The sequence below is a fragment of the Actinopolyspora sabaoui genome, from assembly GCF_051225635.1.
Classification (GTDB): Bacteria; Actinomycetota; Actinomycetes; order Mycobacteriales; family Pseudonocardiaceae; genus Actinopolyspora.
In genome coordinates, this window is the sequence record NZ_JBMIHH010000012.1 from 115,344 (window position 1) to 162,141 (window position 46,798).

Genomic DNA, 46,798 nt, shown 5'->3' on the forward strand with positions numbered 1-46,798 from the left:
GCGCGGCGGTTTCCGGCGCTGGAACGGCCATCCTGATCGTCCGCACCACCGTGCGGGACATGATCGCCTCGGCCATGTCCGAACTGGTCACCTATCTGGTGCGGTCCTCGGCCGCAGCCGGTCTCTCGCTCGGTGCGCTCACCCCGCTGCTCATCGCTGACGGCATCCGGATCGTCGCGAAGTGGGCCAGCAGGGTCTCCGAATGGCTGGACAAGATCGTCCGGGCCTTCCGGCAGCTGGCTGAGCTCGTGGGTAAGGTAAAACCACTGCTGACCAAGGTGGACGAGTTGCTGCAGCCGAACTCGCGGATCGGGAAGGGTATCCAGAACTGGGCGAGCAACCGCTCACTGTCCGATCTGACCCGTGGGCAGGAGATCGCTCGCAACACCGCCGCGATCGGTGCCACGGCCGACGACCAGGACTACGCGGATCACGAGATGGGCAAGCACGATCACACCGACAGTGCGTGACCCGTGAATCTTACCTCGTTCGTGGTGGCTCCGCGCGGCTCGCGGAGCAGCCTTCGGGCCAGTGCTGGGAGAAATCTTGTGTGTTGTTCGTGTTGTCCGCGACGCGTTGCTGATTCCCGTCGGGATAGGGCTGTTTCTGGCCGCGTTCTTCGTCGTACTGCCGTACTTCGGAACCGGTGCGGCGGGGACCGAGGTCTCGGCGCGCGGTACCGCTGTCGCGCAGCAGTGCCGCTTCTCGGGGCCGATCACGAAATCGAGGGCCCCGAAGCGGGAGAACGTGATCGGCTTCGGTTGGATCTGCCGAGCTCGGATTCACTGGAACGACGGGGGTGTGGAGACGCGCGAAGTGAGCGGTTCGCAACTGACCGGGGAAGACGTCGGGAACAGAGTGGACGTTGTCGAGCGGCGGATCGACTACTCCAAGGGCAGCGATACACGTCCGCAGATCTACCGTGCCGACTTTGAACCCCGGGTGCTCTTGGCGTGGGGTTCGGTCATGGCCACGTGTCTGTTGGGATTCGTGTTCGCCGCTCTCGGATTCTCCGGGCTCTCCCGGAGTTTCTCGAGGAAGAGCGTTCCGGTCGATTGAGCGGGGTCCGCTTGGTCGGATCGCCGAAGAACGGGGAGGAAGAGTTCGGCGTGCGTGTTGTTCGTTTCGTTCGTGATGTGTTGCTGGTGCCGGTCGGGGTGGCACTGTTCCTGTCGGGGATCCTCGTGGTGATCCCGTTCTTCGGTTTCGGGGTTGTCGGTTCGGAAGTGACGGCTCGTGGCACGGCTGTGGCGCAGCAGTGCCGGTTCGACGGTCCGATCACGGAGTCGGAGGCTCCGGAGCGGGGCAACATCGTTGGTTTCGGTTACATCTGTCAGGCGCGGGTGACCTGGCGGGACGGCACGACGGAGATGTGGGAGGTCTCGGGTTCGCAGCTCAAGCCCGGCGATGTCGGTGAGGAAGTCGCGGTGGTCCGGCGGGCCATCAGAAGCGGTGGTGCCGGTACCACCAGCACTCGACCGGAGGTGTTTCGGGCCGATTACGAGCCGAACATATGGCTCGGGGTGCCCGTGATGCTGGCCGTGATGCTGTTCGGATTCATGGTGGGAGTGCCCGCCTGTGTCCGGCTCTACCAGATGTTCAGCTCCAAGGAGCCCGCCGAAACCTGATCTCCCGGCCGGGAAGGCGGGCCTGCGTGGCTCACTTCCCGGCCCAGCTCCGCCAAAGGCGGCGACGAGCGACCACACACACTTCGGTGATGCCGCGTCGCTGCCGCAACGTCGTCGGTGCCCCCGCGGCCACTTCCGCCAGTACTCCCAGCCGCAGCGGCACCCGGAAGTTCGCGGCGTCCGGAACTCGCCGCTGGCGCAGCCTGCGCCAGGGCAGCGCGAGCGTGATCGCGCCGAACCGCAGCAGTTCCCGCAGGGCGATCTCCACAGGCGCACAACGCAGCAGCGTCAGCAGCCGGTTGCGCTCGTTCCAGCGGTGGAACCGTGCCGATCCGAGATCCGATGAGCAACCGTGCGAGTGCTCGCAGCTCGCGGTGGTCCGCGCGATCCCGTACCCGGCCAGCCGCAGTCGCCAGGAAGTGTCGGTGTCCTCGTAGTAGCAGAAGTAGTCGGCCGGGATGCCGCCGACCGCCGAGAGCGCCGAAGAGCGCAGCAGGGCCGCGCCGCCGCAGAACCCGAACACCTCGTCCCCGGTACCGGCGATGTCCGCGGCCTCGGTGCCGTCCCCCGCCACGGTGTCGGTGCCGTGTCCCGTGCCGGTCAGCCGGATACCGCTGGAGAGTGGCCCCCGCTCGTTCCACATTCGACTGGCCGCGGCTCCGGTACCGGGGTCGCGGTCCAACGCCTCCTCCAGTGTGGCCAGCCAGCCCGGTGCCGGTGCGGCGTCGTCGTTGAGCCAGCCGAAGTAGGGCGTCCGCACCAGCCGGAAAGCAGCCGCGAGACCGCCCGCATAGCCCAGATTGTGGGGCAGCCGCAACACCTCGGGAGCCGAGGGGTGCCGCGCCAGCAGCTCGTCCGTGCCGTCGTCGGAGGCGTTGTCCACCACCAGCAGCCGGTGGTTCCGCTGCCGGGCGAGCGCGTCCAGACACGCTCCGATGTGCTCGGCACCGCGCCAGGTCACCACCACGATCGTGCTGCGGGCCTGCTCCACGGTCACGTACGAAGCCTATCGCCTCACCCCGATCGCGGATGTGGTTGTCTGACGGGCAGCGGTCGGTGAGACGTGTGGACTGGGGGCGGCTGTGCCGAAGCTGGTTGTCGTGGCCGAGCAGTTACTGGCGCCGGTACCGGGCGGCACCGGGCGCTACACCCGCGAGTTGCTGCGCGCGCTGGCGGCCACTGCTCCGGCCGGCTGGGAGGTGAGTACGGTCGTCAGCTCCGACGGTGATCCGGCCCGCGCCGAGGTCGACGGTGTGGGCGGCCCGGAAGTGCTGCCGCTGCCACGGCGGGCGTTGACCCTGGCCTGGCAGTACGGCCGGTGGCCTCGCCTCTCGGCCGATTCGGTGCACGCCCCAACCCCGCTGTTCCCGCCGGTCGCGCCCGGCCGTGGGCTGGTCGTGACCGTGCACGACACGGTGCCCTGGACCCACCCCCAGACCCTCACCGCCCGTGGCGCGATCTGGCACCGCCGGGCCGTGTCCAGAGCGGCGCGAAAGGCTGACTCGCTGGTGGTGCCCAGCGAGGCGGTCGCCGCTGACCTGCGGCGACGTGTCCCGAGCACCACACGGATCGAGGTGATCGGCGAGGGGGTCAGCACCGCCGTGCTGCCCCCCGACGCAGCGGAAGCCGGGGAGGCGGAGGAGTCGGCGAGGGAGACGGCACGTCGACTGCGACTGCCTCCGAGATACTTGCTCGCCGTGGGCACCATCGAGCCCCGCAAGGGTTACGAGTGGTTGATCCGTGCGTTGGCCGAGCCGGAAGCCCCGGACGTTCCACTGCTGGTGGTGGGCGCACCCGGCTGGGGCGATGTCTCGCTGTCGGATCTCGCGGCTCGCCACGGGCTCCCGCCCGACAGGCTCCGGTATCTCGGCCCCGTCGAGGACAGCGACCTGGCTGTGCTGCTGCGTCGCTCGGCCGCGCTGGTGGCGCCGAGCATGGCCGAGGGGTTCGGACTGCCCGTGCTGGAGGCGATGGCGGCCGGAATCCCGGTGGTGCATTCCGACGCTCCCGCGCTCGTGGAACTCGCCGACGGAGCCGGAATCACCGTGCCCAGGGCGGACACCGCCGCACTCGCGCTGGCGCTGCGCGAGGTGTTCGATGATCGACGTCGCTCGGCCGGGATGGTCGAAGCCGGTAAGTCCCGGGCGAGCCGGTTCGACTGGCACGAGACCGCCCGCCGTGTCTGGCGACTGCACACCGGGGCGGTGCACGCCGCGAACCACCCTCCGCGCCCCGAAGCTCGGTGAGCAATCCCCACAACGGGTGGGATCGCTGTCACATTTCGGGCTTGGCGACAGCGGATTTCACCATCCCGCCACGGCGACCGAGCGCTACCTCCTAGGCTGCTCACGTGCACCGAGGAGATCCACACGTGCTTATCGACGCCACCGCCGTACCCGCGGACCGAGGTGGCGTCGGCAGATACGTCGATTCCCTGCTCGCCGCGCTGGACACCGCCGGAACCCCGATGAGCGTGGCCTGCCAGCCACGCGACGCCGAGCTCTACGGCACGATCGCGCCGCACACCCGGATAGTGCCCGCCGCCGAGTCGGTCGTCACCCGCACTGCCCGGCTCTCCTGGGAACAGACCACCTTGCCGAGGCTGGCCAGACGCCTGAACGCTCGTGTGGTGCACTCCCCGCACTACACCGTTCCGCTGGCCAACACCAGCGCTTCGGTGGTGACCCTGCACGACGCGACGTTCTTCTCCGACGCCCCGCTGCACTCGCCGGTCAAGGCGCGGTTCTTCCGTGCCTGGACCCGGGCGGCGCTGCGCCGTGCCACGGTTTGCGTGGTGCCCAGCAGAGCGACCTCCAACGAGCTGGTACGCGCGGCCGGGGCCAGTGCCACCCGGCTGCGGGTGATGTATCACGGGGTGGACCCGGAGCGGTTCCACCCGCCCGCCCCCGAGGAGGTCACCGCGGTTCGGCGCTCCCTCGGACTCGGCGATCAGCCCTATGTGGCCTTTCTGGGGGCGTTGGAGCCGCGCAAGAACGTTCCGGCGCTGATCCGGGGGTTCGCGCGCGCGGTCGCAGGCCGTCGTGATGCCCCCGCTCTGGTGCTGGCCGGACAGCCGGGGTGGGACACCAGCGTGGAACGCGCGCTCGAATCGGTGCCACACCGCATTCGGGTGATTCGTGCCGGTTACCAACCGTTCGACCGATTGGCCGGTCTTCTCGGTGGTGCGGCCGTGGTGGCTTACCCGAGCCTCGGTGAGGGGTTCGGGCTTCCGGTGCTGGAAGCCATGGCCTGCGGTGCGGCCGTTCTCACCACCCGAAGGCTCAGCCTGCCGGAGGTGGGCGGAGACGCGGTGGCCTACTGCGGCGTGGCGGAACGAGGCATCGCGCACGGAATCAGTGAGCTGCTCGACGACCCGGTACGTCGTTCCGAACTGTCCAGCGCGGCGCAGCAGCGCGCCAAGGAGTTCACCTGGTCCGACTGCGCGGACAGGCATCGCGCCGCCTACGAGCACGCCGAGTACCTGCACCGGCGCAATCGGTGAAACCGCTGTGATCGGGGAAACCGCTGTGATCGGTGAAACCGCTGTGGTCGGGGAAATCGCTGTAACCGGGGCGAACACTCCGCCCCGATGCGTCGTGCGGCGCGACCGCGCCCCAGCAGCCTCCTGGTCGAGCGTCGCGGTCGGCGGCTCCCGGGGGCGCTCGGTTCGGCGCCATGCGTGAGAATGACGACGTGCGCGACTCCCACAGTTACGGCGAGGGACTCGCCGTCGTCACCGTCACCTATTCGCCCGGCAACACGCTGGACCGTTTTCTGGAGACCCTGCCCAAGGCCACCGACCGGCAGCTCAGCGTGATCCTCGCCGACAACGGCTCCACCGACGGCTCCCCCGAGCGCGCCGCGCAGCGCCCCGGCGTGGAGCTGGCGAGGATGGGCGCCAACCTGGGTTACGGATCGGCCGCGAACCGCGGCATCGCCGAGTTGGGCGACGACATCGGTTGGGTGGTCGTGGCCAATCCCGACGTCGAGTGGAGCGCGGGCAGCCTCGACGAGTTGCTGGCGGCCACCGAACGCTGGCCGCGCGGCGGTGCGTTCGGCCCGTTGATCCGGGAACCGGACGGCAGCGTCTACCCCTCGGCCCGAGCGCTGCCCTCGCTGGGGCACGGTGCCGGGCACGCCCTGCTGGGCGGGATATGGCCCGACAACCCGTTCAGCCGCGCCTACCGGCAGTCCACCGACAGCTCCGCCGAGCGCACGGCCGGATGGTTGTCCGGCTCCTGCCTGCTGCTGCGGCGTGCCGCGCTGGATTCGGTGACCGGTTTCGATCCGCGCTACTTCATGTACTTCGAGGACGTCGACCTCGGCGACCGGTTGGGTCGAGCGGGCTGGCTCAACGTGTACGTGCCGGACAGTGAGGTGACACACATCGGTGGGCACGCCACCGCCCGTTCCTCGGGGACGATGCTGCGCGAACACCATCGCAGCGCCTATCGCTATCTCGCCGACCGGAATCCCGGGCCGACCCGCGCACCGCTGCGCGTCGCGTTGCGGGCCGCGCTGGACGCACGCGCACGGTTCGTCGCGCGCGACTCCGACCGTTCGTAGCAGCGCGTTCCACCTCAGCTGCTGGGATGGTTCCGTGGCGGAACCTCTCGCACGGCTCTCGCTGCGGGGAGACCCGAGATCGGGTAGCGACCTACCAACGTCGGGCCTTCCTCGCGAGAGCCGCACGGGAGAACCCGCGGCGGTTTCGGGGGCGTCGATTTCGCGGGAAATTGACGCCCGCACCCCCGCACTGGCCCGGCGATTTCGCGGGAAATTGCCGCCGCTGCGGGGAGGGCCGCAGCGGTGCCGCTCGCGAGGGTGGTGGAGTTCGGTTCGGGAGCCGAAGGGCACGACCATCCGGTGGGTTTTTCTCCCGGGTAAGCGGATTCCGCTACGGATACCACTCAGTCGAACCGCTGTGGACTGTGCCGGGGGTCGTGCTGGTAGGCGGCGTTGTCGATCCGGTGCGGCGCGGTGGGAAGGTCGGCGTCGTAGGTGGGCCAGGCTCGCTGTTCGGTCGTCGGCTGCTCGGCACCGGGGCGCTGCTCCGGTCGTTGCTGTTCCGGCCGTGGTGGCTCCGGCTGCCGTGCGTTCTCCTGCGCTCCTTGCGCGGGACGCTGGTCCCGCTGATCGCTCTGCTCCCGGTGGGGGTTCTGCTGTGCCTGCTGACTGGTCCGCTGCGCCCGCTGGGAGGACTGGCCCGTCGAGTCCTGGATGAGCTGCGTGGAGTCGGTTTCCTCCTGCTCCAGGTCACGCACCGCGTCGCGCGGGATGCGCACGGTCTGCGCCGCGTCCATCGGTGAGGTGGCGCTGTCCGGTGTGACGACGAACGCTCCTCGTGCCCGCGCACGAGCAAGTGATTCGTCGGCTCGGTTGCGGGGGTCCATGGGTCCCTCTCAATGCTGGCCGGTGGATTTTCAGCCGCAGCGTGGCCCGTCCGCGTCCGGTGGATTAGCCGGTCCCGAGTCGGCCGACCTCACGGCTCGACCCCGTGGTGGCCGGTCCATCGTGACAGAGTGTCCGACACCGCGTGGTTTCGCATTGGCGGACCGTGCCGACCAGGGGCGCCATACCAGGTTGGTGCTGCTACTGCCAGAGTATTCCTCATGGATTCCTACGTCAGGGTGATGAGTTGGTCGAATTCGACGACCGAATGAAGTCGCCGTGGTGTAGGCGGCGATCATCCGTGCGAGTCGTATCGAGCGGACCCTCGGTCCGGGGAGGTGCATGGCGATGACGAGTCCCGACGACCACCCGCCGGCAGGCGGCGCGGAGGCCGTGGTGCTCGTGGGAGGCCGAGGTACGCGGTTGCGTCCGTTGACCCTGTCCGCCCCCAAACCGATGCTGCCCACGGCCGGGGTGCCGTTCCTGACCCACCTGCTCTCGCGGATCCGGGCGGCGGGCGTCACCAGGGTGATACTCAGTACCTCCTACCGGGCCGAGACCTTCACCGAGTACTTCGGCGACGGCTCCGGGATGGGGCTGGAGCTGGAGTACGTGGTGGAGCACGAGCCGCTGGACACCGCCGGTGCGATTCGCAACGTGGCGGACCGGCTGCGTGAGCCCGATGTGCTGGTGTTCAACGGCGACATCCTGTCGGGAGTGGACCTGCCCGCGCTGCTGGGCGAGCACCGCGCGGATGCGGCCGACGTCACACTGCATCTGGTCAGGGTGGACGATCCCGGCCGGTTCGGTTGTGTGCCCACCGACGAGAACGGCAGGGTGACCGCTTTCCTGGAGAAGACGCCGAACCCGCCCGTGGACCAGGTCAACGCGGGGTGCTACGTCTTTCGTCGCGAGGTGATCGACGGGATTCCCGAGGGCAGACCGGTCTCGGTGGAGCGGGAGACGTTCCCGGGGCTGCTGGAGTCCGGAGCGCGGTTGCACGGCTACGTGGACTCCAGTTACTGGCTCGATCTGGGGACGCCCGCCGCGTTCGCGCGCGGCTCGGCCGATCTGGTGCGGGGCGTCGCTCCCACGGAGGCGCTCGACGGCCGGGTGGGGGAGTCGCTGGTGCTGCCCGGAGCATCGATCGCCGGGACTGCCTCGCTGCGTGACGGCACCACGGTCGGTGCTGACTGCGTGGTGTCCGAGCGGGCCGCGCTTTCGGCGGCCACACTGTTCGACGGGGCCAGGGTGGACGCCGGTGCCGAGATCACCGACAGCGTCGTGGGGGCGGGCGCCGTGATCGGCGCGGGCACGGTGCTGCGTGGTGCGGTGGTCGCCGACGGTGCCGTGATCGGCGCGGGCTGTGAACTGCTCGAAGGTGTGCGCGTCTGGCCCGGCGTGGAGTTGCCCGCCGGTGGCGTGCGCTTCTCACACGACTGTTGAGGGGGCGGATGACGGAGGAAGAAACGCGGTTCGCGCGCAACGTCGAACTGACCGAGCTGCCGCCGGTGGGCGGGGGCCCGCTGAGCATGGACGAGATCGTCGAGACAGTGCGCGCGGCCCGTGAGGAAGCTCCGGGGCAGGAGAGCGGTCCGAAATGAGCATTTCGCCGAGCAGCGGGTGATCGTATCGACACCGAACTCGTCGGAACGGGAGTGGAAGGAGGACCCGAGCTACGAGTGGGTGGGGTGACCCCACCCCCAGGGCCAGCATCGGGCGGTTTACGAAATTCCCCGGTTGAGACGATCCCGGTTCGGTGAACGAGCGATGCGCCATGGGTGAGCCGGCGATTTCGCGAGAAATCTACGGTCAGCCCTCAGCCGCGCAGGCTGTGCGGGAAGACCCGCCCCTGCTGGTGTTCGAAGGTCAGCACCGCGCCCTGGCGGCCCTCGGAGTCGCGGGCGGCGACGGCGCCGCTCACTCTCCCCGGAACCGTAGCGGGTTGTCGAGGTCGAGGAAGGTCCGGGCGAGTTTGTTGGTCTCGGCTCCGTTGCCGCGCACCGAGTGCAGGATTCCGTTGTAGACGAGGTCCCACAGCTCGCGGTTCCGTTGAAGATCGTTGAGCTGTGCGGAAAGTTCTCGTCCTGCGGCGTCGTTCAGCTGTAGTACTCGGGAAGCGCCTTCCGTGGTTACCTTCACCGAGGTGAGTTCGTACGTTCCGATGAAGCCGTTCTTCCCGTAACGAAGCCAGCCGCTTCCTGCCGACATGCGCGTGTTGCGCCCTGTCAGCAACGTGATGAACGGCCACGGAACTATGAACAACCAGAGCCACCACGTCGTCATCCATCCGAACCCGCTGTCTCTGATGACTCCGAACACGAAGACGATGAGCGATATCGTCAGCCCGATACCGAGGGATTGGCCACGGGCCGGGTAGAACCATTCAAGTACGGGATACTCACCTTGCGGAGCTTGCGGAGCTTTGTTCTCCCCACCCGAACGTTTCTTCTCGGCTCTCTTCCACTCGGGCTCCAGCGGCGCGCGTGGGGGCCGTGGTTGCCCGGTTCGGGGATCGGGTTTTGGTGGCAGTCCGGCTGTGTGGCTCATTGGTGCTCGTTTCAGAAGATGTCACCGACGAAATTGCCGACCGCGCCCGCGGCGTCGCCGAGCTTGTCGCCGGTCCAGCTCGCGGCGTCGCCCACCGCGTCCACGGCGTCGTCGCCCCATTCGTCGATGGCGAAGCCGACGCCGACGCTGACCACGACGCCGCCTGCCACGGCCCAGCCGACCGGGGTGCTCATGGCGAGCAGCCCGGCGGTGGCAGCGGAACCGGCAGCGTAGCCGCCGAGATTGATCGCTGCGCTCTCGCCCACCGATTTGTCCGAGGTTTGGACATCGTAGCCGATGCTGAATCCGGTTATCCCCAGCCCGACGACGGGGAGTCTGCTCGCGGTGCGGAGACTGCCCCGGAGTAACTTGTTGCCGACGTTCTCGGGACGCACGCCGAAGTTCATGTTCAGCTGGAGAGCTTTCTTCACGCTCGGACTCAGCTTGTCGACCAGCCGCGCCGTCCGGGTCGCGGTGGCCTTGTTCTCCATCGCCGTCTTGTTCACCTGGTTGCGGACGTGGATGGCGGCGGCGCGAGTCTGGTTGCGCAGCCCCAGATTCGGGCTGTGCATCAGTTTCTCGGCTCGTGCGATCTTGCCGCTGTCGGCGATCTCGACCGCCGCTGCCCGCATCGCGCTGGTGCTTCCGGCCACCGCACCCGCCAGGCCGGTGGTGAAGTCGGTGATGGTGAAGGGACTCTTCTCCACGAGCCCGGAGACGAACCTGTTCAGCACGCCGAGTGCGCTGTTGTGCTGCTCGCGTGCTTCGGTGACGATCTGACTGCACTCCTGGTAGGCGCGGACCTTGCGCGCGTAGGCGGCCTGCGCCTGGGTGGCCGAGGCGTGGGCCTGCTTTTCCTCCGGAGTGGCCGGGCGATCGTCAGGCAGCGGTTTCGGGGCGGCCGGTTCCTGTCCCGGCTCCATAATGCGCTGCTCGGTCACCGTCAGACCGGCTTCTCGCGCGACCTCGCGGGCACGTCGCATGCGCTGCTGGGCGGTGTCCAGCTCGTCGGCGAACTTGTTCAGTTCCCTGCACATCGCCGCGTGGTCCTCGGCGACCTCGTCGACCTCGGGACCCACCTTGCTCATCACAGCGCGGAACGAGTCCCCGGCCGCGCCGGACCAGGCGCCCTCCGAGCCGTTGCGAGCGCGGGTGACCTGAGTGCCGGTCTCGTGTACGGACTCCGAGACGGTGTTCATCCAGCGGGCACTGTCGCGGATGCTCGACGGGTTCCCGCGGATCTCCAGATCGAGTGGCATGAGTGTCGCTCCCCAGTGGTCAGCCCGGTTGGCCGTGGAACCGTTCGGCGTTGGAACGATCCGTCTCCTCGTAGAGGTCGCGTCCCTCGGCGACCGCGTCGCCCGCCGCACCGAGCCCTTCGACGATTCCCGCCGTCGAACCGGTCAGCAGCGCCATCGCGCCCGCGACAGCCTCGGTCGCTTCGCCCACGTCGGGTGCGGGCGGGGGTGGCGGTGTGTCGTCCAGACTCGTCGCGGCGTTGCGCAGCTTGTTGGCCAATCCGGTGAGTTCCCCCGGATCCATGTGCGTCCCGCTCACTGCCGACTCTCCTCCTCGACGTCGTTGCGCTGCTCGTCGGGAAGCTGAGCGTCCCAAAGCACGAGGTCCGCGCCGCTGCGCCGCTGTATCTCCTCGACCTTGTCCATTGGCAGCGAGGCCCAGGGCTGTAGTTCCCCGCAGCAGGAGACCAGCGAATCCAGCGAAGAGTAGGCCAGCACCGCCAACCTGCCGTCGGCCAACCTGCGCAGGTCGAAGGTGACCTCGGTGTCCTGTTTCAGCACCCGTTTCGACGGGAGATAGGCGGGAGTCGGTTCCACGCCTTCGCGTTCGGCGATGTAATCCGCGCCGATAACCGCAGGAGCCTCCGACTCGTGCTGCCGAAGTACGTGTTCGTCGCCGATCGCCAACGGTCCTCCCCAGCCGGCCGAAAGTGAATCATTCGGCAGGGTGTCACTCTGAAGTGCGAGATCGACAGGGGGAGACTACTCAGGATGAGCGGTTTCGTGCCGAGCATCACAGTAGGCCGGCGGCACGACGCGATCCGTGCCGCCACGCGCGGGATCATTCCTCGAATCGTCGTTCCGGTTCGGTGCGTTCGGGTGCTGTGGTGCTCTCGGCGCTGGCCGAAGTGATTCGGTGCCCGACCCCGGTAGTCTCCGGCGAGATCCGCATGCGCGCCGGAACGGGATCGCCGATGAGCCGGTGTTCCTCCCGGGGCGCGCTCATTCACTCTCACCCGTCAGACGGCGGATCGCGGCTCGGCGTCGCGCTTCCTCGTCCTCGTGCAGGCGTCGCTGTTCCATCCGGCCACAGGCCAGCGACATGCAGGTGTCGCAGGTGGGCATCAGCCAGTCCACCTCGGTCGGGTCGATCAGTACGACGTCCTCGTCGCACAGCGTCGTTCGTCGCTGACCCTGCCGGGGACGTAGTTCCGGCGACAGCGCGTGTCGCCAACCCGCCACCGGCTGCCACCACACCACCGGTCCCCGCCAGCGCAGCGTTTCCTCGGGAAGCGTCATGGTCGTTCCTTTCCTCGCTTTTCATGAGTGAGGTCGACTCGATAGCTGTTCGTGGGGAAGAGTTCTCGCTCAGCTAGCCCCGGTCGACTCTTTGGCACGTTACTAGGCACATGTGCCGGTGTAAGTGCCACAAGTAGGTGAATTCCAGGGGACGCACACGATGCTGGGAAACTGAAGCTGGAAGCGGGTGAGCACACGGAGGTTCGTTGGTGGCCGACAGATCAGATCCGTCCGCGTTGCGCTGGTTGATAGGCAACGAGCTACGTCTCGCACGTATCGCTTCGGGGAAAACTCAGAGTGCTGCCGCCAAGGCACTCGGGTGTACCCACTCGAAGATCAACTATCTGGAGATCGGCCGTAACCAGCAACATCCCGAGGAAGTGACCACGTTGCTGCGGTTCTACGCAGCCGACGAGGCGCAGATCGACCGGTTGGCTTCACTCTCCGGCAGAGCCGATCAGGGAACCTGGTGGGCCGCCTTCTCGGACGTGGTGCCGGACTGGATGAAGACATTCGTCGGGCTGGAGGGTCTGGCCACACGAGAGTTCATGTACGAACCGCTGGCACTGCCGGGACTGGTGCAGACTCCGGATTACGCGCAGGCCCTGTTGGCCGACAATCTTCGAGTGAGCGCTATCGACGCCGAACGCGTCGTCAAGCTCCGGATGGAGCGTCAGCAGCGACTCTTCGACGGGAACTCGCCGCTCAACTTCCAGACGGTCATAGAGGAGTCGGTGCTCGACCGACTCGTCGGTGGGGCGGAAGTGATGGCCTCGCAACTGCGGCACTTGCTCGAACTCGCAACTCGGGACAACGTGACCATGCACGTGATGCCGTTGTCCGTGCCGGTACACGACGGTCTCGACGGTGAGTTCAGCGTGCTCGACTTCGAGGAAGCGAAGTCGGTGGGCTACATCGAGTATCCGAACGGTGCGATCTACATCCAGGACGAGAATCAGGTAGCGGCTTACGGAAAAGCCGCTGAGAGGCTCTGCTCGGTCGCGCTCACCCAAGAGGAGTCGATCGACGAGATCGCGAGACGAGCGCGAGCGTTGAGCTGACTACGGAAGGAATGCGATGGATCGGTTAACCTGGCGTACTTCCAGTTACACCAGCAACGGCGCGAACTGCGTCGAGGTCGGACTGGGCGGTGACGCGGTGGCCGTGCGGGACTCGAAGGCTCCCGAGCACGGGGCGCTGCGTTTCACCGAGGCGCGGTGGCTCGACTTCCTGGAAACACTGCGCGGTGCGGTGAACGACCGCTGAGGTAGTACCCGGCCGCGGCCCCGGTCGGCCGTCAATTTCTCGCGAAATCGCCGCCCAGCCGGGAGGACGCGGCCGTCACCAGCGGCGTTGGATCGTCGTGTCCGGGGCTTTCCTGGTGCTTACCCGCGCAGGCTGTGCAGGAAGTTCCGCCACTGCTGGTGGTCGAAGGTCAGTGCTGCGCCCTGGCGGTCCTTGGAGTCGCGGGTAGCGACCGCGCCGGGCAGTGCCGCGACTTCGACGCACGCGCCGTTGTTGCCGCTGTAGCTGGAGACCCGCCAGTCGAGGTCGTGGTAGTACTTGCCGGTCATCGTTCACCTCTCGGTCAGTCGTGGAGCAGCTCCTCGACCAGCGCGAGGGAATCCTCGGGCTGCATCGCGATTTCCTGAAGATTCTTCGCCGCCATCGTATACGTGCTCACTTGGTCGGGGTTCTGCAGATACACGGCTCCTTCGAGTAGTTCGTTGTAGACGATGGGGCGAGCGGCGTCGAAGTGGAGCAGGAAGAACGGCCCGCTCACACCCGCGTGCGCGCCGTCCTGCGCTCGGATGATCTGGATGGTCACGTTCGGTTGGTCGCCGAGTTCGAGTAGATGGCGGTACTGCTCGCGACGCGTATCGCTGTCACCGATCCGGCGTCGCAGTGCCGATTCCTCGATGACCGCGTGCAGGTTGAGTGGATCCTCCTGCGACAGCCGTTGCGCGCGTGTCACTCGGAAGGAAACGAACCGTTCGCTGTGGTCCGGTCGTACGAATCCGGTCGAGTTGGTGGCGGCGTGCGCGTAAGCCGCTGTTTGCATCAGTCCCGGCAACAGGGCTGTTTCGTAGTTGAACTCGGAACGTGCCAAGCCTTCCAAGCCCACGAAGGTCTTGAGCCAGTCCGGAACCACGTTCGCCCACGGAGCCCACCAAGTGTGCGAGTTGGAGCTGGCGGCCAGTGAGGTCAAGCGCTCGATGTCGTGCCGGGCCACTCCGTAGAAGTCGAGCAGTGCACTGATCTCGTCCGGTTGCTGCTGGTATCGCCCCGTCTCCAGATGGGTGATCTTTCCCGCTGAGCATCCGATCGTTTTCGCCGCCGAGGCGGCCGTCTTACCCGCTTCGTTCCTGTAGTGCCGAAGCTCGTTGCCGATCAACCAACGAAGCGCTGAGGGGTCACTACGTTCCACCGATACCTCCTGACCTCACCCCAAGTCTGACGATCTCGCGATCATTTCCCCAATTGGGTGTAATCCACTGCCCTCATGCGATTGGGCGATCGCATAGCTATGACCATAGCTATAGCGTCTACTGTGTCATCGATTACAATGACCCGAGGAGACGGCGATGATCGACGGTGGCACTTCGAACGCGGTGGATGGGCACGGCGACGATACCGACGAACACTTGGTGGACGAGTCCGAGCTCGCCCCGCTCGGCACTCATGAGGAGTTCCGGGAGCTGCTGGCCGACCTGGTGCGGGCGAGCGCGCCCGAGGTGTTCGCGTTGTGCGAGGAGATCGGCGACCGGGCCGACGGCGTCGTGTGCTACTGGGGGCTGTCCCACGAGGACGGAACCGAGGTGTTCGCGCAGCACGGCGGGCTCCACGGAAGGTTCCGCAGCCCGGAGTCGGCGCTGCGCCTGCTCTCCAGGGGGCGAACGATGCACCTGATCCGCCTCGATGCCGACTCATCCGATCGCTCCGGCATGCCCACCGAGCCGAACGAGGGGTGCGCGGATTGAACCGGCGAGCACGAAAGACCGGGAGTTGCCACGGAACCGACTTCTCCGGCTGCTCACCGCTTCGTGGCGGTTCCCCGGGAACTCTTCATCCCTTAAACCGCATCGGGTTGTCGAGTTCGAGTGAATCGCGGGCGGATTGGCTGATCGTGGCCCCGTTGATGTGCACCGAGTGCAGGATGCCGTTGTAGACGAGGTCCCACATCTCGGTGTTCCGCTGCGGATCGTCGAGATAGGAGGAGAACTCGTTGCCGTGGACGTCGACGAGCCGCAGCGACTGGTGCAGCTTCGTTCCGGTTACTTCGACCGAGGCGAGCCGGTAGGTCAGCACGAAGTTCCCGTTCTCGTGGGCCAACCAGTCGACCCCGGCGGACAGGCTCGGATTGTGCTTGCGTAGCCCGGAAATCAACGCCCAGGTACCCAGCGTGCCCCAGAAAACCAGCACTCGTGGCAGGTCGACCCCGCCCATGAAGACGCCGATCACGAAGATGACGGAGACCAGGGTCAATCTGGTCAGCAGGGAGCGTAACCGGGAGTGGTGGAACCACTCGATCATCGGAGATGCCCCGTGCGGAGGTCGCGGTGCCTTGTGCTGCTTGCCCCGCTCGGTCGCCGCGTTCCGGTTGCGGTCTCTAGCCAGCGGTGCGTGCGGTGGTCGAGGCTGCCCGGTATGCGGATCGGGGCAGGGCGGCAGTGTGGCCGGGTGGTTCATGGGTGCTCGTTCCGGTCGGCGTGTTCCGAGTGCTCGGGTGTCGAACCAGCGTTCGGATAGCGGATCCGGGACCGAATCAGCCCGGAGGAAGCAGCGTTCCCGCTACCCGCGCGGCCGTCAATCTCTCGCGAAATCGCCGCCCAGCCGGGAGGACGCGGCGGTCACCAGCGGCGTGAGATCGCCACCGCCGGGCAGTGATCCCAACGGCCACCAGCGCAGGTCCACCGACTCCTCGCTGCGTAGCGGTACGGCACCCGCCGGTGCGCGTACCACGAACCGCACGTCGAAGTGCCGGGTCGGTTTGCCCAACGAGCAGGTGACCGGATGCACGTCCAGGTGCACCGGGTCGGGATCGACCACCAACCCCTCGACGCCGGACTCCTCGGAGGCCTCCCGCAGTGCCGCCGCGGCCAGCGTCTCGTCCGCGGGTTCGCAGTGCCCGCCCAGCTGCAACCAGCGGCCGACCCTGGGGTGCAGCGTCAGCATGGTGTGCTCGCCGCTGTCGTCCAGCACCAGCGCCGAGGAGGTCACGTGCCCCGGCTCGCACTCCCGCAGGCAGGCGTCCCCACGCGCCCGCAGCAGGGCCACGAAGGCGTGCCGCAGCGCCTCCTGACCCGGATCGGGTCCACCACCGGCCAGTGTGGGCGGTGTCCAGTCCTCCAGCGTGTGCAACGCGTCGGTGTGCGGCCCGTTCAAAGCTCCACCAAACCCTCTTCCGGATCGCGCGGCTCTCGTGGCCCTTCGTGTGGCTCGGCCGGGTACCCCACGGCCACCGCACCCAGCGGCTCCCAGCGCTCGGGCAGTTCCAGCGTGTTCCGCACCACCTGGGGGCAGAACAGCGTCGAGGACACCCAGCAGGAACTGATGTCCTCGGTGGCCAGCGAGACCAGCAGATTCTGCACGGCTGCTCCGCCCGCCACCACGAACATCGACCGTTCGGCGTCGGTGCGGCGCTCGTCCGGGTAGTCGTGCGCGCCGTCCCGGAGCAGGAACGGCACCACCAGCTCCGGCGCGTCGTAGAGCAGGTCCCCGCGCCCCACGCGGCGGCGGGCCCGCTCCTCGGACAGCCCGTCCGCGCGGAGGTCTTCCAGCCACGCGGTCCGCATCGCGTCCAGCAGCTTGCCGCGCAGCGCGCGGTCCCGCAGCCACACGAACCGCACCGGTCGGGTGTGATGCGGGGCGGGCGCGGTCAGCGCCGCTCCCACGGCCCGACGCAGCGCCTCAGCGTCCACCGGTGTGTCGGCGAACTCCCGCACCGAGCGGCGCAGCAGCACCGCCTCACCGCGCCCCTGTGCGATCGCCTCGGCGGTTCCCAGCCGGAACAGGTCCTCCTCGACGGTTCGCACGAGGTCACCCGCTCGCGAACCGTCGGCGCGCTCGTCGATCCCGCGAACCACCGCGACCGGGGTCCTGCCCAGCTTGCCCTTGACCAGGTCGGCGGCCCCGGCGATCTCGTCGGCCACCGCCACCTCGGTGACCTCCAGCTCGTTGCCGAGCGAGTCGGTGGAGCCCGCGTAGCGGTGCAGCACCGCCACGCCCGCCGAACCGATCGCCATGTCGGTCTGGCCGAGCCGCCAGGCTCGCCCCATCGTGTCGGTGATCACCACGGCGACCCGTACCCCGGCCCGCTCGGCCAGCTCGGCGCGCAGCCGCTCCGCCGTGGCGTCGGGGTCGCGGGGCAGCAGCGCGATCTGGTCGGTGGCCACGTTGGACGCGTCCACCCCGGAGGCGGCCTGCACTATGCCCAGCTTGTTCTGCGTGATCAGCGTCCTGCCCTTGCGGGCCAGCACGTGGTCGGCCTCGGCCAGCACCTGCTCCCGTCGCAGCGTGTCCCGCTCCTCGGGATCCGACGGAGTGTCCATGACCCGGCCCTCGATCTTGGACACGACCTTGCTGGTGATCACCAGGACGTCGTCGTCGCGCAACCAGGGAGCGGCCTCGAGCAGTGCCCCCGCGAGATCGTCACCCTCCGCGAACTCCGGCAGTCCCGGAACGGAGTGGACCCGCAGTTCCTCGTCGGCGGCGTGATCGTTCATGCGGTCACCTCCGGAGCGGCCACCCCGCCGATGTCGAAGGCCGCGCGCGCCATCTCCGCGCTCGCCGCGTTGTCCGACATGAGCAGCGGCACCGAACGGGTCGCCACGCCCGGCACCTGGGCGGTGTCGGTGCTGTGGACCAGCCAGGCGTCCAGGATGCCCTCCCCGGATGTGGAGCGGGAACCGTAGTGCTCGCCCACCGCCTGGGCGGTGCTGCTCACGCCGATCGCGCGCAGGCAGGCGTCGGCCATGCCGCGCACCGCCCCGCCGCCGATGATCGGGGAGAGGCCGACCACGGCCGCCGTCGTGTCGCGCAGCGCGGTACGTACCCCCGGCACGGCCAGCATCGTCCCGATGCTGACCACCGGGTTGGACGGCGCCACCAGCACGATGTCGGCCTCGCTGATCGCCTTGGTCGCCCCCTCGTGGGCGGTCGCCTCGTCCGCGCCGACCGGAACGATCGCGCCGGCCTCTGGCCTGGCGCCGTAGCGCACCCACCACTCCTGGAAGTGCACCGCTCGCGCACCCGAGCCGGAGGGGTCCTCGATCGCCACGTGCGTCTCGACGCGGTCGTCGGTCACCGGCAGCAGCCGCACGCCCGGCCGCCACCGGTCGCAGAGCGCCTCGGTGATCTCCGACAGCGGATACCCGGCCCGCAGCATCCTGGTGCGGATCAGGTGGGTGGCGATGTCGCGGTCACCCAGGCCGAACCAGGTGGGCTCGGCCTCGTAGGCGGCCAGTTCCTCGGAGACCGACCAGGTCTCCGACTCGCGGCCCCATCCTTTGGCGGTGTCGATGCCACCACCGAGGGTGTACATGCAGGTGTCCAGGTCCGGGCACACCCGCAGCCCGTGCATCCAGACGTCGTCGGCGATGTTGACTATCGCGGAGATCTCGTGCGGTGCGGACTCCTCGGGCTCGCCGACCGGGGGTAGCCCCAGGGCCTTCTTGACGCCGAGCAGGAACTGCGCTCCACCGACTCCGCCGACCAGTACTGCGACCTTCACGTCCCGAATCCTCCCACGGGGCGAAGCGGGGGTTGTCCCGCGGCTTGGTGAATTCTTCCTGCGCCGAACGGTGCTGAGCGAGCCGTCGGGCCGCCCGGTGTGCCCTTCCTTGGCGGGTCACGCGACCAGCGTCACTCCCAGAACCGGAAGTACAGATTGCCGTACAGGTAGAGGCGGGTCTCGCCGCCGACCGCGTTGAACAGCGCTTCCGCGCCGTTGAAGAAGACGTAGCTCGCTCCGGGGATCACGAACAGGATCAGGACGATCCCCAGCGGCGCCCACGGCCGGGCCTGTTCGCCGAAGTGCCGAGCCTTGGGCGAGAGCCAGGGCTCGATGGCGCCGTAGCCGTCCAGCCCCGGGACCGGCAGGATGTTGAGCACGAAGGCGATCACCTGCAGGAAGGCCAGGTAGGACAGCCCCGCCGCCAGTCCGAACGGCATCGTGATCGTGGCCACCGAGGCGGTCAGCCCGATCCCCAGCAGCAGGTTCATCGCCGGACCGGCCAGTGAGACGTTCGCCTCGTCCCGTTTGGAACGCAGCGCCGCGTGGTTGATCCACACCGCCCCGCCGGGAAGCGGGATGCCGCCGATGAGCACGAACAGGATCGGCAGTAACAGGCTCAGCACCGGATCGGTGTAGCGCCTCGGGTCGAGGGTGAGATAGCCCTTCGCCCGCACCTCGCGGTCACCGCCGCGCAGCGCGGCGACGGCGTGCCCGAACTCGTGCAGGCACAGCGAGGTGGCCCAGCCGCCGAGCACGAGGAGCACGACTCCGGTGATGATCAGCACCCGGTTTTCCGAGGTGGCCAGCACTCCGCCGAGGACCGTGGCCGCCAGCAGGGCGAGGAACAGTGGGCTGATACGCGTCGGGGTGTTTCGCACCCCACCAGTCTCCCGGTCGCTCGCCGGGCGTCGTCGCCGCATCGGTGGTATTTCTGGATCAGCGGATCTTGAGCGGTCCGGAGGGAGTATCCCCGTTGGACTGTTCCGGTTACCCCGTTCTGCTCCTTCGGTAGGTGGAACCGTCCCTCTACGGGATGGTCTCAGCTTGACCGTGGCGGGCTACACGGGTGTAATCACATTGGTGTTATTTACCGCTGGAAGATTGATCGGTTGACTCGGTGGGATGGGGAAACCGATCACCTGATCGGCGGTGCCGGGTGACGGGAGGCCCGGTAAGTGCACGGTCGGACGAACCGCGATGGCGTGATCGCGATTTCGTTCGGCGGCCGGTATTCCGGCCACGCCGAACCGGTTGTCCGGTTCATCACGTCCCGTGAGTCCTGGGGAGGGCCGCGGGAACGGAAAAATTTAACGGGGGAGGTTCAAATGTTGCGGACCGAGCAGGAAGGTCTGACAGCGGGGGAGGACGCTCGCGTCGCCGAGCTCGACATTCTGGCCGGACTGATCGAGGCGGAGGAAGATCAGGACTGGCAGGAACGCGCGCTGTGCGCCCAAACGGACCCGGAAGCGTTCTTTCCGGAAAAAGGTGGTTCCACTCGCGAGGCGAAACGTATTTGCGCCGGATGTGAAGTACGTTCGGAATGTCTCGAATACGCCCTCGAACACGACGAAAGGTTCGGTATTTGGGGAGGACTTTCCGAGCGGGAGCGGCGCAGGCTCAAACGGGAGGCCAGTTGACCGAAGAATTCGGTCTCGGCCGTCGATGGATCGGATGGCGGGACCTCCCGCGGGCTCTCACCTCGGGGCCCCGACATCGAGTGGTCGCCTGCCCACGTCGGGGTCGTCCGCACGGGAGCCCACGCGGGAGAACCCGTTGCGTCGCCGGTTTCCGAGCCGCTCGTTCGGCACCGTCGACTCGAGGGGCGCCGCCATCCGATGATCAACTCGATCGTCCGGCGTGCCGTCCGCTGCGGTAACGAATTCCTACTCGTCGGTAAGTGCATGTCCCCGAACGCGTGCTCGTCCATTACCGTCGTGCGGTGATCGGACCACGGCACGCGGGAGGACACGGTGGTCGCATTACGTTCCGCCGGGGAGACGAGCGGTGAGCACCACCCGAGCACGGTACCGGTGCTGGCGGTACTGGTGTGTCGTAGGGGTGCGGAGTGGTTACCGGAGGTCCTGACGGCGCTGCGACGCCTGACCGCGGCGCCACGCCACTTCCTGGCGGTGGAGGTCGGCTCGGACGAGGAAACCGCCGAATCGCTTTCGGCGGAGGTGGTGCCCGGGAACTCGGCGGCCGACGGTGCCGCTACGGACGGTGCTGTGGTGAACGGTGCCGCCACCGAGGTTTCGGAGCTGCTGGACGGTGTGCTCACCGTCGGAAGCGAGACCGGTTTCGGCGCGGCAGTGGCCCACGCCGTGGCGCACGCCGAGCAGCGCTGGGGCGATCCCGGTAGCTGGCTGTGGCTGCTGCGCGACGATGCCGCTCCCGAGCCCGAGTGCCTGGACACGCTGCTGCGGGTGGCCGACAATGATTCCTCGGCGGCCGTGCTCGGCCCGCTGGGGCTCGACCGGGACGAGCCGCGGCTGATCGTCGACGCGGGACTGTCGATGGACACCTCCGGCCGGGTGCGTACCGGGCCACGATCACCGGGACTCGATCCGGCGCTCGGCAACGCCCCGGGCAGTGCGGCCACCGCGTTGCAGGTGTCCGAGGTGCTGGCGGTCTCCGGGGCGTGCGTGCTGGTGCGGCGCGAAGTCTTCGACGAGCTCGGCGGGTTCGACGAGCGACTGCCACCGGGCTGCGCGGAGGTGGACCTGGGTTGGCGGACCAACACGGCGGGACACCTCGTGCTGTGTGTGCCGGAGGCCCGCATGCGGCGCGTGGTCGCGGCGCGCACCGGCGAGCGGGGGGAACCGCGCGACGAGGGTACGAACTCCCGCGCCGCCGCCACCGCTCGGCGCCAGGGGGAGGTGCGTACTTACCTGGCCAATGTGGGCAACCGGGCGTACCGGTTCGGCGTGCTGCGGCTGCTGCTGCTGGCGCTGCTCCGGGGTTTCGCCCGGCTCGTGTCGGGACGACCGTCGGAGGCGTTCGCGGAGCTCGTGGTGGGAGGCCGACTGCTCACCGGAAAACTGCGGCTCCGTGACGCGCGACTCGCCCACGGCAGAGCCGCCACTGCGGGCAGCGGGGTCGACAGCCTGCTGACCGGCAGGGGCGATCGGATGCGTGACCTCGTGCTGAGCGGATACGCCCGGTTGGTGCGCAACCGGGTGCGGCACGACGCCCGGATCGGCCTCGACCGGGCGAGCGAGTCGTCCACCCGCGTGCCCGACGTGCCGAATCCCGCCAAGCACGGACCGGACGCGTTGCCGAGCGGAGCGCTGGGGCACCCGGGCGCACGCAGACGCTCCGCGATGGGGCTGCGCAGACCCACCGATCCGGTGGTGATCACCGTGCCCGACTCCCACTCCGGCACCACGCGGGAGATCGAGGCCGGTGCGGGGGAGGAGTCCGACGACGGAAGCGAAGCGTCGGCACGCCCCACCCCGACCCCAAGAGACGGCGCCACTGACACCGCACCGGCCGCGGCGGAACTGCTGTTCGTGCCGGTGGACCGTCGCCGAGTGCTTCGCGAACTGCTGCTGAACCCCCCGCTCGTGCTGCTCGTCGGACTGGTACTGCTCGCGCTGCTGGCGCACGGCCCGTTCGCCGAGACCTCCCGGCTGGGGACGGAGCTGCACGGTGGCAGGCTGCTGCCCGCCGCGGGACTCGAGCAGACGTGGTCGAGCTACCTCGCCGCCTGGCATCCCGTCCACGGCGGAACCGGGGCTCCCGCGCCGCCGACCCTGCTGGTGCTGGGTGTGCTGGGCGGGCTGCTCGTCCCCTTCGGCGGGCCGTCCGCGGCGGTCGCGCTGTTGCTGCTGGCACAGTTGCCGGTAGCCGGACTCGCCGCCTACCTGGCGGGCCGTTCGATTCCGGTTTCCCGGGGGTGGCTGGCGATGGGCGCCGCCGCCTACGCGCTGCTTCCGGTCGCGATGGCGGGTGTCGTGCAGGGACGTCTCGACGCGGTGCTGACGCATGTACTGCTTCCGCCGCTGCTGGCGGGACTCGCCGCGTTGTTGGGGCTGGTACCGCGGCACGGTGGCGGGCGCCCCAACTGGTTGGGCACGGCGTGCCGCACCGCGCTCGCGGCGGCAGTGCTGGCCGCGTTCGCCCCGGGCGTGTACGTGCTGCTGGTGTCGCTCGCGGTGCTGGGATTCCTCTGCCCTCCCCTCGCGCCCGCGGGTGCGGTGCGCAGGCTGGCCGGGCTGGCCTCCTTTGTGCTGCTTCCCGTGGCCTGTCTGCTGCCGTGGCCGGTGGTGGCGCTGCGGCATCCGGAGCTGTTGTGGCACGGTCCCGGCGTCCCGGTGACCGAGCACCCCGCCGGACTCTCGCTGTTGGCCCTGCACCCCGGCGGCACCGTGTGGGGCTGGGTCGCCGTGGCACTGCCAGTGTGCGCGGCGCTGCTGCTGCTGTTCCGGGCTCCTGGTCGTGCCGCGTTGCCCGGTTTGGTGGTGGCCTGCTTCGGCTGGGGCGCGAGTCTGCTGCTCGCGCGGATCGCCCTACCATCGCTGCTCGGCGGGAGCGACAGCGTCGGGTGGCCGGGTGGAGCGTTGCTGCTGACGGCGTGTGGCCTGCTCTGGGTCGTGCTGGCGTGCCTCGCCGGACCTCGACGGTGGTCCACAGGGGCGGTTTCGTGGCGACCGATGGGAGCGGTCGCCGTGGTGGTGCTGCTGTCGCTGGCGCTCGGGACGCTTTTCACCGCACGGTCCGGTCCGCTGCGTCCGGTTCCCGAGGCGGCGACCGCGACAAACGACACCGGCTACTGGCTGACCCTCCGGCCCGCCGCCGGAGTGCCGAGGCTCACACCCCGGCCCCGGCCCCGATTCGGGAGTGCTTCGCTGGCGCCCGCTCCCGGCGCCGTCGCGGCGCTCTCGCGTATTCAGGCCGATCTGCTGTCGGGTGAGGCGGAGCGGGTGCGTTCCGGGGTGGCCGCTGCCGCCTCCAGGGGAGCGGGGCGCATCGCGATTCCCGGTGACACCGACTCGGGCGGCTTCGTGGCGCTCTCGGGCCGAACCGTCGCGCCCACCGGGACTTCCGCGAACGGGAAGCGGGTGTTCCGAGTGCTGCTTCCCCACACCCCTGTGACGTTGCTCGGCCCCGCCCTGGCGCGCAACGCCCGTGAGGACGTCTCGCCGCGCCCCCGAACCCGACCGATAGGGATATCCACCCGGTTGCCGCGAGTGACGATTCGGGTGTCCAAGGGCGGTCCCGGCAGGGTGCTGCTGCTCGCGGCCCAGCGAGAGTCCGGTTGGCGGGCGTACATCGACGGCTCGAGCGTGGGGCTCGCCACGGGGTGGGGAGACCAGGTGGCCGTGCCGCTGCCCGAGACGGGGGGCCAGGTGAGGATTGGTTTCACCGCCGTGCCTCGTACCAGTCTGCTCGCGTTCCAGGCCGCCGCGATCCTGTTCACGCTGATCGGGGCGTTCCCCGGCCGAGGTCGATGGCGTCGGGAGGACCCTACGGAAGGCTGAGGCGGCGGCGCCCCCTGCCACAGGGTCGGTTTCTCGGGCGCCGTCGATTTCCCGCGAAATCGCCGTGCCTGCGAGGCGGCGCTGCCTGGTCGCCGTCAATTTCCCACGAAATTGACATCCCCGTACCACGGCTGGGTCCCAGCCAGCGTCAATTTCCCACGAAATCGCCGCGCCGCTTCGACGCAGGCCGAGCTCCTACCACCCTCGCAAGCCGAACTCCGACCCCTCTCGCAAGCCGAACTCCAACCACTCTCGCAGCAGGACCGACCGCGGGTTCTCTCGTGGTGCTCTCGCGAGGACGCCCCCGACGTGGCGTAGTACCTACTCGATGTCGGGGGAACCGCAGCGAGAGCCCGCGAGAGGTTCCGCCACGGAACCGCCCCGCCAAACCGAGGCGACACAGCCACAACCAGGTCAGTTGCCGTCGATCACTCCGGGATCGAGCCCGAGGTAGCTGGCGATCTGCTCCACGAGCACGTCGTGTATCAGGTCCGTCATGTCCGTGCCGTTGCCCGCCCTGGCCTCGAGCGGCCGTCGGTACAGCACTATTCGCGCCCTGGTGGGGTTGCCGCGGCGATCGGTGCTCTCCGGGACGAGTCGCGCCAGTGGCACGTTGGAGTCCACGACCATGTCGTCGCCCCACACCACGGACTCGGGGGAGGTCACATCGACTTCCGGCACCTCGTCGACCGCCACGTCGAGCTGGGTGAGTTCGGTGTGCCACCGCTGCTCGATCGGTTCGAGAGCGTCGAGAACCAGCGCGTCGAAGCGCTGCGAGCGGCTCCGGGCGGCAGGGACCGAGGACGGGTAGAGCGGCCCGCGCAGGCCGCGGCCACGTCGGTCCCGTCGCTTTCCGGTTCGCTGTCGAGCCTGCCGTGTGGTCACCACGCGGTGAGGATACTCCGCCCGAAACGGGATACGGAATCGTGCCCGTACCATTAGCTACCGAACGTGTTCATGCGATACGTTTCGGATAAATCGTCCGCGTAGTTTCGCGAGCGTGCGCAACTTCACCGACAGGATGATCAATGCAGCGCAACGGATCGCCGTGGCCGGATGAGCGCCGGATGTCGGTTCCCACATCGGGTTATTCCGGCCGATTTTTCCGCGTGCCGTCGAGTACCGACGTGACAAGAGCGCTATGGTGCCAGGCGTGCGGAGCGTGAGGCGTTGCTCTCGAACCGGGTGCACCGACCCGGCGGTAGCGACGCTGACCTATGCCTATGCGGATTCGACCGCTGTGGTCGGCCCGCTGGCCACTTATGCCGAACCCCACAGCTACGACCTCTGCGAGGAACACGCCCTTCGGTTGACCGTCCCCAAGGGTTGGCACGTCGTGCGGCACGAAGGTGAGTTCAGCGCCGACCAGCCTTCCGGCGACGACCTCACCGCGCTCGCCGAGGCGGTTCGGGAGGCGGGCCGTTCCGAACCGGCCGATCCACCAGGGCTCCACGGGGGCGGAAGCAAACGAGGCCACCTGCGTGCGCTGCCCGACCCGGGCAACGAGTAGCGCCCGGGACCCCCTCGCTGCCACGTTCCGTCTTTCCCGCCGAACCCCCGTGGCAATCGGCGGACACCACGGCCGAGCCGTTCGCGGGTAAGCTGCGGCACGCAGGCAAAGGATGCCGTCATTACGGGAGAGTGCAGCGTGCGGGACCTGTCGGGGATCGTCAAGGCGTATGACATCCGGGGTTTGGTGGGCGATGATCTGAATACGGATGTGGCCCGCGAAGTCGGTGCCGCGTTCACGAGACTGGTCGGTGGACCCGCTGTGGTGGTGGGACACGACATGCGGGATTCCTCTCCCGAGTTGGCGGCAGCGTTCTCCGAGGGAGTGGCAGGGCAGGGAATCGATGTGACTCACATCGGTCTGGCCAGCACCGACATGCTCTACTTCGCCTCGGGCCAGCTGGACCTTCCCGGGGCGATGTTCACCGCCAGCCACAACCCGGCCCAGTACAACGGGATCAAGTTGTGCCGCGCCGGAGCCGCCCCCGTCGGGCAGGACAGCGGGCTGTCCGAGATCAAGGAGCTCGTGGGGCACGGCGTGCCCGAGTTCCTCGGTGCGCAGGGCACGGTTACCGAGCGCGACATGCTCGGCGAGTACGCGCACTACCTGCGGGGGCTGGTCGACCTGACGACGATCCGGCCGCTGCGGATCGTCGTCGACGCGGGCAACGGCATGGCCGGGCACACCGTTCCCAGCGTTTTCGAGGGTCTTCCCGTCGAACTCGTGCCCATGTACTTCGAACTCGACGGTACGTTCCCCAACCACGAGGCGAATCCGCTGGAGCCCGCCAACCTCGTGGACCTGCAGGCCAAGGTGCGCGAGGTCGGCGCGGACGCGGGACTGGCCTTCGACGGCGACGCCGACCGGTGCTTCGTGGTCGACGCGGCGGGTGAACCGGTCTCCCCCAGCGCGATCACCGCTCTGGTCGCCACGCGGGAACTGGGCAAGGAGCCGGGTGCCGCCGTCATCCACAACTTGATCACTTCGAAGGCCGTGCCCGAGATCGTCACCGAACAGGGCGGCAAACCCGTCCGCACCAGGGTCGGTCACTCCTTCATCAAGCAGACCATGGCCGAAACCGGCGCGATCTTCGGCGGGGAGCACTCGGCGCACTACTACTTCCGCGACTTCTGGCGCGCCGATTCGGGGATGTTGGCCGCGCTGCACGTGTTGGCGGCGCTGGGTGGCCAGTCCGGTCCTCTCGCGGGGCTGATGGCGGGCTACACCCGCTACGTGGCTTCCGGAGAGGTCAACTCGACGGTGGACGACCCCTCGGCCCGCATGCGTGCGGTGATCGAGGTTTTTCGTAACCGGAACGGCGCTCGTATCGACGAGCTCGACGGGCTTACCGTGGAGTTGTCGGACGGGTCGTGGTTCAATCTTCGCCCGTCCAACACCGAGCCGGTACTCCGACTGAACGTGGAGGGTCTCGATTCGGCGAGCATGGTCGCGTTGCGCGACGAGGTGCTGGCGGTACTGCGGAAGTAGTCCCGCCCACTCTCGGCGGGTCGTGCGGCGTCCTCGCCGGTGTGTCTTGGTGTTTCGGCCGGTTGCGGACCGTCCGACCGATGGTGCGGTGTGATTCCAGGGAGGAAGAGTGACTGTGGCGATCGATCCCCGACTGCGGGAGATCCTGGTGTGCCCGTGCCCCCGACACGCGCCGCTGCGGGACGGTCTGCCGGACGATCCGGACGCCGAATATCTGACCTGCACCTCCTGCGGGCGCGGTTTCCCGGTTCGGGAGGGAATTCCTGTTCTCCTGCTGGAGGAGGCGTTCCCCGCCTCGGAAGCCGATGCCGCCCCCGACGAGTCAGGGGAGGGGTGAGGACGGTGCTGGACGACAGCGTCCTCGAGAACCAGCAGCGACTCTTCGAGCTGGACACCGGAGGTCTGCTCCGCATGGCCGCTCTGGGGGGCGCGCAGGTTCGCGCGGCGTCCTCCGCCGCCTCGGAGGCGGGGGTGGATGATCTCGCCGGGTACAAACCGCGTGCTCTGGTGTTGCTGTCCACATCCGGTGTCGGGCCGGCCGCGTGCCGGCTGCTCGCTGCCCTGCTCGGCTCCTCCTGTCCGGTTCCCGTGGTGGTCACCGACGTCATGCCCACCTGGATCGGCCCGTTGGACGTGGTCTTCGCCTACGGGGCCGATGGTGGGGACACGTTGCTGGCCGAGTCGCTCGAACTGGCGACCAGGCGCGGGGCGAGCGTGATTCTCGCCGCCCCGGACGAGGGCCCCCTGGCGGCCGCCGCGGCGGGACGGGCGAAAACGATACCTCCCAGGATTCCGGTGCCCGAACCGTTGGGCCTGGCGCACGCCTTCACCGCTGGGGTGAGGGTTCTCACGGCGCTGGGGCTGCTCGAGACCGACACCGACGCGTTGGCCGACTCGTTGGACGACCAGGCGGAGCGTTCCCACCCCGGGCACGAGATCTCGGAGAATCCGGCCAAGACACTGGCGTTGCGGCTGGCCGACCACATCCCGCTCCTGTGGGGAGTGGACGGGCCGTCCACGGCGGTCGCCCAGCACGGTTCCTTCGTTCTGGGGTGCTACGCGGGAATACCGTGTGACGTCACCGACTATCAGCAGGCGGTGCATCGCGCGGGGCTGCACCGCGCCGCCGCCACGGTCGGTACCGAGGCGGACCTGTTCGCCGACCCAACGGAGGAGACCACGGCGGGGTGGCGCGTGGTGCTGCTGAGCACCCGCGACGGGGAACGGGCACGGTTCACCGAGCGAACCGCCACAGCGGCGTTGCCCGGCGCCGACGTACTCGCCCCGAACGAGTCCCAGGAGGAGGACAGGGTCCGTGGTTCGCTGTCCCTGGCGGTCGGGTTCGACATGGCGGCGGTCTACATCGGACTGATTTCGGACTCGTTGAACGGGAACGACAGACCGGTCTCGGCGGCGCGCTGAGGACCTGGGTGCTCCGGCACCCGTATCCCCGGCCGATTCGCACGGAGGTTCCGGCGCTCTCCTGCGAAGCGCGGGCGGGACACCATTCGTTGTACTCCCGCCGGGCGGTATCGGTTCCGTCGGGGAAACGCGGTTAGACGAGGAAGCGAGAACGACTGTGGAGTTACTGCGCAACGCGGTACGCCCGTATGCTTGGGGGTCCCGGACCGCGATCGCGGAGCTACTCGGCCGTCCCGTCCCCGCGCCACATCCCGAAGCCGAACTCTGGATGGGTGCCCATCCCGGAGATTCCTCGCGGTTGCTGTGTCAGGACGGATCGGAGATTTCACTGGTGCGCTTGTTGGACGCGGAGCCGGCCCACCAGCTGGGGCGGGCGTGTACCGACATATGGGGCAATCGGCTGCCCTACCTGATGAAGGTGCTCGCCGCGGACGAGCCGTTGAGCCTGCAGGCCCACCCCTCCGCCGAACAGGCGGCCGACGGGTTCGCGCGGGAGGAGGCGGACGGGGTGCCGCGCAGTGCCGCCGACCGCAACTATCCGGATCCGACCGCGAAACCCGAGTTGATCTGTGCGTTGACCGAGTTCCACGCCCTCGCCGGGTTCCGTGCCGCCGAAACCACCGTTCGATTGCTGCACCAGCTCGACGTGCCGAGTCTGCGGGCGCACACCCGACTGTTGGCCGACCAGCCGGATCGGGACGGGCTGCGTGCGTTGTTCACCACGTGGATCACCCTGCCGGAGGACACTCTCCGTGCGTTGATGCCGGATCTGTTGTGGGCGTGTGCCGAGCACGTGCGTTCCGGGGGCGAGTTCACCGAGGAGTGCCGCACGGTTCTCGAACTGGGCGAGGACTATCCGAACGACGCCGGGGTGCTGGCGAGTCTGCTGCTGAACCGAATCGTGCTGCGGCCGGGGGAGGCCATCTATCTCGCGCCCGGCAATCTGCACGCCTATCTGCGCGGTACCGGCGTGGAGATACTGGCCAATTCGGACAACATCCTTCGGTGCGGGCTGACTCCCAAACACGTCGACGTGGCCGAACTGCTCAGGGTTCTCGACTTCGAGAACGGCGAACTGCGAATACTCAACGGTGAACGGCGCGACCCCAATCTGACGGTCTATCGCACCGAGGCCGACGAGTTCGAATTGTCCAGAGTGGAATGGCAGCGCGACGACCGGTCCGGCGTCCTGCTCGACTCCGCCGGGCCCCAGATCCTGTTGTGCACCGAGGGCGCGGTCAGGTTGTCCCCTTACGTCGCGGGATCCGGATCCGGCACCAACGGGAACGGCAGCCACAGCGGTGGCTCCGGTAACGCTCGCGAACTGGAGCTCTCGCGCGGGGACTCGGTCTGGCTCGCTGCTTCGGACCCCTGCGTGCTCGCGCAGCCGCTCGGTGAGGCGGGCGAAGGGGTGCAGCTGTTCCGAGCGGCCCCCGGCGCTGTTTGAAGGGGTTTCGGACCGGGCGGAACTCGGGCCCGTTCTCGACAGCGGGCCGGACATCGAACAGCGGGGCCGGACATCGGGCTGCCGCGCCACACGGCTGCCGCCTCGCGGCGCGTCCGAATCACGCTTCGGGGGTAACTCGGTCTCGCGGCAGCCCTAATCGCATTAAAAGAGTATTTTTCACGAGCAATTAGTGGTGTCGTGCAACTTTTCCGGCTCCCGCGCTCCCTGATTCGCGCGGATTCGGCGGCTCGTTAGTAGATTGTGTTCTCAACCACCGTCGGCAACGGTCCCGCGCCCGCTATCGTGCGGTGCCACCAGTAAGCATGATCCGAGGAGGCAGCGTTGCCAGGAAACGGAATCTGGCGGACCAAAACGGTTGAACAATCGATCCTGGACACCGATGAACCCGACACCAGACTACGGAAGAATCTCGGTACCTGGGATCTGATCGTTTTCGGTGTTTCGGTGGTCATCGGTGCGGGGATCTTCACGCTCACCGCCCAGGTGGCGGGTGACACCTCCGGTCCGGCCGTCTCACTCGCCTTCGTGCTCGCCGCGATCGCCTGCGCCCTCGCGGCACTGTGCTACGCCGAATTCGCCTCCACCGTCCCGGTGGCAGGCAGCGCCTACACGTACTCCTACGCCACCTTCGGCGAGTTCTTAGCCTGGATAATCGGCTGGGACCTGATCCTGGAGTTCTCCATCGCGGCTTCGGCCGTCGCCAAGAGCTGGTCGTCCTACCTGCAGCAGGTCATGTCCGGCATCGGGATTTCGCTGGACACCAAGCTTCCCCTGGGGCCGCTGCAGTTCGACTGGGGAGCCATGCTGCTCGTCGCGGTGCTGATCGCGGTGCTGATCACCGGCACCAAGCTCTCGGCGCGGGTCAGCATGGTGATCACGGCCATCAAGGTCGGAGTGGTGCTGTTCATCATCCTCGCCGGGATCGCCTACATCAAACCGGACAACTACACCCCGTTCGTTCCGGAGGGACAAACCACCTCCGAAAGCGGTCCCGCCCTGCATCAGTCGCTGCTCTCGTTGCTGCTCGGCGGTGAATCCAGCACGTTCGGTATCTACGGGCTGCTGGCGGGGGCCTCGGTGGTGTTCTTCGCCTTCATCGGCTTCGACGTGGTGGCAACCACGGCGGAGGAGACCCGCGATCCGCAGCGCAACGCGCCGCGCGGCATCCTCGGTTCGGTGGTTATCACCACCGTGCTGTACGTGGGGGTCTCACTCGTGCTGACCGGCATGGTGCGCTACACCGAACTGGCGACCGGTCCCGACGGGCAGAGCGCCACCCTCGCGACCGCCTTCGAGGTCAACGGTGTGAACTGGGCGGCCACACTGATCTCGGTGGGAGCGCTGATCGGTCTCATAACCGTGGTGATGGTGCTGCTTCTCGGCCAGACCAGGGTACTGTTCGCCATGGCCAGGGACGGCCTGCTGCCCCGGGGGCTGGCCAAGACCGACCCGCACCGGGGAACTCCGGTGCGCACCACCGTGCTGGTGGGAGTGGTGGTGTTCGTCGCTTCCGGGTTCTTCTCGTTCTCCAGCCTGGCCGAGATGGTCAACATCGGTACTCTGTTCGCGTTCGTCCTGGTTTCGGTCGGCGTGATCGTGCTGCGCCGCAAACGCCCCGACCTGCCCCGTGGCTTCCGCGCGCCGCTGGTTCCGGCGGTCCCGATCCTGGCGGTGCTGGCCTGCCTGTGGCTGATGATCAACCTGACCGCGTTCACCTGGATCAGGTTCCTCGTGTGGATGCTCGCGGGTGTGATCATCTACGCCCTTTACAGCCGTACTCACTCGGTGCTCGGGCAGCGGGAGAGGTCCGACAACCTCCCCGAATGACGTTCGGGTGTTCGGCCGTGCCGGTTGCTTAGCGGGTGCCGTGGCGGAACCTCTCGCACGGCTCTCGCTCCGGGAGGCCCGACATCGGGTAGTTACTACACAACGTCGGGCCTTCCTCGCGAGAGCCGCACGGGAGAACCCGCGGCGGTGCCGGTTGCGTAAGTGGTCGGAGCTCGGCCTGCGGGGGTGGGCGGAGCTCGGCTACTCGTCGGCGCTGGCGTCCCGGCGATTTCGTGGGAAATTGACGGAGCTGGGGCCACACCGCCGCACTGGGGCGTCAATTTCTCGCGAAATCTACGCGGGTTCTCGCGAAATCTACGCGGGGCGTGAGCACCGCGTAGCAATAATCGCTCCGCGATCGGACCGCTGATCGACGAGCGCGGCTCACTGGCTCGACGGACGCAGGGCGGGGCCGCGTTCCCAGGGCGGCGTCATCCCGGGCAGATCGATGATCTGCGGAGGGTCGGCGTGCGGGAGCCGAGCGGGCTGTTCGGCTCCGGTGGTCTCGGCGGTGTGAGCCTCCTGCCCACCCAGGTCTTCCTCCACCGGAGGTTCGGTGGCCACGGTGGCGATCCTTTCTTCCCGCCTGGTGGTTTCCCCAGCCGTGACGGGGTGCGGGTTCGCCTTCATCGACCACCCACCGGTGGGGCGGCTCGCCGCGTGCCCCTCGGAAGTGTCCGCGCGAGTGCTCTTGCCGTTCCGGGAGCTTCCCGCCGGGTCGACCATCGTCGTACGCAGCGGGAGGTTCGTGCCACGCGCCGGAACCTCCAGGGCCGCCGCCATCGACACGGCTCTGTCCCATTCGGGGTCCCCGCTGTACTCGGAGTGCCGCAACAGCCCGGCTGTCCAACGCCGATGTTCGAACGGTCCGCGCTGCGGATCGGGCAACCAGTGATCGTTGCCGAGTACCAACGCACCCGTGGGACCGCGTGCGGCGGCGGGCAGCGGCCCCTCGCTGCCGTCCGGGCGGAAGCCCACCCCCAGCAACTTGCCGTCGTGGACCTGCCGGTTCCACGTGCCGACCGCACCACCGATCGGGTCAGTCCCGCGACACAGTGAACGCCACTGTCCGCCCAGCGAGCCCGCAAGGGAGCGCTGCGCCTCGTGGCCGAGAAAACCGGGAAACCCGCGAGCGTAAGCCCACTGCAACTGTGAACCGGCCGTGAGCAGGCCGACCCGTTCGTGGTCGTGCTCATCGAGTCTGCCGAGCAACCTGGCCGCGGCTACGGAGACGAGCAGGCTGCCCTGGCTGTGACCGGACAACACGACGCGGGTGTTCGGGTCCGCCAGGTGCTCACACGCCCGGTCGACCAGTTCGGGGATCACCTTCAACGCGTAGCACGGTGGCACGATCGGATGAGAATCCCGCGGCCAGAACAGCGTCAGATCGCACAGCAGACTCAACTGCCGCCCAGCGTTCGGACGCCGCACCGCCAGATGAACCATCCGCAGCAGCGTGGCCGCCAGGGTCGCGAGTGCGCCCACACCCAACAGCAACAACCAACGCCCCCAGAAGGGAGGTTCGGGCCCCCCGAGGCGCAGCACCAGCGCCAGGACCGTTCCCACCGCCAAGGAGCCCGCCAGCATCAGCACCAGCCGATGCCCGTGGCTGCGCTGCAGCTCGGCCCATTTCCACGCGCGTTCGGCGCTGCGTTGGTCCGCGGGGCGTCCGGCGTGCAGCAGCTCGACCTCGGGGGAAACCCCGGCCGTACTGATCGCGCGCCACCAGCGCAACCACGCCCACGGCACCACGACGAGCCCCGCGAGTACGAGCGCGGCCGTCGCCGCGCCCCACAACAGCGTCACGGTGTCGTAGGCAGCAGGCAGCAGCAGCTCCGCGCCGAGCGCTTGGCGCGCACTCAGCGTCAGACCCGCGCCGAAACCGGCCCCGAGCAGGCACGCGATCAGCAGTACCGGGGCGGCGAACCAGCCGCCGGCCCACGGGCGCAGCCTCGACGGAAGACGACGCCACGAGCGACGAGCCAGCAACGCGGCCGGTAGCAGCACCGCCCCGACACAGCCGCACAGCGCCAGCAGGCCGAGAGTCAACGAGTCGGTCACCGGACCCGAGCCGGGAAGCGGGCCGGACAGGTGTGCCGGGAAGAGCGCTGTGAGCAGTATCAGTAGCCCACTCGTGCCCAGCAGTAGGATTTGCGCATAGCGCCCCAGCCAGGGGGGTACGAATCGCCGGAAACCGCTCTCGGACTCCCCCGAACCGGTCGGATCGTCCAACAGCAACGTTCCCAGCACGCACAGCGCGGTTACGGCCGCTGCCGCCAACCAGCGTGGATCCGTGGCGGCGGCCGGTCCGCCGAGAGCCAGTAGCACCGTCGTGCCCAGCGCGGCCGCCGCGTGCAGTGTCCGCAGGGCGGGGGTGCTCGGATCGCGCACCACTCCGGCGCCGGGCAGTCTCGGTGCCTGCGCGCTGTGCCCGTTCCCGGAACCGCTCGGGTTCCGCACCTGCCAGGACATCGCGGACAGGCGGTACATGCCGAACACGGCCCCCACCACGAGAAGCAGAGCGGGGATCGAACGCAGCGGTTCGAACGCACGAACTCCGTCGGGGACGGCGCTCAGACATCCACTCCCCGCACGCAGGCACTGGGCCGCCACCAGATCCAGGCTCAGTACGGTCAGCTGCGCGGTGAACAGCATCGTCAGCAGCAGCCCGGCCAGCCGCAGTCCCGCGCGGAGCAGTGCTCCCAGCGAGCGTGACCAGCGGCAGGCCCGGTTGACCGGGGGCAGCATCCAGTGCGCCAGGTTCGCCAGTGCGAACGGGAACAGCAATGCCCACAGGGCTTTGCCGCGCCCGGACGTCATGCTGCCCCAGACGTAGCCCTCGACCGAGCGGGGAACGGTTCGTTCTCCCGCGGTGAGGTCGGGCCCCGGGATCGGACGCAGCAGTCGGTCTGCGGGGCTGACGATTCGTCCCGTGCCGTCCCCGGCCACGTCCACCGAGGCCACCGAGTCCGTCAAGTCTCGAGGTTCCGTCCCAAGGACGCCGTGTACCCGCAGCTCGACCACGCGAGTGTCCGGCCCGGGTACGTGCACTGTTCCTCCTGTGGGTCGGTGCGGCTCGGGCGTCGTCCGCGTGTCTCGCGGGGTTGGCGAGTCCATTCACGACGGACGAACGGTTCCCGACTCGTTCCTGGGGGAGCTGATTCTCCCGGTTCGATTGTCTCTTCTCGACGGTCTTGTCGCGACCGTCCTCCCGGAATCCTTTCACCGCTACTCTCCCGCGGCCCCCAAGAGGTTCACGACCGGGTTGCCCACGCGGTCGCCGTCACGGGGGCGGGACTGCGTAGGGTTCGCACCATGGGGCGACTGATCGTGATCGAAGGGCTGGACGGCGCGGGGAAACAGACGCTGGCCGACGCGTTGAGCGGCGAGTTGACGGCCCGGGGGCTGTCGGTGGGCCGCGCCGCCTTTCCGCGCTACGGCCAGGACGTGCACGCCGATCTCGTCGCCGAGGCGTTGCGGGGCGCGCACGGCGACCTGGCCGAGTCCGTGTACGGCATGGCCGTGCTCTACGCACTGGATCGACAGCGCGCCGCGGAGTGGCTGCGAGCGCGGCTCGCCGAACACGACGTGCTGTTGCTCGACCGCTACGTGGCATCCAACGCCGCCTATGGGGCAGCCCGGTTGTGGCAGCACGCCGACGGCGAGTTCGTCTCCTGGGCGTACCAGCTCGAGGTCACCCGATTCGGGCTACCGGAACCGGAACTGCAGATCCTGCTCCGTGTTCCCAGTGAGGTCGCCGCGGACCGGGCCGAACGCAGGGAGCGCTCCGGCACGACGGACGGCAGGGACAGATTCGAGTCGGACTCGGGACTGCAGGACCGTTGCGCGGCGGTTTATCTGGAACTCGCCGAGATGTCGTGGTGGTCCCCCTGGCACGTGGTGGACGACGCCGCCACCACGGATCCGGTGGGATTGGCCGACCGCGTGGTCGCGTAACCTACTCCACCGTAGTGCTCCGTTTGGCGGTACCATAGCCCTCGCGCTGGGCAATGATCCGACGACCTGCGGTGATGAATACCGGGTGGTGCTTGCCCCCGTGGTGCAAAGTGCAACCATGTGGGGCATGAAGTCACGCGTGCTCGTGGTGGACGACGACCCTGCCCTGGCGGAGATGCTGACCATCGTACTCCGCGGTGAGGGGTTCGATACCGCCGTCGTCAACGACGGCACCAAGGCGATGCCCGCGCTGCGTGAACTCAAACCCGATCTGGTGTTGCTCGACCTGATGTTGCCGGGCATGAACGGCATCGACGTGTGCAAGGCCATTCGCGCCGAGTCGATGGTTCCCGTCGTCATGCTCACCGCGAAGAGCGACACCGTGGACGTCGTCCTCGGGCTGGAGTCCGGTGCCGACGACTACATCGTCAAACCGTTCAAACCGAAGGAGCTGGTGGCCCGGCTGCGGGTGCGGCTGCGCCGCACGGAGGCGGAACCCGCCGAGGTGCTCTCCATCGGTGACCTTACGGTCGACGTTCCCGGGCACGAGGTCACGCGCGACGGAGTTCCGATCTCGCTGACGCCGTTGGAGTTCGACCTGCTGGTCGCGCTCGCGCGCAAGCCCCGTCAGGTCTTCACCCGCGAGGTGTTACTGGAGCAGGTGTGGGGCTATCGGCACGCGGCCGACACCCGGTTGGTCAACGTACACGTGCAGCGACTTCGGTCGAAGATCGAGAAGGACCCGGAGCACCCGGAGGTCGTGCTGACGGTTCGGGGCGTCGGGTACAAGGCCGGGCCGCCATGATCGCCGAACACGATGATCGTCTCGACGCGGCAGGACGGGCGGGGTGAACGGTGAGCAGCCTCGTGCTGACGCCGAGCGCTCCTTCGCGGCCCGTTTCCGGGAGGACGTCCGCGGGCGCTGGCACTGGTTCGAATCGACTTGGCGCCGCTCGATGCAGCTGCGCGTCGTCGTCAGCACCCTGGCGCTGTCCTCGGCCGTGGTCTTCGTACTGGGGATGGTGCTGCAGACGCAGATCACCAACAGACTGCTCCAGAACAAGGAGGACGCCGCGGTCCGGCAGGTCGAGCAGAACCTGCCGAGCCTGGAGTACCAGCTGACGGCGGTCGATCCCAATTCGGGTGATGTCGCAGAGCAGCTGGAAGCCGCGCTGAACCAGCTGACCACCAGCACCGCCGACAAGACCGAGACCGACTCGCTCGCCGGGAACTACGTGCCCGCCCTGGTGGACGGTCAAGCCATCACCGAGAACGGGGAACAACCTTCCGCCGGGCCCATCGACAGCGTTCCGCAATCGCTGCGCAAGCTCGTCAAGAAGGACAATCTGGCGAGCAAGATCGAGACGGTCAGGCGCGACGGCGAGTCGGTCACCATGCTCATCATCGGCAGTCCGGCCGGAACAGCCACCCGACCGTTGCAGGCCTATTTCCTGTTCCCGCTGGAGTCGGAGCGCAAGACGCTGGGACTGGTGCAGAGCACCCTGCTGGTGGGCGGTCTGGTGCTGCTCGTGCTGCTCGGCGCCATCACCAATCTCGTCACCCGGCAGGTGGTGCGTCCCGTCCGGCAGGCCGCCCACACCGCCGAGCGGCTGGCCGCGGGCAATCTCGACGAACGGATGCGGGTCATCGGTGAGGACGACATGGCCCGGCTCGCGGACTCGTTCAACGAGATGGCCGACAGCCTCAAGCAGCAGATTCAGCAGCTCGAAGAGTTCGGCCAACTCCAGCGGCGCTTCACCTCGGACGTCTCGCACGAGCTGCGTACTCCGCTGACCACCGTGCGGATGGCCGCGGACGTGCTGCACGCCTCCAGCGACGACCTGCCGGACGGGCTGGAGCGCTCCGCCGAACTGCTCGTCGACGAGCTCGACAGGTTCGAGTCGTTGCTCGGCGATCTGCTGGAGATATCCCGGCTCGACGCCGGGGTCGCCGACCTGTCCACCGAATCGCTCGACGTGCCGGACCTGGTGCGTCGCGTCATGGATTCGCTGCTTCCCATCGCCAGGACCGGCGGAGTCGAGCTGCGTGGCGACTTGCCCGCCGAGGGTGTTCACATCCCCGCGGACGCCCGGCGGGTCGAACGCATCGTCCGAAATCTCGTCGCCAACGCCATCGACCACGCGGAAGGCAGACCGGTGGACATCAACTTCGCCGCGGACGACCGCTCGGTGGCGGTCACCGTGCGCGACTACGGTGTCGGGCTGCGACCCGGTGAGGCCGAACTCGTGTTCACCAGGTTCTGGCGAGCCGACCCCTCGCGGGACCGGCAGACCGGCGGGACGGGGCTCGGACTCTCCATCGCGGCCGAGGACGCTCGGCTGCACGGTGGCTGGCTCGACGCCTGGGGCGAATCCGGCAAGGGGTCCTGCTTCCGGCTCACCCTGCCGCGCGACTCGGGCGAGCAGGTCGACACGAGCCCGTTGTCGCTGCCGAGCACCCGTAGCATCGCCGCGCCCGAGGCGTTGCTGGCCGTGCCCGGGGACGCGACGGACAACGGTTCCACCTCCTCCGACGAGGGGGCTGACCAAAGCGATCAGGGATCGGCCCGTAGCCCCGGTCCCGGCGAACAGGAGCAGTCATGACGTTGCGACGGCGACTCGTCCGAGTGGTGACTCTGCTGCTGGTGCTGTCCGTTCCGCTCACCGGTTGCGCCTCGATACCGGAGGAGACCAGTCCCGAGGTGATCCGTCAGGTCGAGGAGGCTCCCGAAACAAGCACCGAGGCCCAGCCACCACCCGAGAACCTCAACGACACGGACCTCGTCCGCAGTTTCCTGAAGGCCACCGCGCAGCCCGCCAACGACTATGCGGAGGCCCGGCTGCACCTGACCGAGCAGGCGGCCGACTCGTGGCAGGTTCCCTCGGAACGGTTCATCGTAAACAGCGTCAACACCGTGCCGAAGTCGGAGCCAGAAACCGCCGATTCCGTCCGGATCATCGGTCTGGACGTGCACCAGCTCGGCAAACTCCGAGAGGATCAGTCCTACGTCCCCGAGGAGAAGGACCTCAGTCTGCGGGTCAAGGTCCGGCAACGTTCCGACGGGCAGTGGCGCATAGTCGATCCGCCTCGCAAGCTGCTGGTCGCCAGCAGCGCCTTCAAGTCCCGCTACCGGGCCGTATCGGTCTACTTCCTGGATCACCAGCGCGAGGGGGTGATCCCCGACATCCGGTGGGTGCGGCAGAACCCGAAGAGCACACTGCCCTCGCGGGTCGTCAGCCTGTTGCTGTCGGGCCCGTCCGAGGGGTTCGACCTGTCGATGAAGACGGCCATACCGGAGGGCACCACCGCGGCGAGCAACGTGAGCGAGACCAATGACGGTGCGCTGCTCGTCAATCTACGCGACCTCGGTGATCTGAGTGGCAAGAAGAAGCGGCTGATCGCCGCCCAGGTGGTGCTGACGCTGCGCGGTGTCCGAACCGCCCGGGTGGAGCTGCAGCGTGACGGTGCCTCGTTGCTGTCGAACACCGAGGTGCTGCGTCCCTCCGACGTGAGTGAGTACGAACAGCAGAACGAGGTCCCCCGTGATGTGAAACCGCTCGCGGTCGTCAACGAGCGGCTGTTGGTGTTCAGTGAGAACGCCCCTCCGGTACCCGGCCCCGCGGGCAACGGTAGCTACCGGATTACCACCGCCGCTCGTTCCGACGACGGTTCCCGAGTGTCCGCCGTGGTGCGCCGCGGTGACAGCGGTGTCGAGCTGCGTGTGGGGGCGTACGGCGGTGAACTGCGGAGACTCGATATTCGAGGCAGTTTCATGAGCAGACCCACCTGGCGCAGTGACTCCGAATTCTGGACCGTCGTCGACGGTGAACGGGTGATGCGGGCGACCCGGGACGAGAACGGTTCCTGGTCGGTCAGCCGGATCGACGCGAGCGAGTTCCCCGGTGAGGGGAAGATCGAAGCCCTGCGGATCTCCCGAGGCGGTACCCGGCTCGCCGCCGTCGTCGACGGTCGAATAGTCGTCGCGGGTATAGCGGGCGGTGATTCGGAGGTGTCGCTGCAACAGCCCGTGACGCTGAGCGGAGGCACCGGGGACTCCGAGATCAAGGGGGTCGACTGGCTCACCGGCGACTCGCTGGTGGCCATCACCGGCAGGGACGGTCAGCCCGCGGTCAGGGTCTCGGTCGACGGTTTCAACTGGGACTCCTACCGGCCCTCCAACCTGCGCAACCCCAAACTGGTGACCGTGGGGCCGGACCAACGGGTCATAGTCGCCGACGAGTCCTACCTCTGGCAGGCCAAGGATCTGTCCGATTACTGGGAAGTGCTGTGGGAGATCCCGATCAAGGGGACTTCGATCCCCTTCTATCCCGGCTGATCGAGTTACCCGGGTGATCGAGCGGACTTTTCCGTGCGCTTCCGGTCAGCGGGTTTCGAGCGCGGGCGTTCCGGGGTGTCCTGAGATCGTGTGAAGCCGACACGCCGACCCGCGGGTGACGGAGTGCCCGGCACCGGCCCACACGCGAGTCAACCTCGTCGGCGTGTCATTCGATCGATACTCCCGCTCGATCGTTCCGTCGGGGCTGATGGATCTGCTGTTGCCATTGCGCTGTGCGGGCTGCGGTCTCGCCGGGGCCGTGCTGTGCGCCGAGTGCGACAGGTGGTTCCACGAGCCGCGCGTGATCCGTCCTCCCGCGTTGTCCCGTGAACCGTCGATTCACACGTTGGCCCGTTACCGCGGTCGGGTGCGTACGACGCTGCTGGCCTACAAGGAGGGCGGCCGTCGTGACCTGGAGAGACCGCTGGGAGAGCACGTGGCCACCGCCGTCCGGACGGTGCTCGCCACATCCGCCTCGATCACCGAAACCGACTCGCTTCGGCTGGTGCCCGCCCCTTCCAGGGCCGCGGCCGTGCGGCGCAGGGGTAGAGCGCACCTGGCGCGGCTCGCCCGCCGTGCGGAGCGGAGGTTGCCCGGCGTGCGCACGGCCGACTGCCTTCGGTTGAGTCCGCGAGTGCGCGACTCGGTGGGGTTGGGAAGCGGGCCGCGCTTCGAGAACCTGCGTGGTGGGGTACTGCCGCGCCCTGGCCGCCTGCCCCCGCCCGGTACTCCCGTGCTGCTGCTCGACGACGTGCTCACCACCGGTGCCACGGTGCTCAACTGCCGACGAGCCCTGTCCGAGCTCGGACTCCCGGTGGTGGCCGTGCTGGTGCTGGCGAGCGCCTGTCGGGAGTCCTGACCGGCCCCGTACCCGTTCCGGCTTCCGGAGTACTCCGTTGCCCACCCGCGAGTCCCGCGAGGCGAACCCGATTTCGGCTCGCCGGGAACCGATGGTTTGTCTCGCGCGTTTGGCGGGTATACGCGGATGACCGCACCGCCCGGCGCGGGCACGGTGCGGACGTCCGGGTACAGGTCCGAAAGGGCGAGCACGGGACACGGCCGTGCTACTGCTGTCGTCGGGACCGGCCCAGCGCCGGGCGGAGGTGTGTCATTGCGAACCCGGGGCCACGTCAATTACTCAGGGTGTCCGATTGACTTCACTCGACTCGGGGGGTGTCACAATTCCGCAACGCGAGCTAACGTGCGTTCCCATCAAGCCGTTTTCCGGCAGTGGAATGAGGTGAGGCAGTGATGACCCTGACGCCGGAAACGAGCTGAGCACGCTCACTCCGGTGTCGCCGTGATCGTCGTTCACGGAAGCACGCTGAGCAACGGAGGTCGTGAATGGACATCGTCGTCAAGGGCCGCAACGTCGAGGTGCCCACGCATTACCAGCAGCACGTCGACGAGAAGCTGAGCCGCCTCGACCGCTACGACAGGAAGGCCATGCGGGCCGACGTGGAGCTCCGGCACGAGCGTAATCCACGCCAGGCGAAGAACTGCCAGCGGGTCGAGATCACTCTCAAGGGACGCGGACCTGCGGTACGAGCAGAGGCCAGCGCGGTCGATTTCTACGCCGCCCTGGATGCCGCGTCGACGAAGCTGGAGAACCGGCTACGCAAGATGCACGACCGCCGGAAGGTGCACTACGGCCGGCGAAACCCCCGTTCGGTGGCGCAGGCAACCGCCGCGATGGCGGACCGTCCGGTCGCCGTCGCCGGTGCAGGGGGGACGACCGGCGGCCGCACACGTACGACACTCCTGGAACCGCCGGCCGATCAGCTGCGAAACGACAGTGCGGAGGGGAACAGCACCGTGAGCGACAGCGCCGTGAGCAACCAGCGGGCTTCCCGGACGACCGAACCTCCAGCGGGCGCCGGATTCCCGCAACAGCGTGAGGAAAGCAGCGACTACGAACCCGGTCGAATCGTCCGCGAGAAGGAGCACCCCGCCACCCCGATGACCGTGGACCAGGCCCTCTACGAGATGGAGTTGGTGGGACACGACTTCTACCTGTTCTTCGACGCGGAAGCCGACAAGCCCAGCGTGGTTTACCGCCGCAAGGGATTCGACTACGGAGTGATCAGACTGGCCTGACCCGGGTGGTCCCCGCGGCTACTCCAGCCGTACCGATTTGGTACGGACCATAACCATCGTGGTCGTCCACCGCGTACCGTGGTGCGCGGGGACGGCCACGTCTGTGGTTCGACGCGGCCCACGGGCGGCCAGCTTCCCCCTGCCACCGCACGATCGGGTGTGGCGGGAACACACGTGCGTGCCGGAAACGTTCGTGCTCCGTGGCCACTTCCGGTGTTCGAGCAGTGAGCATCGGTCTACGGTGCCTGAGCGAACCGTGCGGAGGTGGGCTTCTAATACTATGGCCGTAAAGCGTCCGTGACGGGCGCGTCACGATCAGCAAGTGAGGTCGACCGGATGGTCCTGTCCCGACTGCTCCGCGCTGGCGAAGGTAAGATGCTCAAGCGTCTGCGTTCCATCGCGGCGCACATCAACGAGCTCGAAGACGACACGGTCGCGCTGTCCGATGACGAGCTGCGGGCCAAGACCGATGAGTTCAAGGGCCGTTACGCCGACGGCGAGCAGCTGGACAAGCTCCTGCCCGAGGCCTTCGCGGTCGCTCGTGAGGGTGCCAGGCGAACGCTCGGCAATCGGCATTTCGACGTTCAGCTCATGGGCGGTGCCGCGCTGCACTTCGGGCAGATATCCGAGATGAAAACCGGTGAGGGCAAGACGCTCACCTGCGTGTTGCCCGGCTATCTCAACGCGATCACGGGCCACAGCGTCCACGTCATCACGGTCAACGACTACCTGGCCAAACGTGACTCGGAGTGGATGGGCCGAATATATCGGTTCCTCGGGATGGAAGTCGCCGCGATCACGGCCGACATGTCGCCCGAGCAGCGTAGGGACGCCTACAACTGCGACGTCATCTACGGCACCAACAACGAGTTCGGCTTCGACTACCTTCGCGACAACATGGCCTGGAGTCTGGCCGAGTGCGTCCAGCGCGACCACAACTTCGCGATCGTCGACGAGGTCGACTCGATCCTCATCGACGAGGCCAGGACCCCGTTGATCATCTCCGGTCCCGCCGACCAGTCCTCTCGCTGGTACCAGGAGTTCGCGCGTCTGGCTCCGATGCTGACCCGTGACGAGCACTACGAGGTGGACGAGCGCAAGCGCACCATCGGCGTCACCGAGGAAGGCGTCGACATCATCGAGGATCAGCTCGGGATCGACAACCTCTACGAAGCCGCGAACACCCCGCTGGTCGGATACCTCAACAACGCGCTCAAGGCCAAGGAACTCTACCGCAGGGACAAGGACTACATCGTTCGCAACGGTGAAGTGGCCATCGTCGACGAGTTCACCGGGCGCGTGCTGCACGGGCGTCGTTACAACGAGGGCATGCACCAGGCGATCGAGGCCAAGGAAGGCGTCGAGATCCAGGCCGAGAATCAGACGCTGGCCACGATCACGCTGCAGAACTACTTCCGGCTCTACGACAAGCTCGCCGGTATGACCGGTACGGCCCAGACGGAGGCCGCCGAGTTCCAGAGCACCTACAAGCTCGGTGTGGTCTCGATTCCCACCAACGAGCCGATGATCCGGCAGGACCAGGCCGACCTGATCTACAAGAGCGAGGAGGCCAAGTTCGCCGCCGTCGCCGAGGACATCGAGGAACGGCACGGCAACGGACAGCCGGTGCTGGTCGGCACGACCAGCGTCGATCGCTCCGAGTACCTGGCGAAGCTGCTCACCAAACGCGGTGTTCCCCACAGCGTGCTCAACGCCAAGCACCACGAGTCCGAAGCGGGAATCATCGCCGAGGCGGGCCGCAGGGGAGCGGTGACCGTGGCCACCAACATGGCCGGTCGTGGTACCGACATCGTGCTCGGCGGCAACGTCGATCACCTGGCCGACAGCGAACTGCGAAAGCGGGGGCTCGACCCGGTCGACAACCGGGAGGAGTACGAGGCCGAGTGGCCCGCGGTGGTCGACAAGATCAAGGAGCAGGCCGAGTCCGAGGCCGACGAGGTGCGCGAGGCGGGCGGCCTGTACGTGCTCGGCACCGAACGGCACGAGTCGCGCCGGATCGACAACCAGCTGCGTGGTCGCTCCGGACGTCAGGGCGACCCGGGCGAGTCGCGGTTCTACCTCTCCCTCGGTGACGAGTTGATGCGCCGCTTCAACGCCAACATGGTCGAGACCGTCATGACCCGCCTGAAGGTCCCCGACGACGTTCCGATCGAGCACAAGATGGTCACCAGGGCCATCCGCAGCGCTCAGACCCAGGTCGAACAACAGAACATGGAGATCCGCAAGAACGTCCTCAAGTACGACGAGGTGCTCAACCAGCAGCGCTCGGTGATCTACACCGAACGCAGGCGGGTGCTGGAAGGCGAGGATCTGCGCGAGCAGGTCGAGCACATGATCGAGGACGTGATCAGCGCCTACGTGAAGGGGGCGACCTCCGAAGGATATTCGGAGGATTGGGATCTCCCGCAGCTCTGGACCGCTCTCAAGACCCTCTACCCGATCTCGATCCACTGGGAGGACATCGCCGAGGAGGACGGCGACCTCAGCAGCAAGAAGGTGAACGACGCGGTACTCGCCGACGCCAAGCGTGCCTATGACGCGCGGGAAGCCGAGATCGAGGAGATGGTCGGCGAAGGCGGCATGCGCGAGCTCGAACGCCGTGTCGTACTCAGCGTGCTGGACCGCAAGTGGCGTGAGCACCTCTACGAGATGGATTACCTCAAGGAAGGTATCGGGCTGCGTGCGATGGCACAGCGGGATCCGCTGCTCGAATACCGGCGTGAGGGCTTCGACATGTTCAACGCCATGTTGGAAGCACTCAAGGAGGAGTCCGTCGGTTACCTGTTCAACGTCCACGTCGAGGCCGCCGAGCCGGAGGAGCCCGCGGAACCGTCGGTGCCGGTTTCGGTCAGCCAGAGCTCCGGCGGTGACGGTGCCGCGGCCGAGAACGGGCAGGCAGCCCAGCCCAGCTCCAAGCGTGGCAAGAAGTCCCGGGCCGCGGGACCGGCGTTGAGCCAGCTGGGTTCGCAGCAGGAGGAGCAGTCGCAGGTTCCGGCTGCCCTGCGTGGGAACGGTGCCGGAAGGTCGGGGCAGCAGCTCAGTTACTCGGGGCCGTCGGAGAACGGCGGGGTCGAGACGAGCGACGGCGAGTCCGAGGACTCCGCTTCGGAGCAGCAGGGCACGAGGCGGGAACGCCGAGCCGCCGCCCGGGCCGAGTCAAAGAAGGGCAAGAAGCGCTGAGCGAGGTTCCCCGAACTTCGCCGACCTGATGCTCGAGTGGACGGGATCCCACTGTTCCTCGAGTGGGACCCCGTCCCGAGTGGCCGTCCACACGCACCTCCTGGAGTTACATCAGCTTGAGCAGGGTGCACCACCACCCGGCGTCCAGTCGTTCCAGGCGGAGCGTCATGGCGCGGTGCCGGTTCGGTTCGTGGATGATCACGCAGACCTCCACGGTGCTGGAGTTGGTGGGGCAGGCGTGCACCGAGTTCATCCGGGTACGGAAGTCCAGCGGGGTTTCGCACCGAGTGAGGGTCGTCAGCAGACCGGCCACCGGTCTGCTCAACCACCGGCGTATCTGGTGGAGCGGCCTTCGCCCGGTCAATACCTCCACCATGCTTCTGGCCGCGCCTTGAGCCAGTGCCGATGCCGAGTAGGACGGCGGGGTACGGTCCTCGTTCCCGGCGAGTGCGGCGGTTCCCTCGCGCATGACGGTGCTCTCCCTTCCGGCTGTTTCACGGAATAGGAGTGACTCGTCCCCGCCGCACGTTCACTCCGAACCGGGCAACCACCCGATGGGATGAGCTCGGCCGTTCGAGTGGTCGCGAGTTAGGTTGTCGGAATGACTTTGTCGGCTCTCGTGGTCGATTTCGGTGGGGTCCTGGACGACTTCGGTGAGCGTTCGTCGGGACGGGCTGTCGATTCCGGATCGGAGACGGCGCCGGTGGTACGGGCGCTGGAGTGGCTTCGCGCTCGTGACGTGGCCATCGCTTTGTTGTCGAACGGGGACAGTCGCCCTACGACGATCGACTGCGACCGGTTGTTCGATCTCGTGGCCGTTTCGGCCGAAACCGGGGTTCGGAAGCCCGCTGCCGCGAGCTTTCGGCACGTGCTCGGACAGGTGGGACTGTCCGCCGAGCAGTGCGTCTTTCTCGACGACGAAGCGCGCAACGTTGCCGCGGCCGTCGAGATGGGCATGGTGGGAATAGTGCACTCCGGCGTCGAGTCGACGTTGCACGAGCTTTCCGTCCTTTTCGTTCCGGAGTTGGACGAACAGCCCGGATAACCCCGTGTTCACCTGGTGTTTTGGTGGTTGGTGGGGGTGGGTGTGTGGGGTGGTGTGGTGGGGGTTTAGAGTGGTTGTTGTCAGCACGGCGGGGCCGGGCTGGGAATCACGGGAAACGGTGAGTC

At 67.9% G+C, this 46,798-nt stretch carries 45 protein-coding genes (1 of these 45 running past the window's edge); 27 read left to right on the forward strand and 18 right to left on the reverse strand.

Annotated features, from left to right (window positions below; translation table 11 throughout):
- The 3 genes from ACOQFL_RS20500 to ACOQFL_RS20510 form a co-directional block, all read left to right on the forward strand.
- Window positions 1-470: the 3' portion of a WXG100 family type VII secretion target gene (locus ACOQFL_RS20500; RefSeq protein ID WP_435545817.1), read on the forward strand. Its footprint begins 463 nt before the window's first position; the window shows 470 of its 933 coding nt (coding positions 464-933); the start codon falls outside the window, past its left edge; its stop codon occupies window positions 468-470.
- A gap of 76 nt (window positions 471-546) precedes the next feature.
- Window positions 547-1,059, forward strand: a complete 513-nt coding sequence (locus tag ACOQFL_RS20505) for a DUF6346 domain-containing protein (protein WP_435545818.1) — start codon at window positions 547-549, stop codon at window positions 1,057-1,059.
- 50 nt (window positions 1,060-1,109) lie between these two features.
- Window positions 1,110-1,628: a DUF6346 domain-containing protein gene (locus ACOQFL_RS20510; protein WP_435545819.1), complete on the forward strand. Its 519-nt coding sequence runs from the start codon at window positions 1,110-1,112 to the stop codon at window positions 1,626-1,628.
- A 31-nt stretch (window positions 1,629-1,659) separates the two neighbouring features.
- On the opposite strand, the gene ACOQFL_RS20515 is transcribed toward ACOQFL_RS20510, so the two are convergent.
- Window positions 1,660-2,625, reverse strand: a complete 966-nt coding sequence (locus ACOQFL_RS20515; protein ID WP_435545820.1) for a glycosyltransferase family 2 protein — start codon at window positions 2,623-2,625, stop codon at window positions 1,660-1,662.
- 85 nt (window positions 2,626-2,710) lie between these two features.
- On the opposite strand from ACOQFL_RS20515, the gene ACOQFL_RS20520 reads away from it, so the two are divergent.
- The 3 genes from ACOQFL_RS20520 to ACOQFL_RS20530 all read left to right on the forward strand — a co-directional run bounded on the left by ACOQFL_RS20520 (window position 2,711) and on the right by ACOQFL_RS20530 (window position 6,194).
- Window positions 2,711-3,874 (forward strand): glycosyltransferase family 4 protein, encoded by a 1,164-nt coding sequence (locus ACOQFL_RS20520; RefSeq protein WP_435545821.1) that lies wholly within the window; start codon window positions 2,711-2,713, stop codon window positions 3,872-3,874.
- 125 nt (window positions 3,875-3,999) lie between these two features.
- A complete protein-coding gene (locus tag ACOQFL_RS20525; protein ID WP_435545822.1) occupies window positions 4,000-5,130 on the forward strand; it encodes a glycosyltransferase family 4 protein in 1,131 nt (376 codons plus the stop codon).
- Between the two features lie 173 nt (window positions 5,131-5,303).
- Window positions 5,304-6,194, forward strand: coding sequence for a glycosyltransferase family 2 protein (locus ACOQFL_RS20530; protein ID WP_435545823.1), 891 nt, complete (start codon window positions 5,304-5,306; stop codon window positions 6,192-6,194).
- Window positions 6,195-6,538: 344 nt separating this feature from the next.
- On the opposite strand, the gene ACOQFL_RS20535 is transcribed toward ACOQFL_RS20530, so the two are convergent.
- Window positions 6,539-7,021 carry a hypothetical protein gene (locus tag ACOQFL_RS20535; protein ID WP_435545824.1) on the reverse strand — a complete coding sequence of 161 codons (483 nt, stop codon included), beginning with the start codon at window positions 7,019-7,021 and terminating at the stop codon, window positions 6,539-6,541.
- 346 nt (window positions 7,022-7,367) lie between these two features.
- Here ACOQFL_RS20535 and manB point away from each other — a divergent pair, with 346 nt between their 5' ends.
- Window positions 7,368-8,465, forward strand: a complete 1,098-nt coding sequence (gene manB / locus ACOQFL_RS20540; protein ID WP_435545825.1) for a mannose-1-phosphate guanylyltransferase — start codon at window positions 7,368-7,370, stop codon at window positions 8,463-8,465.
- An 8-nt stretch (window positions 8,466-8,473) separates the two neighbouring features.
- On the forward strand, window positions 8,474-8,623 hold the full coding sequence (locus tag ACOQFL_RS20545; RefSeq protein WP_435545826.1) for a hypothetical protein: 150 nt from the start codon (window positions 8,474-8,476) through the stop codon (window positions 8,621-8,623).
- Window positions 8,624-8,939: 316 nt separating this feature from the next.
- Here the strand turns inward: ACOQFL_RS20545 and ACOQFL_RS20550 are convergent, their stop codons facing one another.
- From ACOQFL_RS20550 to ACOQFL_RS20575, 6 genes are all read right to left on the reverse strand, one after another.
- Window positions 8,940-9,569 (reverse strand): hypothetical protein, encoded by a 630-nt coding sequence (locus ACOQFL_RS20550; RefSeq protein ID WP_435545827.1) that lies wholly within the window; start codon window positions 9,567-9,569, stop codon window positions 8,940-8,942.
- Window positions 9,570-9,580: 11 nt separating this feature from the next.
- On the reverse strand, window positions 9,581-10,828 hold the full coding sequence (locus ACOQFL_RS20555; RefSeq protein WP_435545828.1) for a WXG100 family type VII secretion target: 1,248 nt from the start codon (window positions 10,826-10,828) through the stop codon (window positions 9,581-9,583).
- Between the two features lie 19 nt (window positions 10,829-10,847).
- Window positions 10,848-11,126, reverse strand: coding sequence for a WXG100 family type VII secretion target (locus ACOQFL_RS20560; RefSeq protein ID WP_435545829.1), 279 nt, complete (start codon window positions 11,124-11,126; stop codon window positions 10,848-10,850).
- On the reverse strand, window positions 11,123-11,494 hold the full coding sequence (locus ACOQFL_RS20565; protein ID WP_435545830.1) for an SAV_915 family protein: 372 nt from the start codon (window positions 11,492-11,494) through the stop codon (window positions 11,123-11,125). Before ACOQFL_RS20565 ends, ACOQFL_RS20560 begins: the two co-directional genes overlap by 4 nt.
- A 154-nt stretch (window positions 11,495-11,648) precedes the next feature.
- Window positions 11,649-11,813: a hypothetical protein gene (locus tag ACOQFL_RS20570; RefSeq protein WP_435545831.1), complete on the reverse strand. Its 165-nt coding sequence runs from the start codon at window positions 11,811-11,813 to the stop codon at window positions 11,649-11,651.
- A complete protein-coding gene (locus ACOQFL_RS20575) occupies window positions 11,810-12,106 on the reverse strand; it encodes a zinc finger protein (RefSeq protein WP_435545832.1) in 297 nt (98 codons plus the stop codon). Before ACOQFL_RS20575 ends, ACOQFL_RS20570 begins: the two co-directional genes overlap by 4 nt.
- Before the next feature lie 209 nt (window positions 12,107-12,315).
- On the opposite strand from ACOQFL_RS20575, the gene ACOQFL_RS20580 reads away from it, so the two are divergent.
- Together ACOQFL_RS20580 and ACOQFL_RS20585 are read left to right on the forward strand one after the other, a co-directional pair.
- Window positions 12,316-13,167, forward strand: a complete 852-nt coding sequence (locus tag ACOQFL_RS20580) for a helix-turn-helix domain-containing protein (protein WP_435545833.1) — start codon at window positions 12,316-12,318, stop codon at window positions 13,165-13,167.
- 16 nt (window positions 13,168-13,183) lie between these two features.
- A complete protein-coding gene (locus ACOQFL_RS20585) occupies window positions 13,184-13,372 on the forward strand; it encodes a DUF397 domain-containing protein (RefSeq protein WP_435545834.1) in 189 nt (62 codons plus the stop codon).
- 119 nt (window positions 13,373-13,491) lie between these two features.
- Here ACOQFL_RS20585 and ACOQFL_RS20590 read toward each other — a convergent pair whose 3' ends face one another.
- Both ACOQFL_RS20590 and ACOQFL_RS20595 read right to left on the reverse strand, forming a co-directional pair.
- Window positions 13,492-13,680, reverse strand: a complete 189-nt coding sequence (locus tag ACOQFL_RS20590; RefSeq protein ID WP_435545835.1) for a DUF397 domain-containing protein — start codon at window positions 13,678-13,680, stop codon at window positions 13,492-13,494.
- Window positions 13,681-13,694: 14 nt separating this feature from the next.
- The gene (locus ACOQFL_RS20595; RefSeq protein ID WP_435545836.1) at window positions 13,695-14,534 is read right to left on the reverse strand and encodes a helix-turn-helix domain-containing protein; all 840 of its coding nucleotides are present in this window, start codon (window positions 14,532-14,534) and stop codon (window positions 13,695-13,697) included.
- A 157-nt stretch (window positions 14,535-14,691) separates the two neighbouring features.
- Here ACOQFL_RS20595 and ACOQFL_RS20600 point away from each other — a divergent pair, with 157 nt between their 5' ends.
- The gene (locus ACOQFL_RS20600) at window positions 14,692-15,087 is read left to right on the forward strand and encodes a hypothetical protein (RefSeq protein WP_435545837.1); all 396 of its coding nucleotides are present in this window, start codon (window positions 14,692-14,694) and stop codon (window positions 15,085-15,087) included.
- A gap of 85 nt (window positions 15,088-15,172) precedes the next feature.
- Here the strand turns inward: ACOQFL_RS20600 and ACOQFL_RS20605 are convergent, their stop codons facing one another.
- The 5 genes from ACOQFL_RS20605 to ACOQFL_RS20625 all read right to left on the reverse strand — a co-directional run bounded on the left by ACOQFL_RS20605 (window position 15,173) and on the right by ACOQFL_RS20625 (window position 19,720).
- Window positions 15,173-15,640 carry a hypothetical protein gene (locus ACOQFL_RS20605; RefSeq protein ID WP_435545838.1) on the reverse strand — a complete coding sequence of 156 codons (468 nt, stop codon included), beginning with the start codon at window positions 15,638-15,640 and terminating at the stop codon, window positions 15,173-15,175.
- Window positions 15,641-15,913: 273 nt separating this feature from the next.
- Window positions 15,914-16,492: an NUDIX hydrolase gene (locus tag ACOQFL_RS20610; protein ID WP_435545839.1), complete on the reverse strand. Its 579-nt coding sequence runs from the start codon at window positions 16,490-16,492 to the stop codon at window positions 15,914-15,916.
- Window positions 16,489-17,832 (reverse strand): coenzyme F420-0:L-glutamate ligase, encoded by a 1,344-nt coding sequence (locus ACOQFL_RS20615; protein ID WP_435545840.1) that lies wholly within the window; start codon window positions 17,830-17,832, stop codon window positions 16,489-16,491. The genes ACOQFL_RS20610 and ACOQFL_RS20615 overlap by 4 nt, the downstream gene beginning before the upstream one ends.
- Complete coding sequence (cofD, locus tag ACOQFL_RS20620) at window positions 17,829-18,839, reverse strand: 2-phospho-L-lactate transferase (protein WP_435545841.1); 1,011 nt, start codon at window positions 18,837-18,839, stop codon at window positions 17,829-17,831. The genes ACOQFL_RS20615 and cofD overlap by 4 nt, the downstream gene beginning before the upstream one ends.
- A 131-nt stretch (window positions 18,840-18,970) precedes the next feature.
- Complete coding sequence (locus ACOQFL_RS20625; RefSeq protein WP_435545842.1) at window positions 18,971-19,720, reverse strand: site-2 protease family protein; 750 nt, start codon at window positions 19,718-19,720, stop codon at window positions 18,971-18,973.
- A gap of 447 nt (window positions 19,721-20,167) precedes the next feature.
- On the opposite strand from ACOQFL_RS20625, the gene ACOQFL_RS20630 reads away from it, so the two are divergent.
- Entirely contained in the window at window positions 20,168-20,479 is a 312-nt protein-coding gene (locus tag ACOQFL_RS20630) for a WhiB family transcriptional regulator (protein ID WP_435545843.1), read from the forward strand.
- 333 nt (window positions 20,480-20,812) lie between these two features.
- Entirely contained in the window at window positions 20,813-24,322 is a 3,510-nt protein-coding gene (locus tag ACOQFL_RS20635; protein WP_435545844.1) for a glycosyltransferase family 2 protein, read from the forward strand.
- Window positions 24,323-24,736: 414 nt separating this feature from the next.
- Here the strand turns inward: ACOQFL_RS20635 and ACOQFL_RS20640 are convergent, their stop codons facing one another.
- Window positions 24,737-25,210, reverse strand: coding sequence for a metallopeptidase family protein (locus ACOQFL_RS20640; RefSeq protein ID WP_435545845.1), 474 nt, complete (start codon window positions 25,208-25,210; stop codon window positions 24,737-24,739).
- Window positions 25,211-25,475: 265 nt separating this feature from the next.
- Here ACOQFL_RS20640 and ACOQFL_RS20645 point away from each other — a divergent pair, with 265 nt between their 5' ends.
- From ACOQFL_RS20645 to ACOQFL_RS20670, 6 genes are all read left to right on the forward strand, one after another.
- A complete protein-coding gene (locus ACOQFL_RS20645; RefSeq protein ID WP_435545846.1) occupies window positions 25,476-25,832 on the forward strand; it encodes a DUF3499 domain-containing protein in 357 nt (118 codons plus the stop codon).
- 138 nt (window positions 25,833-25,970) lie between these two features.
- On the forward strand, window positions 25,971-27,320 hold the full coding sequence (locus ACOQFL_RS20650) for a phosphomannomutase/phosphoglucomutase (protein WP_435545847.1): 1,350 nt from the start codon (window positions 25,971-25,973) through the stop codon (window positions 27,318-27,320).
- Between the two features lie 109 nt (window positions 27,321-27,429).
- The gene (locus tag ACOQFL_RS20655; RefSeq protein ID WP_435545848.1) at window positions 27,430-27,657 is read left to right on the forward strand and encodes a Trm112 family protein; all 228 of its coding nucleotides are present in this window, start codon (window positions 27,430-27,432) and stop codon (window positions 27,655-27,657) included.
- A gap of 5 nt (window positions 27,658-27,662) precedes the next feature.
- Window positions 27,663-28,742 carry an SIS domain-containing protein gene (locus tag ACOQFL_RS20660; protein WP_435545849.1) on the forward strand — a complete coding sequence of 360 codons (1,080 nt, stop codon included), beginning with the start codon at window positions 27,663-27,665 and terminating at the stop codon, window positions 28,740-28,742.
- 157 nt (window positions 28,743-28,899) lie between these two features.
- Window positions 28,900-30,189 carry a mannose-6-phosphate isomerase, class I gene (gene manA / locus ACOQFL_RS20665; RefSeq protein ID WP_435545850.1) on the forward strand — a complete coding sequence of 430 codons (1,290 nt, stop codon included), beginning with the start codon at window positions 28,900-28,902 and terminating at the stop codon, window positions 30,187-30,189.
- Window positions 30,190-30,531: 342 nt separating this feature from the next.
- Window positions 30,532-32,037 carry an amino acid permease gene (locus tag ACOQFL_RS20670; protein WP_435545851.1) on the forward strand — a complete coding sequence of 502 codons (1,506 nt, stop codon included), beginning with the start codon at window positions 30,532-30,534 and terminating at the stop codon, window positions 32,035-32,037.
- 384 nt (window positions 32,038-32,421) lie between these two features.
- On the opposite strand, the gene ACOQFL_RS20675 is transcribed toward ACOQFL_RS20670, so the two are convergent.
- Window positions 32,422-35,013, reverse strand: coding sequence for a hypothetical protein (locus ACOQFL_RS20675; RefSeq protein ID WP_435545852.1), 2,592 nt, complete (start codon window positions 35,011-35,013; stop codon window positions 32,422-32,424).
- 339 nt (window positions 35,014-35,352) lie between these two features.
- Here ACOQFL_RS20675 and ACOQFL_RS20680 point away from each other — a divergent pair, with 339 nt between their 5' ends.
- The 7 genes from ACOQFL_RS20680 (at window position 35,353) to secA (ending at window position 45,628) form a co-directional block, all read left to right on the forward strand.
- A complete protein-coding gene (locus ACOQFL_RS20680) occupies window positions 35,353-35,994 on the forward strand; it encodes a dTMP kinase (RefSeq protein ID WP_435545853.1) in 642 nt (213 codons plus the stop codon).
- 127 nt (window positions 35,995-36,121) lie between these two features.
- Complete coding sequence (mtrA, locus tag ACOQFL_RS20685) at window positions 36,122-36,799, forward strand: MtrAB system response regulator MtrA (RefSeq protein ID WP_043576314.1); 678 nt, start codon at window positions 36,122-36,124, stop codon at window positions 36,797-36,799.
- A 151-nt stretch (window positions 36,800-36,950) separates the two neighbouring features.
- Window positions 36,951-38,597 carry an MtrAB system histidine kinase MtrB gene (gene mtrB, locus ACOQFL_RS20690; RefSeq protein ID WP_435545868.1) on the forward strand — a complete coding sequence of 549 codons (1,647 nt, stop codon included), beginning with the start codon at window positions 36,951-36,953 and terminating at the stop codon, window positions 38,595-38,597.
- Window positions 38,594-40,330 carry an LpqB family beta-propeller domain-containing protein gene (locus tag ACOQFL_RS20695; RefSeq protein ID WP_435545854.1) on the forward strand — a complete coding sequence of 579 codons (1,737 nt, stop codon included), beginning with the start codon at window positions 38,594-38,596 and terminating at the stop codon, window positions 40,328-40,330. The genes mtrB and ACOQFL_RS20695 overlap by 4 nt, the downstream gene beginning before the upstream one ends.
- Window positions 40,331-40,493: 163 nt before the next feature.
- Window positions 40,494-41,189: a ComF family protein gene (locus ACOQFL_RS20700; RefSeq protein WP_435545855.1), complete on the forward strand. Its 696-nt coding sequence runs from the start codon at window positions 40,494-40,496 to the stop codon at window positions 41,187-41,189.
- A gap of 485 nt (window positions 41,190-41,674) precedes the next feature.
- A complete protein-coding gene (gene hpf, locus ACOQFL_RS20705; protein ID WP_435545856.1) occupies window positions 41,675-42,427 on the forward strand; it encodes a ribosome hibernation-promoting factor, HPF/YfiA family in 753 nt (250 codons plus the stop codon).
- Between the two features lie 336 nt (window positions 42,428-42,763).
- A complete protein-coding gene (gene secA, locus ACOQFL_RS20710; protein WP_435545857.1) occupies window positions 42,764-45,628 on the forward strand; it encodes a preprotein translocase subunit SecA in 2,865 nt (954 codons plus the stop codon).
- 106 nt (window positions 45,629-45,734) lie between these two features.
- Here the strand turns inward: secA and ACOQFL_RS20715 are convergent, their stop codons facing one another.
- A complete protein-coding gene (locus tag ACOQFL_RS20715) occupies window positions 45,735-46,097 on the reverse strand; it encodes an Rv3235 family protein (protein WP_435545858.1) in 363 nt (120 codons plus the stop codon).
- A 132-nt stretch (window positions 46,098-46,229) separates the two neighbouring features.
- On the opposite strand from ACOQFL_RS20715, the gene ACOQFL_RS20720 reads away from it, so the two are divergent.
- On the forward strand, window positions 46,230-46,673 hold the full coding sequence (locus tag ACOQFL_RS20720; protein WP_435545859.1) for an HAD-IA family hydrolase: 444 nt from the start codon (window positions 46,230-46,232) through the stop codon (window positions 46,671-46,673).
- Window positions 46,674-46,798 lie beyond the last annotated feature (125 nt).

Coding starts and splice junctions, on each gene's coding strand:
- ACOQFL_RS20530 (WP_435545823.1), top strand. CDS start 5,304: ATGCGTGAGAATGACGACGTGCGCGACTCCCACAGTTACGGCGAGGGA.
- ACOQFL_RS20535 (WP_435545824.1), bottom strand. CDS start 7,021: ATGGACCCCCGCAACCGAGCCGACGAATCACTTGCTCGTGCGCGGGCA.
- manB (WP_435545825.1), top strand. CDS start 7,368: ATGACGAGTCCCGACGACCACCCGCCGGCAGGCGGCGCGGAGGCCGTG.
- ACOQFL_RS20545 (WP_435545826.1), top strand. CDS start 8,474: ATGACGGAGGAAGAAACGCGGTTCGCGCGCAACGTCGAACTGACCGAG.
- ACOQFL_RS20550 (WP_435545827.1), bottom strand. CDS start 9,569: ATGAGCCACACAGCCGGACTGCCACCAAAACCCGATCCCCGAACCGGG.
- ACOQFL_RS20555 (WP_435545828.1), bottom strand. CDS start 10,828: ATGCCACTCGATCTGGAGATCCGCGGGAACCCGTCGAGCATCCGCGAC.
- ACOQFL_RS20570 (WP_435545831.1), bottom strand. CDS start 11,813: ATGAGCGCGCCCCGGGAGGAACACCGGCTCATCGGCGATCCCGTTCCG.
- ACOQFL_RS20575 (WP_435545832.1), bottom strand. CDS start 12,106: ATGACGCTTCCCGAGGAAACGCTGCGCTGGCGGGGACCGGTGGTGTGG.
- ACOQFL_RS20585 (WP_435545834.1), top strand. CDS start 13,184: ATGGATCGGTTAACCTGGCGTACTTCCAGTTACACCAGCAACGGCGCG.
- ACOQFL_RS20590 (WP_435545835.1), bottom strand. CDS start 13,680: ATGACCGGCAAGTACTACCACGACCTCGACTGGCGGGTCTCCAGCTAC.
- ACOQFL_RS20600 (WP_435545837.1), top strand. CDS start 14,692: ATGATCGACGGTGGCACTTCGAACGCGGTGGATGGGCACGGCGACGAT.
- ACOQFL_RS20605 (WP_435545838.1), bottom strand. CDS start 15,640: ATGATCGAGTGGTTCCACCACTCCCGGTTACGCTCCCTGCTGACCAGA.
- ACOQFL_RS20615 (WP_435545840.1), bottom strand. CDS start 17,832: ATGAACGATCACGCCGCCGACGAGGAACTGCGGGTCCACTCCGTTCCG.
- ACOQFL_RS20630 (WP_435545843.1), top strand. CDS start 20,168: ATGTTGCGGACCGAGCAGGAAGGTCTGACAGCGGGGGAGGACGCTCGC.
- ACOQFL_RS20680 (WP_435545853.1), top strand. CDS start 35,353: ATGGGGCGACTGATCGTGATCGAAGGGCTGGACGGCGCGGGGAAACAG.
- mtrA (WP_043576314.1), top strand. CDS start 36,122: ATGAAGTCACGCGTGCTCGTGGTGGACGACGACCCTGCCCTGGCGGAG.
- mtrB (WP_435545868.1), top strand. CDS start 36,951: ATGCAGCTGCGCGTCGTCGTCAGCACCCTGGCGCTGTCCTCGGCCGTG.
- ACOQFL_RS20695 (WP_435545854.1), top strand. CDS start 38,594: ATGACGTTGCGACGGCGACTCGTCCGAGTGGTGACTCTGCTGCTGGTG.
- hpf (WP_435545856.1), top strand. CDS start 41,675: ATGGACATCGTCGTCAAGGGCCGCAACGTCGAGGTGCCCACGCATTAC.
- secA (WP_435545857.1), top strand. CDS start 42,764: ATGGTCCTGTCCCGACTGCTCCGCGCTGGCGAAGGTAAGATGCTCAAG.
- ACOQFL_RS20715 (WP_435545858.1), bottom strand. CDS start 46,097: ATGCGCGAGGGAACCGCCGCACTCGCCGGGAACGAGGACCGTACCCCG.
- ACOQFL_RS20720 (WP_435545859.1), top strand. CDS start 46,230: ATGACTTTGTCGGCTCTCGTGGTCGATTTCGGTGGGGTCCTGGACGAC.